The 57,671-nt window shown below is 29.0% G+C and carries 61 protein-coding genes, 1 tRNA gene, 1 other RNA gene and 1 pseudogene (1 of these 64 running past the window's edge); 33 read left to right on the forward strand and 31 right to left on the reverse strand.

Annotated features, from left to right (window positions below):
* Nucleotides 1-466: 466 nt before the first annotated feature.
* The 6 genes from N508_RS00005 to N508_RS00030 all read left to right on the forward strand — a co-directional run bounded on the left by N508_RS00005 (nt 467) and on the right by N508_RS00030 (nt 7,426).
* Nucleotides 467-628 (forward strand): twin-arginine translocation signal domain-containing protein, encoded by a 162-nt coding sequence (locus tag N508_RS00005; protein ID WP_083688370.1) that lies wholly within the window; start codon nt 467-469, stop codon nt 626-628.
* Between the two features lie 170 nt (nt 629-798).
* Nucleotides 799-3,972 (forward strand): molybdopterin-dependent oxidoreductase, encoded by a 3,174-nt coding sequence (locus N508_RS00010; protein ID WP_283805230.1) that lies wholly within the window; start codon nt 799-801, stop codon nt 3,970-3,972.
* A gap of 15 nt (nt 3,973-3,987) precedes the next feature.
* Nucleotides 3,988-4,614, forward strand: a complete 627-nt coding sequence (locus tag N508_RS00015) for a 4Fe-4S dicluster domain-containing protein (RefSeq protein ID WP_023276944.1) — start codon at nt 3,988-3,990, stop codon at nt 4,612-4,614.
* Nucleotides 4,615-4,678: 64 nt separating this feature from the next.
* Nucleotides 4,679-5,359 (forward strand): TorD/DmsD family molecular chaperone, encoded by a 681-nt coding sequence (locus N508_RS00020; RefSeq protein WP_023276943.1) that lies wholly within the window; start codon nt 4,679-4,681, stop codon nt 5,357-5,359.
* Nucleotides 5,360-5,389: 30 nt separating this feature from the next.
* The gene (locus tag N508_RS00025; RefSeq protein WP_076654162.1) at nt 5,390-6,925 is read left to right on the forward strand and encodes a hypothetical protein; all 1,536 of its coding nucleotides are present in this window, start codon (nt 5,390-5,392) and stop codon (nt 6,923-6,925) included.
* A gap of 9 nt (nt 6,926-6,934) precedes the next feature.
* Complete coding sequence (locus N508_RS00030; RefSeq protein WP_023275253.1) at nt 6,935-7,426, forward strand: hypothetical protein; 492 nt, start codon at nt 6,935-6,937, stop codon at nt 7,424-7,426.
* Nucleotides 7,427-7,522: 96 nt separating this feature from the next.
* On the opposite strand, the gene N508_RS00035 is transcribed toward N508_RS00030, so the two are convergent.
* The 4 genes from N508_RS00035 to N508_RS00050 all read right to left on the reverse strand — a co-directional run bounded on the left by N508_RS00035 (nt 7,523) and on the right by N508_RS00050 (nt 12,673).
* Nucleotides 7,523-8,269, reverse strand: coding sequence for an NlpC/P60 family protein (locus tag N508_RS00035; protein WP_023276796.1), 747 nt, complete (start codon nt 8,267-8,269; stop codon nt 7,523-7,525).
* 780 nt (nt 8,270-9,049) lie between these two features.
* Complete coding sequence (locus N508_RS00040) at nt 9,050-9,580, reverse strand: acyl-CoA carboxylase biotin carboxyl carrier protein subunit (protein ID WP_023276795.1); 531 nt, start codon at nt 9,578-9,580, stop codon at nt 9,050-9,052.
* Nucleotides 9,581-9,595: 15 nt separating this feature from the next.
* A complete protein-coding gene (locus tag N508_RS00045; protein ID WP_023276794.1) occupies nt 9,596-11,113 on the reverse strand; it encodes an acetyl-CoA carboxylase biotin carboxylase subunit in 1,518 nt (505 codons plus the stop codon).
* Between the two features lie 15 nt (nt 11,114-11,128).
* Nucleotides 11,129-12,673 carry an acyl-CoA carboxylase subunit beta gene (locus N508_RS00050; protein ID WP_023276793.1) on the reverse strand — a complete coding sequence of 515 codons (1,545 nt, stop codon included), beginning with the start codon at nt 12,671-12,673 and terminating at the stop codon, nt 11,129-11,131.
* Nucleotides 12,674-13,218: 545 nt separating this feature from the next.
* On the opposite strand from N508_RS00050, the gene rnpB reads away from it, so the two are divergent.
* Nucleotides 13,219-13,576, forward strand: an RNA gene (rnpB, locus tag N508_RS00055) — RNase P RNA component class A.
* A 5-nt stretch (nt 13,577-13,581) separates the two neighbouring features.
* Here the strand turns inward: rnpB and N508_RS00060 are convergent.
* Nucleotides 13,582-16,188 (reverse strand): DKNYY domain-containing protein, encoded by a 2,607-nt coding sequence (locus N508_RS00060; RefSeq protein WP_023276792.1) that lies wholly within the window; start codon nt 16,186-16,188, stop codon nt 13,582-13,584.
* 164 nt (nt 16,189-16,352) lie between these two features.
* Between N508_RS00060 and N508_RS00065 the strand changes: the two genes are divergently transcribed.
* Nucleotides 16,353-16,856, forward strand: coding sequence for a DUF2155 domain-containing protein (locus N508_RS00065; RefSeq protein ID WP_023276791.1), 504 nt, complete (start codon nt 16,353-16,355; stop codon nt 16,854-16,856).
* 317 nt (nt 16,857-17,173) lie between these two features.
* The gene (locus N508_RS00070; protein WP_023276790.1) at nt 17,174-17,791 is read left to right on the forward strand and encodes a response regulator; all 618 of its coding nucleotides are present in this window, start codon (nt 17,174-17,176) and stop codon (nt 17,789-17,791) included.
* A gap of 1 nt (nt 17,792) precedes the next feature.
* On the opposite strand, the gene N508_RS00075 is transcribed toward N508_RS00070, so the two are convergent.
* Nucleotides 17,793-18,533 carry a M48 family metallopeptidase gene (locus N508_RS00075; RefSeq protein WP_023276789.1) on the reverse strand — a complete coding sequence of 247 codons (741 nt, stop codon included), beginning with the start codon at nt 18,531-18,533 and terminating at the stop codon, nt 17,793-17,795.
* 28 nt (nt 18,534-18,561) lie between these two features.
* Nucleotides 18,562-18,963 (reverse strand): hypothetical protein, encoded by a 402-nt coding sequence (locus N508_RS00080; protein WP_023276788.1) that lies wholly within the window; start codon nt 18,961-18,963, stop codon nt 18,562-18,564.
* A 108-nt stretch (nt 18,964-19,071) separates the two neighbouring features.
* Here N508_RS00080 and N508_RS00085 point away from each other — a divergent pair, with 108 nt between their 5' ends.
* Nucleotides 19,072-20,775, forward strand: a complete 1,704-nt coding sequence (locus N508_RS00085) for a YgiQ family radical SAM protein (protein WP_023276787.1) — start codon at nt 19,072-19,074, stop codon at nt 20,773-20,775.
* A 60-nt stretch (nt 20,776-20,835) separates the two neighbouring features.
* Here N508_RS00085 and N508_RS00090 read toward each other — a convergent pair whose 3' ends face one another.
* From N508_RS00090 to N508_RS00110, 5 genes are all read right to left on the reverse strand, one after another.
* Nucleotides 20,836-21,360 carry a hypothetical protein gene (locus N508_RS00090; RefSeq protein ID WP_023276786.1) on the reverse strand — a complete coding sequence of 175 codons (525 nt, stop codon included), beginning with the start codon at nt 21,358-21,360 and terminating at the stop codon, nt 20,836-20,838.
* On the reverse strand, nt 21,361-21,930 hold the full coding sequence (locus tag N508_RS00095) for an STM3941 family protein (RefSeq protein ID WP_023276785.1): 570 nt from the start codon (nt 21,928-21,930) through the stop codon (nt 21,361-21,363).
* Between the two features lie 10 nt (nt 21,931-21,940).
* Complete coding sequence (locus N508_RS00100; protein WP_040637371.1) at nt 21,941-22,423, reverse strand: peptidylprolyl isomerase; 483 nt, start codon at nt 22,421-22,423, stop codon at nt 21,941-21,943.
* Nucleotides 22,424-22,551: 128 nt separating this feature from the next.
* Nucleotides 22,552-23,130, reverse strand: coding sequence for a peptidylprolyl isomerase (locus tag N508_RS00105; protein WP_023276783.1), 579 nt, complete (start codon nt 23,128-23,130; stop codon nt 22,552-22,554).
* Nucleotides 23,131-23,145: 15 nt separating this feature from the next.
* Nucleotides 23,146-23,601: a Fur family transcriptional regulator gene (locus N508_RS00110; protein WP_023276782.1), complete on the reverse strand. Its 456-nt coding sequence runs from the start codon at nt 23,599-23,601 to the stop codon at nt 23,146-23,148.
* Between the two features lie 197 nt (nt 23,602-23,798).
* Between N508_RS00110 and N508_RS00115 the strand changes: the two genes are divergently transcribed.
* Nucleotides 23,799-23,872: transfer RNA gene (locus N508_RS00115), tRNA-Arg, on the forward strand.
* A gap of 125 nt (nt 23,873-23,997) precedes the next feature.
* On the opposite strand, the gene N508_RS00120 is transcribed toward N508_RS00115, so the two are convergent.
* Nucleotides 23,998-24,657 carry an XRE family transcriptional regulator gene (locus N508_RS00120; RefSeq protein WP_023276781.1) on the reverse strand — a complete coding sequence of 220 codons (660 nt, stop codon included), beginning with the start codon at nt 24,655-24,657 and terminating at the stop codon, nt 23,998-24,000.
* Between the two features lie 250 nt (nt 24,658-24,907).
* On the opposite strand from N508_RS00120, the gene N508_RS00125 reads away from it, so the two are divergent.
* The 11 genes from N508_RS00125 to N508_RS00175 all read left to right on the forward strand — a co-directional run bounded on the left by N508_RS00125 (nt 24,908) and on the right by N508_RS00175 (nt 35,335).
* Complete coding sequence (locus tag N508_RS00125) at nt 24,908-25,213, forward strand: helix-turn-helix domain-containing protein (protein WP_023276780.1); 306 nt, start codon at nt 24,908-24,910, stop codon at nt 25,211-25,213.
* A gap of 267 nt (nt 25,214-25,480) precedes the next feature.
* The gene (locus tag N508_RS00130; RefSeq protein WP_155944399.1) at nt 25,481-25,645 is read left to right on the forward strand and encodes a hypothetical protein; all 165 of its coding nucleotides are present in this window, start codon (nt 25,481-25,483) and stop codon (nt 25,643-25,645) included.
* Between the two features lie 11 nt (nt 25,646-25,656).
* The gene (gene ssb / locus N508_RS00135; protein ID WP_023276778.1) at nt 25,657-26,061 is read left to right on the forward strand and encodes a single-stranded DNA-binding protein; all 405 of its coding nucleotides are present in this window, start codon (nt 25,657-25,659) and stop codon (nt 26,059-26,061) included.
* A 221-nt stretch (nt 26,062-26,282) separates the two neighbouring features.
* On the forward strand, nt 26,283-26,537 hold the full coding sequence (locus N508_RS00140; protein ID WP_023276776.1) for a hypothetical protein: 255 nt from the start codon (nt 26,283-26,285) through the stop codon (nt 26,535-26,537).
* Nucleotides 26,538-26,802: 265 nt separating this feature from the next.
* Complete coding sequence (locus N508_RS00145; protein WP_179077821.1) at nt 26,803-27,687, forward strand: IS30 family transposase; 885 nt, start codon at nt 26,803-26,805, stop codon at nt 27,685-27,687.
* A 195-nt stretch (nt 27,688-27,882) separates the two neighbouring features.
* Nucleotides 27,883-28,992, forward strand: coding sequence for an XRE family transcriptional regulator (locus N508_RS00150; RefSeq protein WP_023276775.1), 1,110 nt, complete (start codon nt 27,883-27,885; stop codon nt 28,990-28,992).
* Between the two features lie 4 nt (nt 28,993-28,996).
* Nucleotides 28,997-29,581: a hypothetical protein gene (locus N508_RS00155; RefSeq protein WP_023276774.1), complete on the forward strand. Its 585-nt coding sequence runs from the start codon at nt 28,997-28,999 to the stop codon at nt 29,579-29,581.
* A gap of 450 nt (nt 29,582-30,031) precedes the next feature.
* Complete coding sequence (locus N508_RS00160; protein WP_023276773.1) at nt 30,032-30,235, forward strand: hypothetical protein; 204 nt, start codon at nt 30,032-30,034, stop codon at nt 30,233-30,235.
* 106 nt (nt 30,236-30,341) lie between these two features.
* Entirely contained in the window at nt 30,342-31,043 is a 702-nt protein-coding gene (locus N508_RS00165; RefSeq protein ID WP_143815599.1) for a hypothetical protein, read from the forward strand.
* A gap of 86 nt (nt 31,044-31,129) precedes the next feature.
* Nucleotides 31,130-33,988, forward strand: coding sequence for a conjugal transfer protein TraG N-terminal domain-containing protein (locus tag N508_RS00170; RefSeq protein ID WP_023276771.1), 2,859 nt, complete (start codon nt 31,130-31,132; stop codon nt 33,986-33,988).
* 147 nt (nt 33,989-34,135) lie between these two features.
* A complete protein-coding gene (locus tag N508_RS00175) occupies nt 34,136-35,335 on the forward strand; it encodes a hypothetical protein (RefSeq protein WP_040637337.1) in 1,200 nt (399 codons plus the stop codon).
* A 4-nt stretch (nt 35,336-35,339) separates the two neighbouring features.
* On the opposite strand, the gene N508_RS00180 is transcribed toward N508_RS00175, so the two are convergent.
* From N508_RS00180 to N508_RS00195, 4 genes are all read right to left on the reverse strand, one after another.
* Nucleotides 35,340-35,735 carry a hypothetical protein gene (locus tag N508_RS00180; protein ID WP_023276769.1) on the reverse strand — a complete coding sequence of 132 codons (396 nt, stop codon included), beginning with the start codon at nt 35,733-35,735 and terminating at the stop codon, nt 35,340-35,342.
* A 196-nt stretch (nt 35,736-35,931) separates the two neighbouring features.
* On the reverse strand, nt 35,932-37,134 hold the full coding sequence (locus tag N508_RS00185) for an HNH endonuclease (RefSeq protein ID WP_023276768.1): 1,203 nt from the start codon (nt 37,132-37,134) through the stop codon (nt 35,932-35,934).
* Nucleotides 37,124-38,899 (reverse strand): DNA adenine methylase, encoded by a 1,776-nt coding sequence (locus N508_RS00190; RefSeq protein ID WP_023276767.1) that lies wholly within the window; start codon nt 38,897-38,899, stop codon nt 37,124-37,126. The genes N508_RS00185 and N508_RS00190 overlap by 11 nt, the downstream gene beginning before the upstream one ends.
* Nucleotides 38,853-39,101, reverse strand: coding sequence for a DNA adenine methylase (locus tag N508_RS00195; protein ID WP_023276766.1), 249 nt, complete (start codon nt 39,099-39,101; stop codon nt 38,853-38,855). Before N508_RS00195 ends, N508_RS00190 begins: the two co-directional genes overlap by 47 nt.
* A 498-nt stretch (nt 39,102-39,599) precedes the next feature.
* Here N508_RS00195 and N508_RS00200 point away from each other — a divergent pair, with 498 nt between their 5' ends.
* Complete coding sequence (locus N508_RS00200) at nt 39,600-39,992, forward strand: hypothetical protein (RefSeq protein ID WP_023276765.1); 393 nt, start codon at nt 39,600-39,602, stop codon at nt 39,990-39,992.
* Between the two features lie 11 nt (nt 39,993-40,003).
* Nucleotides 40,004-40,531 carry a hypothetical protein gene (locus N508_RS00205; RefSeq protein WP_023276764.1) on the forward strand — a complete coding sequence of 176 codons (528 nt, stop codon included), beginning with the start codon at nt 40,004-40,006 and terminating at the stop codon, nt 40,529-40,531.
* Between the two features lie 389 nt (nt 40,532-40,920).
* On the opposite strand, the gene N508_RS00210 is transcribed toward N508_RS00205, so the two are convergent.
* From N508_RS00210 to N508_RS00235, 6 genes are all read right to left on the reverse strand, one after another.
* Nucleotides 40,921-41,499 (reverse strand): Abi family protein, encoded by a 579-nt coding sequence (locus tag N508_RS00210; protein ID WP_023276763.1) that lies wholly within the window; start codon nt 41,497-41,499, stop codon nt 40,921-40,923.
* Between the two features lie 116 nt (nt 41,500-41,615).
* Nucleotides 41,616-41,804: a hypothetical protein gene (locus N508_RS00215; protein ID WP_023276762.1), complete on the reverse strand. Its 189-nt coding sequence runs from the start codon at nt 41,802-41,804 to the stop codon at nt 41,616-41,618.
* 36 nt (nt 41,805-41,840) lie between these two features.
* Nucleotides 41,841-42,053, reverse strand: coding sequence for a YjzC family protein (locus N508_RS00220; RefSeq protein WP_023276761.1), 213 nt, complete (start codon nt 42,051-42,053; stop codon nt 41,841-41,843).
* 326 nt (nt 42,054-42,379) lie between these two features.
* Nucleotides 42,380-42,769, reverse strand: coding sequence for a helix-turn-helix domain-containing protein (locus N508_RS00225; RefSeq protein WP_023276760.1), 390 nt, complete (start codon nt 42,767-42,769; stop codon nt 42,380-42,382).
* A 559-nt stretch (nt 42,770-43,328) separates the two neighbouring features.
* A complete protein-coding gene (locus N508_RS00230; RefSeq protein ID WP_251930640.1) occupies nt 43,329-43,511 on the reverse strand; it encodes a hypothetical protein in 183 nt (60 codons plus the stop codon).
* Nucleotides 43,512-43,515: 4 nt separating this feature from the next.
* A complete protein-coding gene (locus tag N508_RS00235; protein WP_023276758.1) occupies nt 43,516-43,989 on the reverse strand; it encodes a Panacea domain-containing protein in 474 nt (157 codons plus the stop codon).
* Nucleotides 43,990-44,503: 514 nt separating this feature from the next.
* On the opposite strand from N508_RS00235, the gene N508_RS00240 reads away from it, so the two are divergent.
* Complete coding sequence (locus N508_RS00240; protein ID WP_023276757.1) at nt 44,504-44,923, forward strand: hypothetical protein; 420 nt, start codon at nt 44,504-44,506, stop codon at nt 44,921-44,923.
* A gap of 213 nt (nt 44,924-45,136) precedes the next feature.
* On the opposite strand, the gene N508_RS00245 is transcribed toward N508_RS00240, so the two are convergent.
* From N508_RS00245 to N508_RS00260, 5 genes are all read right to left on the reverse strand, one after another.
* Nucleotides 45,137-46,300: a HEPN-associated N-terminal domain-containing protein gene (locus N508_RS00245; RefSeq protein WP_023276756.1), complete on the reverse strand. Its 1,164-nt coding sequence runs from the start codon at nt 46,298-46,300 to the stop codon at nt 45,137-45,139.
* 191 nt (nt 46,301-46,491) lie between these two features.
* Nucleotides 46,492-47,919, reverse strand: a complete 1,428-nt coding sequence (locus tag N508_RS00250; RefSeq protein ID WP_023276755.1) for a hypothetical protein — start codon at nt 47,917-47,919, stop codon at nt 46,492-46,494.
* 76 nt (nt 47,920-47,995) lie between these two features.
* A complete protein-coding gene (locus N508_RS10940) occupies nt 47,996-48,208 on the reverse strand; it encodes a type II toxin-antitoxin system RnlB family antitoxin (protein WP_491015978.1) in 213 nt (70 codons plus the stop codon).
* A 133-nt stretch (nt 48,209-48,341) separates the two neighbouring features.
* Nucleotides 48,342-49,772 (reverse strand): ribonuclease H1 domain-containing protein, encoded by a 1,431-nt coding sequence (locus N508_RS00255; protein ID WP_023276753.1) that lies wholly within the window; start codon nt 49,770-49,772, stop codon nt 48,342-48,344.
* Between the two features lie 193 nt (nt 49,773-49,965).
* Entirely contained in the window at nt 49,966-51,033 is a 1,068-nt protein-coding gene (locus N508_RS00260; protein WP_023276752.1) for a competence protein CoiA family protein, read from the reverse strand.
* A 283-nt stretch (nt 51,034-51,316) separates the two neighbouring features.
* Between N508_RS00260 and N508_RS00265 the strand changes: the two genes are divergently transcribed.
* From N508_RS00265 to N508_RS00290, 6 genes are all read left to right on the forward strand, one after another.
* Entirely contained in the window at nt 51,317-51,577 is a 261-nt protein-coding gene (locus tag N508_RS00265; protein ID WP_023276751.1) for a type II toxin-antitoxin system RelB/DinJ family antitoxin, read from the forward strand.
* Nucleotides 51,570-51,830 (forward strand): Txe/YoeB family addiction module toxin, encoded by a 261-nt coding sequence (locus N508_RS00270; RefSeq protein WP_023276750.1) that lies wholly within the window; start codon nt 51,570-51,572, stop codon nt 51,828-51,830. Before N508_RS00265 ends, N508_RS00270 begins: the two co-directional genes overlap by 8 nt.
* Before the next feature lie 126 nt (nt 51,831-51,956).
* On the forward strand, nt 51,957-52,130 hold the full coding sequence (locus tag N508_RS00275) for a hypothetical protein (RefSeq protein ID WP_023276749.1): 174 nt from the start codon (nt 51,957-51,959) through the stop codon (nt 52,128-52,130).
* Between the two features lie 15 nt (nt 52,131-52,145).
* Nucleotides 52,146-52,577 (forward strand): hypothetical protein, encoded by a 432-nt coding sequence (locus tag N508_RS00280; protein ID WP_023276748.1) that lies wholly within the window; start codon nt 52,146-52,148, stop codon nt 52,575-52,577.
* 48 nt (nt 52,578-52,625) lie between these two features.
* Entirely contained in the window at nt 52,626-53,111 is a 486-nt protein-coding gene (locus tag N508_RS00285; RefSeq protein WP_023276747.1) for a dual specificity protein phosphatase family protein, read from the forward strand.
* 9 nt (nt 53,112-53,120) lie between these two features.
* Entirely contained in the window at nt 53,121-54,509 is a 1,389-nt protein-coding gene (locus tag N508_RS00290) for a KAP family P-loop NTPase fold protein (protein ID WP_023276746.1), read from the forward strand.
* Nucleotides 54,510-54,639: 130 nt separating this feature from the next.
* On the opposite strand, the pseudogene N508_RS00295 reads toward N508_RS00290, so the two are convergent.
* The 3 genes and pseudogenes from N508_RS00295 to N508_RS00305 form a co-directional block, all read right to left on the reverse strand.
* Nucleotides 54,640-55,146 (reverse strand): annotated as a pseudogene (locus N508_RS00295) (BsuBI/PstI family type II restriction endonuclease); the annotation flags it as partial.
* A gap of 123 nt (nt 55,147-55,269) precedes the next feature.
* Nucleotides 55,270-56,133: a hypothetical protein gene (locus tag N508_RS00300; protein WP_023276744.1), complete on the reverse strand. Its 864-nt coding sequence runs from the start codon at nt 56,131-56,133 to the stop codon at nt 55,270-55,272.
* A 57-nt stretch (nt 56,134-56,190) separates the two neighbouring features.
* Nucleotides 56,191-56,526 carry a hypothetical protein gene (locus N508_RS00305; RefSeq protein WP_023276743.1) on the reverse strand — a complete coding sequence of 112 codons (336 nt, stop codon included), beginning with the start codon at nt 56,524-56,526 and terminating at the stop codon, nt 56,191-56,193.
* Nucleotides 56,527-56,648: 122 nt separating this feature from the next.
* On the opposite strand from N508_RS00305, the gene N508_RS00310 reads away from it, so the two are divergent.
* Nucleotides 56,649-57,410, forward strand: coding sequence for an endonuclease (locus tag N508_RS00310; RefSeq protein WP_023276742.1), 762 nt, complete (start codon nt 56,649-56,651; stop codon nt 57,408-57,410).
* A gap of 70 nt (nt 57,411-57,480) precedes the next feature.
* On the forward strand, nt 57,481-57,671 hold the 5' portion of the coding sequence (locus tag N508_RS00315; RefSeq protein ID WP_023276741.1) for a putative barnase/colicin E5 family endoribonuclease. Its footprint extends 115 nt past the window's final position; the window shows 191 of its 306 coding nt (coding positions 1-191); it begins with the start codon at nt 57,481-57,483; its stop codon lies beyond the right edge, outside the window.

Here is a 57,671-nt window from a genome sequence, read left to right on the forward strand (position 1 = left end):
AGCAATAATGCGAAATATATAAGATAGTAATATTATATTTTTTAAATATAAAGAATTAATATATTAGATTCTTCGCCAGTGGCTCAGAATAGACAATCGGTAGCTAGTATCTATTGAAAAATTATTTTATAACTATTTTATATTTTTCATATATATTGTAAATTACAAAATAAAATATAATAAAACTTACATAGTTAAGCATAACTTTATGTTATTTTTTTTAAAAAAATAATCAGTAATTATTTAATGCAGCTAGATATTCAAATCCTATATCTGCATATAATGTTCATTTGATAAAAAGATTAAAATTGTCTTAATTATTGATAATATTAAATAAAAAAACTGTATTTATATTAACAAATATATTAAAAATGTTAAATTTGTATAAATTATGTATTTTTAGATATTGACTAAGTGAAATATTTTTTATAGTTTTAGCTTATAAACTAATTTGGAGGCAAAGAATATGGGAAAAGAAACTAATGTTTTAAAATCATTAGAAGAAAGCTCAGTATCAAGGCGTTCCTTTTTAAAAGGCATATCAGCACTTGGTGCAATGGCTGCCATATATGGCTGCTCTAAAGATGGCGGCTCAGATATTATATACGGGGGGGGGCTGGCACAGTAGGCGGCATCGCATCAGATGACCTATATTATACAGAAAATCCTACATTCCGTTACGGAACATCTACTCACAACTGTGGTGGTCGCTGTATTATCAGAGCACAAGTTACACCAGACGGTCGTATCGTTCGTTTTCTTACTGATGAAACTAAATATGCTTATGATGGCACATCTATTGATAACAATCATCCAAATACAACTCAGGCTAGAGCATGTGCTAGATGCCGTGCTTATAAAGGCAGATTATACCATCCAGGTCGTTTAAAATATCCACTTAAACAAACAAAAGAACGGGGCGATATATCAGGCTTTCAAAGAATTACTTGGGAGCAGGCTTTATCAGAAATAGCTGCAAGATTAAAAGCTGTTCAAGGCAAATATGGTGCAGAGGCTTTTCACCCAATTTATGCCTGCGGTAATATTGCTTCATCATTCCAAGGTGGTTCATATACTGGTTTATTTGAAGTTAATGACTTTGGAACAATTTCTCCAGCACTCCGTTTATTAGGTGGTGCATCTGGTTATACTTCCGATTATTCTTTCCACCAAGGCTCTTATATGGGTGGTTATGGAACAGCATATTCTGGTATGATAAATATGAGCCCATCTCCAGAATTTCTTGATAGAAAAATGCATTTTGTAATGTGGGGCTCTAATATTCCTACTACTCACAACCCTAAAGCTTTTTCATGGACAAAAGGTATTGAAAATATGAAAAACCATGGTGGCACTGTTAAATTTATTGGTCCAGAACTTTCAGAAATAGGTATTGCACAGGCAAATGAATGGATACGAATTAAACCATATACAGATGTAGCTTTAATTTTAGGTATGCTATATCATATGTTAGATTTAACATTTGATGAAAATGGTAATATAAATCAAGATGGTCTTGATGTAAATTATCTTGATAAAATGGTTTATGGTTTCTTTGAAACTCCAGAATATTGGAGAAACAAGACAACTGGTGAAATTTCATTTGATAATAAATCTGCTGATACAAATTATATATATGTTGCTGCTATTCCTGCTGGTCAGTCATTTTCTGCTTATATTATGGGTGATGATGCTAGACTTACAAAAGCTAAATATTCTGCAAGTCAAAACTATATGGCTCAGCAGTTTGCCTCAAAAGTAGATAAAAGAAATACATCTGTTGCAAAGTTTAGCTTTGCAAATATTCAGAATACTAAATATGACTATAAAAAACAGATGAATGTGAAAAAAACTCCAAAATGGGCAGAAAAAATTACTGGAGTTCCTGAAGCAAAAATCAAAGAGTTAGCAGAATTTTATTTGAAATGTGCAAAAGATAAGGTGCCAGTTTACAATGAATGGGCTGGTGGTCAGTTAAAACAAAATGATGGCACTATCACACTGTATGCTTTACAGGCTCTTTTGATTATATCTAAAAACTGGGGTATTACAGGAACAGGCATTGCTAATAATGCAATAGGTGTCTCTAAAACAACAGACCCTAACCAAATTACAGCTTCTTTACTTCGCCCAGCAGCATGGGATGATGGCACAATTGCTAAAATGGGGCCACACCCAAAAATTTCTGTAACTCAGTGGCATAATGCAATAAAAATGGCTTTCAGTAAAGAATTAGCTGCTAATGGTTATAAACCAAATATTCCAGACTGGGTAAAAGCAAGTGGCAAAGGCAAACCAAAATATATTGCTGGTAAAAAAGGGCAGGTTTATTTTGATGATGGTGGTGTTAAATCTCTTGTAAACCGTCAAGGTATTACAGGTGTAGGTAAAGATTCACCTGCAACATTTACTGTAAACAATATAGAAGTAACAATGCCTGATGGCACTAAAAGAAGCGTTACTCATGAATATTATGATTTTAAAGATAATAAGGTTTCAACTGGCGGAACATTAGTTGACCAAACTGATAATGTTACATTTTCAGGTTTCCGTTTTATATTAAACTCTGCTGGTAATATTCCTATTAACCAGCATGCAAATCCAATTGATTCTGCAAGGATGTATAAAGCACTTCCTACTTATGGTTACGGTCCATATCCAACAGGAAATATGGCAGATGCATTCTATCTTGTTACTTTTGATAACTTTATGTCACCAAGTGCAAGATATTCTGACTATGTATTACCTGCAAAAACTACTTGGGAGCAGGAAGATTTTGTTACAATAGAAAATAGTGGAACTCTTTATGTGGATTCTGTTATTCCGGGACCTGGTGAATCAAAATCAAGCTGGGATTTTGTTAGAGAGTTAATTTATCATTACGGTGGTAAAGACAGTGCTGTTAACTTTACAGGTTTACAGTCTAACAGTTCATTTAGAGATGTAGTTCAAAAACAATATAATGAAAATATTAAAACTAATGCTCAAAGTCCATATTATGGTAAAACTTGGGATGAATTTATTAAAAAACCAATAAGTCATGCAAAACCTAAAACAGAAAGAGTTGATATGGTAACACATTCTACAAGAACTGCTTATGAAAGCAAAGGTGCAATGGACGCATTTTATCCTAATGTTACAACTGCTGACTGGTCAAATGACAGCGGTGTATTTGGATTTGGTAATGATTTATATGATACAAAAATACACAGTTTTGCAGAGACAGAAAGCTGTCCAAAACAAACAGGTATGTTTCAGGTTTATTCTGGCACACTTGTATGGCGTTATGAAAACTTATTCAGTAAATGGCATGGTTATCTGCCAAAAGCAAAACAAGGTCAAATTAATAAAGATGAAGAAGGGGACCCTGTTGCTTATCCAATTCCTGTATATTTTAACTATCAAGACCATTTCAGAGTAGCTTATGGTTTGAACTCTAATGATGACTTAAAGGGCAGATATTTACTTACTACTACACATGACCGTTTCCGTGCTCACTCATCGCAGGCAGAAAACCCTTATTTGAGAGAACTTACTCACAGAACAATTGGTGGAGCATTATACTCAGGTAATGATAGTGGAACTTATGCAGTTTCTAACGGTGATGATGTATCATTCCCAGCTCTTAACTCACTTATTGGGGAAGATGGTAAACCTGTTGCAGGGGCAGAACAAAGAGCAAGCTATGCTGATATATGGGTAAACGATGAAGATTTTGCTGATTATAATGATGGCGATTTAGTTAAGGTTTCCAACGAAATAGGTGCAGTATATTGCACAATCAGAAAAACAGCTCGCTGTGTTCCTGGATATGTTGGCTTACATCAAGGCTGCTGGTATGACCCAAGAGAAATTAATGGGGAGACAGTAGATGTTGGCGGCAACTGTAATACATTAATGCCATCTACACCATCCCGCTTAGACCATGGTAATGGTGTTCAGTCTGCTATGGTAAAAATTGAAAGAGTATAATGGGAGGACTTAATCATGCAATTAGGATTTTATTTTGACCAAACAAGATGCATAGGCTGCAATGCCTGCACAGTATCATGCAAAGACTGGAACCAAGTAAACCCTGGTCCTGTCCGTTGGAGAAAGCAGGAAAATCATGAAAAAAATAATGGTTTATCAGTTTTTGAAAACTTAACTATGAGCTGTAACCATTGTGAAGAACCAGCATGTATGGCTGCATGTGGAGCTAATGCCATTACAAAAACAGATAAAGGTATTGTTATTGTAGATAGAAATAAATGCCAGCAATTACTGTCATGTATTATAGCATGTCCATTTGCAGCACCTCATATTGCTGATAATTTACAGGAACCTAAAAAAGGCGAAAACTGGATTGTTGACCACCCTATGCAAAAATGTAAATTCTGCTGGGAAAGAATTGAAGACGGCAATGCTCCAGTATGTGTATCAGCATGTCCTGTTAGAGCATTAGATTATGGTGATATTGATGACCTGCAAAGAAAATATCCTGATGCAGTTCGTATGAATAAAACAGATTTTCCTTATGCTTACTCGCTAAACTCAATAACTGTTACTGATACTAAACCATCATTTTTTATTAAAAAGCGTGCTAAGCTGCCTTTTAGTGATGTAATAAAGTAACAGGGATAACAAATACAAATAATATAAAAGGGGTGTATGCCCCTTTTTATGAAATGGGGATATAATGAACTTAAAAATAGAAAATATAGATATGCATAAAGGCAGGGAAGTTATATATGCTGTGCTTTCTAACATTTTTTTAAATATGCCATCAGATGAGCTTTTTGCAAATGTTGAGGCAGTTTTTTCATTATTTGAATTAGATGATAATGCTGATAAAATGATGGCAGATAGTTTAAAAGCAGTGCAGGATTTTATTAAAAGCAGAAATACATTAAAAGTTGAAGAAAAAAAACAGTTTGATGATAAAGTTCTTCATGATTATACAAGGATTTTCTGTTTAAGCGACTCTGTGCCTGTTGCTGAATCTATATATTTATCTCCTTCACACTTAACTATGCAGGAAGAAACAGGCAAAGTATATTATATATACAAATCCTGTAATTTTGATATGAAGCACACTTCAAATGAACCACATGACCATATATCCTATGAGCTTATGTTTATGTCATATCTTTCAAAAGGCATTGCACAAAATATAGAAAAAGGTGATAAAAAACAGGTAAACAGCCTGCTGCATTTACAAAAAATGTTTTTAGAAGAACACCTTTTAAAATGGGTTGAAATGTTTAGTAAATCAGTTATCGGTTTTGTTGAAAGTGTCAGTTTCTATGCACCTGCATGCTATTTTATGATGGGCTTTCTTAAATATGATTTTGAAATAGTAAATGAAAGTTTATCATAGGTTAATATCAAACAAAAGGAGCCAATGCCTATGAAACGGCTGATGTTAAATACATTATGTATGTTAGCTTTTGTGTTCCCAGCATATTCCTATGTTGGCGATTCTTATGTAACCCCAGACAGCTGGAGCAGACATGTGAATGCCAACGGTATCAAAGCAAGCCTTAACGGTCTCAGCTTTGGAGATACAGGCATATTAAAAATAGGGTTAACAACAAGAGCTGCATTTAAATTTGGAGAAGATGAAGACTGGTCAATTTATCAGTATGCCCGTCTGAGATTAAGTGAAACGAAACTAGGTCAAGGCACAGTGAATGTAAACTTAAATATTCGTGGAGCTTATGACAGTCTTCCAGATATTGGTGGCAGCACAATGGACGGCCAGTCATCAATCTATTCAGGAAGTTCATATAACCAGTTTTATGACGGCTTATATACTTCCCGCAAATATGATGAATATACCCGCTTAAATGGTAAATATGATGGTAATTTTAGAATATATCAGGCTAATGTAGAGTTTAAAGGAGTAGTGCCGTATACAGATATAACAGCAGGCAGAATATATTTAAACAATCTAGATATGTATAAAATAGACGGCGGCAGTTTCCATTTTGATACCTGTGACTATTTTAAGCTTGATATATACGGCGGTCTGCCTGTCAGCTATTACAGCAATTTAAAAACATCTTTAATAGGAGCAGCGATAGAAGTTCCAGTAACGATAAGCGGCACAAAAATCAGAGCCGAGTATAACTACTTTATACATGAAGATGGCGGAGACTTTAACACCCATACTGCCAGAGGCAGAATAGACCAGAGCTTATCCTTTCCCGATATAATATCATCCAATATCTATCTGGAAGGAGCCATAATAGGTAAAGCTATGCTTTATGAAGCAGGTCTGGATGCGAATATAGATATAAGCCGCACAGGCATATCAGCCTACATAGCAGGTCAGTATGATAAGAATAAAGGCGATATAAACCCGTATATATCCATGTATGAAAATATGTTAGGCGGCAGCAGTGAATATGTAATGGGCGGAGTAATGGTTACACAGGGAATAACTGACTATTTAATATTAGGAATAGGCTGGGAAACACGATTTAATTTCAGTGAAAGCTATGGCGACAGAGACTACCAGAGAGTATTCGGTAATATAGACCTTGTGGGTTTACTCCATAAAAACAATTATTTAAGTTTAATAGTAGACTGGTATGATGTAGCAGCATATAAAAGACAGGACAGCAATTCTAAAGTAATGGGAGGTTTTCGTATAACTCAGGTATTTACAGATAGACTAGAAGCATGGGCAGGAGTAAATGTTCAGAACTATCAGTATAGAAACAGCCCGATAAAATCCTACCCGCAGTATGGAGAAGATATGGTTAGTTTACAAGACAGAAATGAAAATACCACAATGGCATATATTGGAGCGATGTATCGCCCAATAGACTGGTGTGTGTTACAGGTTGATTATAGTTATGAATATGCAGACCTTTTTAAAAGTGCTGACTTACAGCCAGATATTCATACATTAAGTATCTGGGCAAACTTTATCTGGTAGGTGCAGGATATGAAAAAGAACTTATTACTAATCATCTTATTATTTCTTTTTACAGCAGGTGTAACATCAGCAGTAGATTCCACTAAGCCGTCTACCCATAACAGCAGCTGGGAGCAGAAGCATGGTCAGGCAGCCAAAACTAATATGAGCGAATGCATAATGTGCCATGAAGAACGAGTAGAATGTATATCCTGTCATGAAGATACTGCTCCAAGAAATCATACAGTAACCTTTGTGAATAAAACACACGGGTTAGAATCCAGATGGAACAGAACAACATGTCAGACATGTCATAAAGAAGATTTCTGTGACAGCTGTCATGAGACATCCTATCCAATGAGCCATGCCCGAGCAGGATTTGTATCAGGAGCAGGCTCCCACTGTGGCACAAGCTGTGTAGTTCCCGTAGGCAGCTGGAATAACACTCCATCTAAAAACTGTCTGGTATGTCACAAAACAAGACCTGTAACAAAATCAGGTGCTCTGCATACTGTGAAGTAATAATAGTATCTATTCCAAATAGATAACTAAATATAATAAACAAACCGCCTTAATATTTAAGGCGGTGTATTCAAAGTATTTTTTACTGAATATTAATTATATATAGCTTCTTCCACCCATATATACTTTGCTCCAGTATTTATTATTTAATTTATCTGTTCTAACAGTGGTGCCTTTTCTTGGAGCATGTATAAATTTGCCATCGCCTACATATATACCTACATGACTTACTCTTTTGCCACCACTTGTTGCAAAAAATACTAAATCACCTTTTTGTAAATCTTTTTTATATACAAATCTTCCTGCTTTAAACTGTTCCCGTGAAACTCTTGGAATAGAAAGTCCATTAAGTCTATATACTGCCCTTGTAAGCCCGCTGCAGTCAACACCTGAAGCAGTATTGCCTCCCCATACATAAGGTGTGCCTATATATTTATATGCAGTTTTAACAATCTCATTTCTTAAATAATTAGAGCCTTGTTTTTTTGTTGGTGCTGAGCGTGATTTATGCAGTGCATAACTTTCAGGAATAACAACAAAAAATTCATCAATTCTTCCCTGAGCCTGTAACTGTTTACCACGGTTTCTAGCTTCTTCTATTGTTCTGTAACTGCCAAATCTTACTTTATAAATATCTCCATCTCTAAACATAAATGCATCAAGACCGCGTTCTATTAAAGAGTCTACAAAACGGCCAGCATTATTAGGATTTGTAAATGCTCCAACCTGTATAGAATAGCCTTCCCTGTATATACCAAAATCTGCTGAATTACTGTTTGATGCTGATGCACAACCAGTTATTAATATTAAAATTAAAGCAAAAATTGTCTTAAAATGCTTCATTATGAAACCCTCTTATATATGAATATATACTGTATATATAATTATAACAATACAATATATAAAAAATACCTGATAATATTTTTATAACTTTATTCATCTTTTACCTGATATATTATTTATAATCAAATTATTTTTGTCAATGACTATCTTTAAAAAGCACTACTGCCATCAAATGATATGCTGTTTATTCCGCATTAAAGTCCACCAGAATAAAAGCCATATTTCATAACTGCATAAATAGATTTATAATGATTTTGTCAATATGAAAAATAGTTTATAGCATATATTATATTATTGTTATATTGGACTTACACAAAAATTTTGTGCATAAGTCATTTTGAGCCTGATTTTACATGCGAAAAATCTAAATTATTTATTATTGCAGCAGTATATAAAAAATTTAAATTATTTTTTTTTAGATACTTAGCCTTTTATGTTCAGTAAGACAGGTAAATGAGCAGGATGCTTCATCTTTAATAAGCGATAGCCTAACTTGTTTCGGCAGAGCGTGATTTAAAAATACAAGTGAAGCATCTTTTACTAGGCTGCACTCCGAGTATAGAAAACGATTAATATTGGGAAGACACCATTGTTTTTGCGAAGCAAGGACTTTCTGAGCGAGTAGCAATGGAATTAAAAGTCCGCATCTGGACAGTATTTTTTAATAAAGGATAAATTAAGATACTTCGCTTTATCACTATCAGTATAGCTTAATTATATCTAAAAACAGCCTGACAGTATACACTATCAGGCTGAATTATCTTAAAATAGTTTTACAATTTACTCTATAACAGCTAACTTATCGCCTATGGCAACTGTCTGGTTAGCTTCAACATATACATTCTGCACTATACCTGCTTTTGGTGCTTTTATTTGGTTTTCCATTTTCATAGCAACAAGTATAAGTAAAGGTTGACCTTCTTCTACTTCCTGACCTTCTTTTACCATAACTTGAGTTACAATACCCGGCATTTGTGATGCAATAACCTGTCTGCCTTGCAGACCTTTTGATACTCTGTCCCTTAAAACTTTTTTAAGTTCATCTAATATATCAATTTTAAAGTAGTCGCCATTAACAAGGACATCATAAGATTCTCTGTCATTATGAATATCAATTTCATAAGATTTATTATTAATGATAATAGAGTATAAATTATGTCCTGTTCTTTGGAAATCAACTTCAATATCTTTATCATCTACACTTAAAACAAAAGCATTAACACCTACACATTTTATCTGCACAACAGATTCTTTGTCAAATCCTTCTGGTATAGCATAATATTTTGTTGCCGCTATATTACTGCATTTCATATAAAATCCCCCTTATTAGAATCTGTTGGCAATTTTCTGCATTTTGCCATAGTGTTTCCATAAAGATTCGCCTACTTCTGGCACAGTAGTAGCCTTTGCAGCTGCTTCCTGCTCTGAAATATACTGCATAAGTGCTGCTGCCACGATTGCAACAGTAGGGTCTAACTCTTTACGGCGTTTTAAATCTTCTTTATCAAATTTAGTGTCTATAAATGTTGTATCATAAATGCCACTTAAAAATGTAGAGTTTTTCATAACACGCTGATGAAATGGTATTGTTGTTTTAATACCTAATATTTTATATTCCAACAGTGAGCGTTCCATATTTTGTATTGCTCTTTCACGATTTCTACCCCATGTAGTAAGTTTTGCAATCATTGGGTCATAGAAAAGTGGAACATTATATCCTTCATGAGCTGCATGGTCTACACGAACATTTCTTCCAGTAGGTGGTTCATGGACAGTAATAACACCAGGTGATGGAATAAAGCCATTTTCTGGGTCTTCTGCATATATACGACATTCAATAGCATGCCCTTGTTTAATAATTTCATCCTGTTTGTATGGCAGCTCATCGCCATTTGCAACAGAAATCATATCACGAACCAAGTCAACACCAGTAATCATTTCTGTAACTGGGTGTTCTACCTGCAATCTTGTATTCATTTCAAGGAAATAGAAGTTTTGGTCTTTGTCAACCATATATTCAAGTGTTCCTGCACTGTAATAGCCTATTTTTTTGCAGGCATTAACACTGACTTCAAGCATTTTCTGCCTTGTTTCAGGGCTGATATATGGTGATGGTGCTTCTTCTATTACTTTTTGGTGTCTTCTTTGGATAGAACATTCCCTGTCATAGAAATGGATAACATTACCATGTTTATCACCAATTATCTGAACTTCTACATGGTGTGGCTGCTCTACATATTTTTCAATATATACATCACCATTGCCAAAAGCTCTTTCTGCTTCTGAAACTGCCATATTAAACATATCTTCTAATTCTTCTCTTTTATGGACAAGTCTCATGCCTTTTCCACCACCGCCAGCAACTGCTTTAAGCATTACAGGCAAGCCAACATTATCTGCTGTTTTATAAAGGTCATCAATATTTTTAATAGGGTCTTTTGTGCCGGGCACAATAGGAACTCCAGCATCAGACATAATTTTTCTAGCTCCAGTTTTTGAGCCCATATCTACAATATGCTGTGCAGATGGTCCAATAAATACAACACCAGCTTTTTCACATTCTTTTACAAAGTCAGCATTTTCTGATAAAAAGCCATATCCTGGGTGGATTGCCGCACCAGTTTTTTTAGCAATTTCTAATATTTTTTCTGGTTTTAAATAAGATGTATCTTCATCATTATCTGATATGCAGAAAGCTTCATCAGCATATCTAACATGCGGAGCACCTCTATCAACATGTGTATAAACAGCAACAGTTTCAAGGCGAAGCATTTTTGCAGCACGGAATATCCTGATTGCTATTTCTCCACGGTTAGCAGCTAATACTTTTGTTATTTTTGCCATATTTCTCTCCTTAACCTAGAGTGGTATATTACCATGTTTACGAGGCAGGTTGCCTATACGCTTATTAGCAAGCATTTCAAATGCACGAATAAGTTTTGGTCTTGTAACAGATGGCTCTATAATTTCATCTATATATCCAAGCTCGGCTGCTCTGTATGGGTTTGCAAAAGTATCTCTGTATTCTTGAACAAGTTCTTTTTCTTTTGCTGCCTTATCACTTGCTTCTGCAATATCTTTGCGAGAAAGAATTTTAACAGCACCTTCTGGTCCCATAACTGCAACTTCAGCAGTAGGGTAGGCATAATTAATATCGCCTCTTAAATGTTTAGAACTCATAACACAGTAAGCTCCGCCATATGCTTTTCTAGTAATTAGTGTAACTTTTGGAACAGTAGCTTCAGCATAAGCATAAAGCAGTTTTGCTCCATGTCGTATGATACCGCCTTTTTCTTCACTTACACCTGGCATAAATCCCGGAACATCCACAAATGTTAATAGTGGAATATTGAAAGCATCACAAAAACGAACAAATCTGCCTGCTTTAACTGATGCATCAACATTTAAAGCACCAGCTAAAACTTGAGGCTGGTTAGCTACTATACCTATGGTTTTTCCGTTTAAGCGGGCATATCCTACAACTATATTTTTTGCAAAATCTTCATGAACTTCAAAGAAATGACCATCATCAACTATTTTCTTAATAACATCTTTCATATCATAAGGCATATTAGGATTATCTGGCACTATTGTTTCAAGATTAGGCTCTATTCTATTTGCATCATCAATAGTTGCTTTAAATGGTGCTTCTTCCATATTATTCTGCGGTAAATAAGACATTAATTCCCGTATTTTTATAATACAATCAGTATCATTTTCTGTTGCAAAATGAGCAACACCGCTAGTGCTGTTATGAACAGAACATCCTCCCAAATCTTCTTTTGTAACATCTTCATTAGTAACTGTTTTGATAACATCTGGTCCAGTTAAAAACATATAACTTGTATCTTTTACCATAAAAATAAAGTCAGTAAGAGCAGGGGAATAAACAGCGCCACCAGCACATGGTCCCATAATTGCACTTATTTGAGGAATAACACCTGATGATAGAGTATTTCTTAGGAAAATATCAGTGTATCCAGCCAGTGATTGAATACCTTCTTGAATTCTGGCACCGCCTGAATCATTCAAGCCGATAACAGGAGCTCCCATATTAACAGCCATATCCATTACTTTGCATATTTTTTCTGCTAAAGTCTTTGATAAAGAGCCACCAAAAACTGTAAAATCTTGAGCAAATACAAAAACAGTTCTACCATTAATAAGACCTGTTCCTGTAACAACACCATCACCTAAATATTTTTGTTTTTCCATACCAAAATTTGTGCAACGGTGAGTAACAAATTTGTCAAACTCCATAAAAGTGCCCTTATCAAGAAGAAGGTCAATTCTTTCTCTGGCAGTAAGTTTACCAGCCTGATGTTGTTTTTCAATTCTTTGGATACCGCCGCCAAGTTCTGCTTGAGAAGACAGCTCCCTAAGTTTTTCAATTTTTTCCTTCATAGGCCATTACTCCTTAATGAATTTAGTATACATATATTCAACACCATAAAAAATAATATGTCAACCATAAAATAAGATAAAAAAAGTATTTTATAAGATTTGTTTTACTTGAAAATTTAAGGCGGATATATTATATAACATAATTCTAAATAAGTAAATAAAATATTTTGGATATATGTTCAGATGTATTTTAAGAATATGATTTAAAAAAATTTTTTTGTTATATTATAAACAGTTATAAGGTTTTTATTTATAATTCATATAAATAAACTGGGATGAAAAATATTTTTTATAAAAATATGACTAATTTTTTTGTATGATGTTATGTGATAAATATTTATAAATTTTTTATATAAAATATATGAAGTTTATTTTATTCATATTTTTTATATTAGTCTGCTGTCTACTTGTTAGTTATTGATAAGCAGGTTTTAAAGTATTGTTTTATGCATTTTTAGTAGTTTGTTTTAAATTTGATGTATTTAATTTTACACTGTTTGCAAAAGTTAATATTGATTTTTACATAAATATATTATATTTATAATTGGGATTTACGGGCAGTCGCTGGTAATTTATTTTATTACGAGAGGAAAGTCCGGACACTATATGAGCATAATGACTGATAACATCAGTTCGCAGTAATGCGGGGAAAGCGTTACAGAAAATAACCGCTGCATAAGCAGTAAGGGTGAAAAGGTGAGGGTAAGATCCCACCGCTGCTTTTGGTAACAAAAGTGTGCGAACAAGCCCCATTAAGTGCAAGGCAAATAGGCTGGAACGGGTCGCTCAGCCCATTTTTTCAGCGGGTAAGCTGCTTGAATTATTAAGCAATTAATAATCTAGAGAAATGACTGCCATCTGTTTTTACAGATACAGAATCCGGCTTATAGTAAATCCTGTTTTTATTTTTACATAAATCCCTGTCCTAGTATATCAGTAATATATTGATGTTCATAAGGGTTGCTTAATGTGCTGCCATAAAGCCAGAAATTTGTTCCGTCTGTTGCATATCCGCTGCCTAATACATGAAGCATATTTTTTGTGTTTAACTGTTTTGCTTGATAATAAGTATTTTTACCGTCAGAAGCATAGCCGTCACCTAAAAGCATAAAGTATGCAGTATCAGCATTTTCAAGTTTAATATTTCCGCAGTATATATTATCTTTATCCTGCAGATAATTATCACCTATCATATTTATTGAGTTTAAGTCAATATCAGATATTTCCTGCCCTTTAAAATAGATTTTATACCTGTCAAAAGAAAAAGCACTATTTTCAGACAGTATATCAAAGCTGTTAATATGGGGCATAAAAGAGTTGGCTGTTAAATATCCTTCCCAGTCTTCTTCTAGATAGCAAAGTGCATTGTCATCTTTAATATAGTTGTTAGAAAGAATGACAACTTTTGAAGGGTTAATGTTTTCAATAGGCAGTATTTTATAATATACTCGTTTATTATCAGTATAAATATCGCCTTCTATCCTGTGAAAATTATATAAATCTATATTTTTAATAACTTTACCTTTATAAATAATATTTGTTTCAGCCTGCCATGCTCTATGGATAGTAAAGGGATAAACTGTTGCAGGGTTAATATCTGGTATAATACTGCCTTTATAATAAGCATATTTACTGTCAACTGCAGTTTTTGGTGTATAATCTACTATTGTATCATAATCTGGGTGCAGTAGTATCGCAAAAGACGATATATCAGCCTGTTGTATAAGTCTTTCTTTATAATATACATTATTTTTATCTTTTGCATAAAATGTTGCAATGTCTCCTTTTGGAGTATTTACATATATTATTTTAAATGTGTCTGCATCAGCATTTTCTAATAGAATAGAGCTGTAATATATTTTATTTTTAATCCTTTTATATGAATTACCAAGCTCTATTACATCATCATCTGAAAAAGTATTTGAAGTATCAGTAATAGAGCTGTCAAAAAGGGAAATTACTGACTGAAAATTGCCCTGTTTCACAATTTTTCCTTTAAAAAATAAACTTTTGCCATCAGAGCCGTAGCCAAAGTCCAGTGCTTTAAATGTAACAGGGTCTGCATCTACTTTATTAGTATAATAGTAAACAAGGCTGCCATCATTTAAATAACCACTGAAGTTATCACTGTGGATATCTACTTTTGCTCCATCTAATCCTTCTATTATACTGCCTTTAAAAAATACATGTGTATTATCTACTGCAAGACGAGAGCGGACTTGAAGCCCTATAGTATTAACATTTTCTAATAAAACTACACCTTTACTATCACAAAAATATGCTTTTGTTTTATCTGCAATATAGTATTCATTTAAAACTCTTGCTTCATCAGGATTAATCATATCCAGTGGAGTAGTCAGATAATAAACATTGTTTTTATCTTTAAAAAAATTTTTACCAATAGAAATGACTGTTTCATTATCAATATATTCAATACTTTCTCCATTTATATATGTGTATATATTATCTGCTGCTAAATATTCTGCTTCAGGAAAATTATTATCGCCTGTAAGACGAAAAGCCATTGGATTACTGTTTTCAAGAAATATGCCTTTATAATATACATTTATATTATCAGTCGCATAGCCATCACCTTGTTTAAATACTCTAAAGTTACAGCTTAGTTTGCAAATTGGTTCACCATTATAATAAGCATAAGATTTATCTTTTGCATATCCGTAATTTAGAACAAAAAATGTTGCACTATCAGCATTTTCTATTTCCATGCTTCCATAAAAAACTTTACCATTATCAGCACCATAGCCAACACCAAGAGATGTAAATGTGGCAGGGCTGGCGTTTGGAACAATTTCTCCTTTATCTGTTATTACATGTCTGCCGTCAGTTTTATATTTTGCATCAGGCGTAATCACTGCAGGATGCTCTGGAGATGAAAATAAAATAATATCTTCTAAATCTGTTTTAAGCCTTTTTGTAATGAAATTGTAAAATAAATTATATAAATCTTTCTGCATATAGTTTTGCAGAGTATTTTCTTTATGAAGCATATCATATATAAGGCTGTATTTATGTGGAATAACTGCATTTTGGCTGTTTATTTTAATAATTTTAATGCCATTTTTAGTTATTTCTATAGCATAACAAATATTTGCAAACTCTTTACTGCTTATTAAGCAGAAATCAGCTTTATCATTATTTTTAAATGATGTGATACTTAAAAGAAGTGCTGTATTATAAACAGCAGTATTAAAGCCATTGTATCTGTTTATTTCAAAAGCAAAATTCAATGTGCTGCTTATATTATTGTAGTATAAAAGCAAAGATTCTCTATCAAAAGAAAGTATCATTTCAGAAAGCTCATTTGCAAAAAACTTGGCAATAGAGCCGTATGTAGCTTTTATTGAGCCGCCTAATAATATATTGACAAAGGGGTCATCACTGTCACAGTTAAAAAGCTCTGCATGTGTAGTAAATTTTGCAGATGAAGCAAGCCATAATTTAAAGTCTGCTTCAGAAATATGAATTTTTGCAGTTATTATCCAGTTATTTTCCATAGCACACCATTTTTATCCTATTATACTTATATAAAATAATTATAATTATTTCAACTAATTTATGTATGCAATGTGTTTTTTTTTATTTTTAATTTAAAAAAATCTTGAAAGTATTAAAATAATAATATACACTCTAACCAATTTAAAAATAAATGAGGTTAACTATGAAAGGCTTAATTGCTTTATTATCAATAACTATACTCATTACTGCATGTTCTCAAAACACAAACAGGCAGGAATTTGCTAAGGCTGAAAATGCTTCTCCAGCACCTGCTGTAACTCCTAAACAATCAGCTGCTGGTATGAAACTTACAAAACCAACAGAATTACTTCCAGAGATTACTGAAAAATATTCAGGTATTAAAATTGAAGCAGTTAATAAAAACGATGGCAGTAAAATAGAAATAACTGCTCCTTTTGGTCAAAAAATACCTATTGGCAGCACTGGACTTGAAATCACAACATCTTCTTATTTTACAAGTTTTACAATGGTTGATGGTGGTGTTAAAAATGTAAGTATGGAAGAAAGTAACCCTGCTGCAAAAGTGATTATAACAGATAACGGCTCACAGTTATTTGATGGATGGCTTTTTCAAGAGTATCCTGATATGCATCCATTTGAACACCCTGTATGGAAAGTTGTATTAGCTGGTGCTGTAAAAAAATAACATTTTACTAATTATATTATTGTATATATAACCCCGCATATTTATTTAAGGCGGGGTTTTTTGTTTAATTAATATTTTTTTAAAATATATATTTTAATACAATAATATACTAAAAAGTTTGCAACTTTAATTGATAGTTTTCAAAAACAATATTTCCTGAGCGGAGAGAAATAAAAAATATTGGTTGTGATAGCATTAGATAAAACATATTAACAAATACTGCGAACTTATTAAGACATTATCTTTAACACTTGACTAAATATGATTTAGGTTTTATCCTATACTATATAGTGGTTATAATTTTTGGGAGTTTTGTGATGGTGCTGGAATTGTGTGAAGATAATGCCGGGCTTTTAAGTTCTGTTACAGTCTTATACCTTAATACTGATAAAGATGAACATAAAGAAGAAGAGCTTATATCTATTTTATCTAAATATATCAAAAATATCATTGTTACTAATAATCTTGAAAAAGCAAAAGAGAAAGCAGAGGGCAGAGATATTGATATTCTAATTACTGATTTTAATCTAGCAGATGAAGAAAGTATGAATTTTCCTATGTATATTCGCAGATACAACCCATCATGTTCTATAATTATTTATACAAATAAAAATGACCCAGAACATTTACTTGAAGCACTTAATATGAAAGTTGATAACTATATTATCAAACTTTCCTGCTTTAAAGAACTAATAAAAGCTATTATTAATTTAGCAGAGCATGCTTTTACTTTAAAGGCTCTTTATTCTATAGTGCCTGAAAAATCTACTCATTTAGATACAGAAGCTTATGATACAATAAGCCAGACAATAGATGAGCTGCGAACTATAATTGCAAAAATGGCAGCTCGGCACTGTATAGAGTCTATGCCTATTATCCATTCATTAAAAGGTATTATTGAAAGAATGAAAATACTGCTTAAAAACAGCTATTAATTTATTCTGCTGTTTTTGGTGGATATTCCTGTGGCATAAATAAAGTAAGCCATAGATAGTCTTTATAATATGCAGGGTATATTTTTTCTAATGTGGTATAAAAATCTTTTGAATGGTTTGGCACTAAAATATGAGCAAGTTCATGGTAAATAATACTGTCAATTGTAGTTAATGGTGATAAAATAAGCCGCTCATTTAGTTTAATAATACCTGCACCACAGCTGCCCCAGCAGCTTTTGAACACACCTGTTTTTACAGCTTTTACCTCCAGCTTTATTTTCTCAGCACACATATAAGCTCTTGCAGGCAAAATGTATGAAGCCTGCTGATGATAAAATTTAATCAGATTATCTTTATTTAAAAAATTTCTACCTGCATAAATAATTAAATTGGTTTCATCTATTTTATATGTATTATGTATCTCTGGTTTTAGTTTAAAATCATATAATCTGCCTAGATAAAGTATTTTATTATGCAGCATTTCTGCTTTTTTAGGATAAAAGCAGTGGTAGGCAAGTTTATAAATAATATCTTGATTTTTTAAAAGATAAGCATCTACAGTATTTTCATTAAATGATAGTGATGCATACAAAACTACTGTTTTATATATTCTTTTTTGAATAATATATTTTTCTTTTTTTAATTTAAAATTTTTATAACTGCCATATTTTACTGTAACAATATTTTTTAAAAAATTAATGATTTCTTTTTCTTCTTCTGTAAAAGAATAAATTTTAGCCATTATTGCACATATATATCAGTATAAACTTTTATTTTATATAAATAGATAGTTCCTTCTGTAGTTTATTTGTATCAAAATTTAATACTGGAAGTGTTTTATAAGTATCATTTTTTAATTTAAGTGTGATAGATATATTATCTATATTATAAGAAGAAATATCTTGCCACTTTATTGTGCATGGATTTGTTCCACGATACTGCAGCTCATCAATTGTAAATCTGTATATAATCTTATTACGCATACCTATTATGAATATAGGCAGCACACATACAAAAAATACAAAAGGTAATACTAAAATAATATATTCTGGTTCAATAACTGTAAAAAACAATATTACAGTAATCAAACTTATTAAAAATATAATGCCTAAACTAATGATTAATTTTTTATTTAAAACTGTAAAAATGATATTATTATTTTCTATTTTCATATATTTCTCCATTTAACATTATTAATATAATATTTTTTATTAATAAAAGCTACATTAATAATGAATTTTTTCATAATTTATGCTATATGTTCTAAAATTGAGGTGATTATGTTTTTACCTGTAAGCATGGAAGAAGTAAAAAAGCTGGGCTGGGATTATATAGATGTTATTATTGTAACAGGTGATGCCTATATTGACAGCCCTTTTTCTGGAACAGCTGTTATTGGAAAATATCTTTTAAAACATGGGTTTCGTGTTGCAGTTATCAGCCAGCCTGATACTGAAAGTGATAAAGATATAACAATTTTTGGTGAGCCTAGACTTTTCTGGGGGATAAATGCAGGGTGTGTTGATTCTTTAATTGCAAATTATACTGCCACAGGAAAACCTAGGAAAATGTGCGATTTTACACCAAATGGTATAAATAATAAAAGACCAGACAGAGCATTGATTGTGTATACTGGTCTTATTAGAAGATTTTATAAAAATACAAAACCTATTTTGCTTGGTGGAATAGAGGCAAGTTTAAGGCGTATTGCTCATTATGATTTTAAAACTGATAAGGTTAGAAGAAGTATATTATTTGATTCAAAGGCAGACTATATTATATATGGTATGGGGGAGCTGCCTGTATTAGAATTTGCTAATGCACTTAAAAATAATGAAAATGTTAAAAATATAAAAGGGCTTTGCTACATATCAAAAGAATTATGTGATAATACAGTTATTCTGCCGCATTATGAAGAAGTGTTACAGGATAAAAAATTATTCCATAAAATGTTTAAATTATTTTCAGATAACAGTCAGGCACATTCTGCAAAAACATTAGTGCAGAAAACTGGAGACAGGTATCTTATACAAAATCCACCTGTATATTATAATGATGATATATTAGATGAAATAAGTGATATAGAATTTGAAAGGGCAGTGCACCCTAAAATAGAAGGTAAAGTGAAGGCTTTAGAAACAATAAAAACATCTGTTATAAGCCATAGAGGCTGTTTTGGCGGCTGTTCATTTTGTGCAATAGCTGTGCATCAGGGCAGGCAGGTTATTTCAAGAAGCATATCATCTATTGAAAAAGAAGTAAACAGCATAGTTAATATGAAAGGCTTTAATGGAATTATAAGCGATATAGGCGGTCCTACTGGCAATATGTATATGATGAAGTGTAAAAAAATGGAAAAATCTGGTGCATGTAACCATAAAAGATGCCTCTATCCAGAAGTTTGCAATGGTATGAATACAGACCATAAACCGCTGCTTAATCTGCTTGAAAAAATCAGAAGTATTAAGGGTATAAAAAAAGTATTTGTAACATCAGGCATCAGGGCAGATTTAGCAGTCCATGATAAAATAAATGGTAAAAAATATATTGAAGCAATAGCAAAAAATCATGTTTCAGGGCAGCTTAAAATGGCTCCAGAAAGTGCAGATGAAAAAGTATTAAAAGCTATGAAAAAACCTGATAATAAAAGTTTTTTAGAGTTTTGCAGAATTTATAAGGAATATAGCAGAAAATTTCATAAAAACCAGTTTATTTCATGCTATTTTATAGCAGCTCATCCTGAAGAAAGCGAACAAAAAGCCTTCAATACTCATAATTTTATAGAAAAGTATCTTGATTTTTCACCAGAACAGGTGCAGATATTTACCCCAGCCCCGTCTACATGGTCAACATGTGCATATTATACTGGTCTTGATGAAGAAGGGAAAGATATTTATATAGAAAAACATCTTAATAGAAAAGAAAAATATAAAGAAATAATTATGGGAAAAGGTAAAATACATAAAAATTATAAAAGAAAATAATTATAAAATATGAAAAGTTGTATCTTAAAATATAATAAATGCAAATATATTTATAATTTATTACTGTATATTTAGATAATTTTGCAGTTTTTTTGATAGAACAGCATTATTTGCATTTAAGTTTTCTGTAGATATTATTATATTATTTTCCCTTAGTTTTGAAGTATTTTGTGGACACATTTGAATATGGGAAGGCAGGCGGATATTTTTTAAATATGTTTTATAATCTTTTTCAATTGGTTTTAGTGTAATAATCAGGCGTTTATTTGGTGTATTACGCAAAGATACTGCCATAATCATATCTTTTGGTATAAACAGCTTAGCATGAGTATAATTAGAGTATAAAAATCCAAATTTATCAAATAATATTATGGGGCGGTTTCTTAAAGCCAGATTAATTATTCCATATACAGCTGTAACAGTGCCTAAAATAAATGGAATAATTATATAAATAACTTGTTTATTTGTAGAAATAAAAGAAATACTAGTGATAAGCAAAATTAATCCAAAAATTATATAGGAAAAAGCCCGCAAAACAGAAGGATATACAGCAATAATATCACTACTTTGCTTATTCAATTCCACTTAAAGCACTCCTTTTTCTAAATATTCTTCCTGAAATTTATTAAATAGGTCTAATATTTCACGCCTGTGGGCACTAAGAGTATCTGTTTGAATAATATAAGGGGTGCCGTAAAGTTTAATATTATGCTGCATAAATTTATATATCAGTTTATTAGTTTGTGTTTCTAGAACATTTTCTGGATTGTTTACCATAACAGCTATATAATGGTTTCTTTTTTCTCTGATTTCATTAAATCCTGTAATATCATCCCATAAAATCTGCTCTGAAGCACCTACTAATGGTGCTATTACTATAAATTTATCATTAATAGTAATAACTGTTTTTTTAAACAATACCATTTTTAAAGCTATTAATGCAGCACCCGCAAAGCCTGTAAGCAATATATAGCCAACAACTCTATATCCGCTTTTTAGAAAATATATACTCATAAGTGCAAAAAGAAAAGCAGCTAATACATAATAAAACGACTTCATCTCATTTTTATATATTTCATAAGAGCCATCAGGCAAAGGTTTTATATGAGATTTAATTTTATTTTCATTATCATTTTTATTATTGCTGCTTATCATATTTATGCCTTTATATTATTTCTATATTTTCTATTTGTATTAAATATTTAGGAACATCCTGCATATATCCAAAAGAACCAGTTGGGACTGTTGCTATTTTATCAACAACATCCATTCCATCAGTAACTTTACCAAAAACAGTATAACCATAACCTGTAACATCAGGTGAGCGAAAGTTTAAAAAATTGTTATCTACAAGGTTAATAAAAAACTGGCTTGTAGCAGAGTTAGGGTCATTTGTTCTTGCCATAGCAATAGTGCCTCGTGTATTTTTTAAACCATTATCACTTTCTATTTTAATAGGTGCTTGCGTTTCTTTTTGATGCATATTTTCATCAAAGCCACCACCCTGTATCATAAAACCATCTATAACTCTGTGAAAAATTAGACCATTAAAAAAATTACTTTTTACATACAATATAAAGTTTTCAACAGTAACAGGTGCTTTATCTGGATATAATTCAAGTTTTATTTCACCTATATTTGTTTTCATAAGCAGATTAATATTTGTATTATCTTGCTTTTTAGGTGCTGATTTAGCAGTAGTTTTTTTAGCAACGACAGTTTTTTTCACTGTTGTTTTTTTAGCAGTGTTTTTTTTGTTTGTTTTATTTTCTTTCATTATTTAATAACCTTTATACTTTTTATTATTACAGGAGTAAGTGGAACATCTTGATGAAACCCTTTAGAACCAGTTGGGACTGTTGCTATTTTATCAACTACATCCATTCCTTTTGTAACTTTTCCAAATACTGCATACCCATAACCTGCAGTAGTTTTTGCTTTAAAATCAAGAAATGGATTATTAACTAAATTAATAAAAAACTGGCTTGTAGCAGAATTAGGTTCTTGAGTTCTTGCCATAGCAAGTGTGCCCCGTGTATTTTTCAAACCATTATCACTTTCTATTTTAATAGGATTTCTAGTTTCTTTTTCTTTCATATCAGATGTCATTCCACCGCCTTGTATCATAAAGTTTGGAATTACACGGTGAAATACTAAGCCATCATAAAATTTACTATTTACATATTCTACAAAGTTAGTAACTGTAATAGGTGCTTTATCAGCATATAGTTCAGCTTCTATCTGCCCCATAGATGTATCAATTAAAACTTTTGTAGTTTTTGTTTGAGCCTGTGCTGTATAAACACCAGCTGTCATTATAATAGTAAATAGAATAAGAGTAATAAATTTTTTCATATATGTTTCTCCATATTAACCTTTACCAATAGAACGGCATTTTTCGCATACACCAAATAAATTCATATAATGGTTTGTCAGCTTAAATTTATATTTTGCTGCAATCTGCTCTTGCAGTTCTTCTAAGTCTGGGTCATTAAATTCAATATTTTTACCACAAACAACACATATTAAATGGTCATGGTGGGTTTTCCCCATAATAGCCTCATAGTAGCTTTTACCATCACCAAAATGCACTTCACGAACAATACCTGCCTCTATAAGCAGCTTAATAGTGCGATAAATTGTAGCAAGTCCTATATTATTGTCTATTTCTTTTGTAATAGCATACAGTTTATCAATATCAATATGAGAATCATATTTCATAAATTCATCAAATATAATCTGTCTTTGATTTGTAAGCCTAAGTTTTTGTGTAGCAAGAAATGTTTTAAAGTATTCTCTATTTTTATCCAGTTTTTTATTCTGCATATATTACTCCAACTTGATTATATAAAATAAACTAAATTATAAATATTTGCAAAAGTTTTTTTATATTTCTACAAAAATAGGTGCTGATATGATAAAATATTTATATATGACAGTATATTATGGAAAAGTTTTGAATAATTAAAAAAAATGCTTGCAAAAAATAAAATTATTATATATAAATACATTCTCATATATAAGCGCCCATAGCTCAACTGGATAGAGCGTTTGACTACGGATCAAAAGGTTGTGGGTTCGATTCCTGCTGGGCGCGTTACTAAAAGCCTTGATTATTCAAGGCTTTTTTTATTTTTAGAATTCTTGTAATTTCTTCTTACATAATTTTTGGTCTTATTTTGGTATAGTTTTTATTTCTGAAATTTTTCCTAGAATATTTTATCATATCTCTCTGCCAAAGTTTTTGATTACAGATACTACTTTCCCTATAATAGCAACATTATCAGATGTAAAATTATCTATAGTTAATTCTATCGGTTTATATTGAGGATTTTCTGATACTAGAATGACTCCATTAGGTATTTTTTGAAGTTTTTTGACAAGCAGAGTATCATCTATGTGGATAACATATATACCTTCAGTTAAAAACTGTTTCTGGCTTAAATCTATAATTATAAAATCATTATTATCAATTAATGGATACATTGAATCACCAACAGCATTAATAATTGATACATCATTTGAATGTGTTATTTTTATCAGAGTAGAAGGTATTGACATATACTCTACTGTATTTTCATCATATACAAGTGCTCCAGAACCTGCAGCAGCAGATACTTCTTTGAAGTAAGGAAGCTTAATACATTCTGGTATTATTGTTTTTGATGAACCTAGAAACATACTGCCAGTGCCATTTATAAGCCAGTCAGGATTAACATTATATTTATTACGAAGTTTTAATAAGGTAGAGTCTGATACTGGATTTTTACCATATTCATAATTTTGGACCATAATATAACTTATGTCTATATCTTCTGCCATTTTTTTTTGTGATAGATTAAGAGTATATCTTAATTCTTTAAATCTGTTTTTTACACTCATTTTTATACTCCATAAAAAATAATAAAAGTTAATAAAATAATATAAAACTAAATAAAGAATAATGCAACATAAAAATACATAAAAAAACAAACTTGTATTATTTAGTATTATTTTGTATTTTTATGTTGACATACTAAATGGTTTTCTTATAATATGCTTTATAAAATAAAAGTAATAAAAATTAATCAAGTTTTATAAAAAATGTAACATACAAAGAATATTAAAAAAAAATAATAATGGAGGAATAATAATGAGTTTTGAGGAAGTTATTGCTGCAAGTGTTAGTAATGCAGTGGAAAAGGCATTATCAGAAAGTGTAAAGCATATTACAAATCTTGCTGGTGAGAGTGCAAGAAAAAGTAAATATTCACTTGATGATTTACTGACAGAGAAACAAACAGCTGAATATTTGAATGTAGAAGTATCTACCTTACAACAGTGGAGGTTTTATAAAAAATATTTACCATACTGTGTTTTAGGCAATAAAACTATAAGATATAAGTTTAGTGATATTTTAGAGTTTGCTACATCAAATAAAGTGCTGGTAACAAAATAAGGGAGAAATAACATGAATGCATTAAATGAAAAAAACTTGTATTTAATAGAACAGGAAAAAGCTAAATAAGATATTCTTAAAGAAAAAGCTCTGAAAAAATGCAATTTAGATAATATTATTGAATTAATCCAAAACAATGATGCTTTTATAGATATAGTGGAAATACCAGAGCTGAGTTCAAATACAATAAGTGATTATATTGTTATTAAATTTAAAGATTGTAATTACTCATTATATATAACTATGTGTGGTGATATTAAGCTTTGTATGGATATAAATGCAGTAAAGCATGCAAAATATATAGAAGATTATACTCTAATAGATGTTGAAGAAGGCAATGAAAAATTAGTATTGGAACTTTATGACTATATTTTAACTGTACATACTAATAGTAAGCTTGAAGAATTCATAAGTGATAAATATTGTGAATAATGGAGGAAATTATGGCAGATTTTAATAAAGTGATTTTGGCAGGACATCTTACAAAAATTCCAGATGTAAGAACTTTGCAAAATAATATAACAGTTGCATCAAGCGGAATAGCAGTTAATCGTAAATATAAAGATAAAGAAGAAGTTATGTTTATAGATATCGTTGTATATGGAAAACTGGCAGAAACATTTGGTCAATATACTGCTAAAGGTTCAGCAGTGCTTATTGAAGGCAGATTATCTTTTAGACAATGGGAGCAGGATGGGCAAAAACGCAGCAAGCATGAAGTTATTGTTGAATCGTTACGGCTACTTGGTAATAAACTTGCTGATAATAATACTACTGCTGATAAAAAACAAACAAATACAGCAGAAAAAGAGGAAAGAGTTATTACAGATGAGGATGTTCCATTTTAAATCAGGGTTTAAATAGACCCTGATATGTATCAAGATTAGGAAAAGAACTGCAAGGTAAATATATGATTATTGAAATAAAAGATAAAAATAAATCAAGGTCAGAAAGAAATAGTCAAAATGATTTAAAAATATTGAAAAAATATAAAACTAGTAAACAAGAAAAAATACATATCAAAGATAATATTCATGTAATAATCTTTAAATAAACATAAGGTGCAGTTATGACAAAATTATTGGGTTTTAACAGTAGAATAACTGAGTTTATAGGTCTTATAAATAACAAACGATATAAAGATAAATTGATTGTTGCAACTTATCTTTATCTTTATGAAGATTTAGAACCAGATTTGAAAGGGACCTATCTTGTATTATGGGATATGATAAAAAACATCATTTTTCAAGACCAGAAAAATAATGAACTTAAAGAAATAAAAGAAGATAGTAGTTTAATTGATGGAGAAAATGGTAAAATCTAAAAACGATTGCGAAAAAGTGAATAAATAAAAAAGTGGTTGTTAAAACTCTTTAAATAAAATAATATTTTTTAGCCAAAAAATAGAGTAAGAGAGGTAACAACCACAAATGGATACTACACCAAAAAATCGTAAAAATAAACACTTAAATGCATTTGAGTGTTATAAATTAGAAGGTCTGTTGAAATCCAAAGTTAGTGTGTTGGAAATAGCGTAGATATTATGCAGGTCTAAAAGCACGATATACCGAGAAATAAAGCGAGGGACAGTGGAATTTCTCAACAGTGACTTGAGTGTAAGGAAAGAATATAGTGCATACTATTCTCTAAATATAAGGCAAGGTTTAATGAGTAAAACAGGTAGGAAATTACAATATAACATTGAATATGGCTTATTAGACTATATACAGAGTAAGTTAGATGAGAAGTATTCCCCAGATGTTATATCTGGAGAGTTAAGGCATCAGTGTATATCAACAATAAGTACCCAAACAATATATAACTATATATCATTAGGACTATTAGAAAGTATAGAATATAGAAAATATACTAAACAATGTAAAAGTAATCCACGAACAGCCTATAATAATACACGCGGCAGAAGTATAGACGAACGACCATTTGAACTGAAAGAGCGACTATATGGCAATTGGGAGATGGATACAGTGGTGGGCAAACAAGGCAGTAAATCAGCCTTACTGGTGCTTACAGAACGAGTATCACGGTTTGAAATAATAATCAAATTAAGAAATAAAACACAGAAAAGTATAATAGCAGCATTAGATAAGTTAGAAAGAAAGTATAAAGATAAATTCAGCTTAATATTTAAGAGCATAACAGTAGATAATGGTGTAGAATTTTTAGATATGGCAGGTTTAGAAAAATCAGTGTATGATAAAGTATCTAAACGAACAACTATTTATTATGCTCACCCTTATTGCTCTTGGGAGAGGGGAAGTAATGAGAATAATAATAAACTTATAAGGAAATTTATTAAAAAGAAAACTGATATTAAAAACTTTTCAGCTGCTTATATTAAAAAAATACAAGACTGGATGAATAATTATCCTAGAAAATTATTTAATTATAAATCGGCTAATGATATATTTTATGAGAACTTAAACAACTGCTTAAAATGTTGCAATCGTTTTTAGATTTTACAAATTTATTGCATATAGGTATTGATTATTGAATAAAAAATATGTATAAAATAAAATCAGCTTATATTTTACTGATGCTGGAATAATACAAATATCAGATATTTATTTATATATTCAATTATATTTTATAGTGGAATATATAGATAAAATAAACATTGTATTATAAACGATATTTGTTTAGAGGGAATAATGAATACTGAACAAGCATCTTTGGGATTGTTTTTAACTAAATTTAGGAAACAGTGTTTTTTGTCAACTACTGATGTTGCTAATATCTTAGGAGTTAATGAGAAATTAATAAGACAATGGGAACATAATAAAAGTAAGCCTTCAGAGTATCAGAAAGATTTCTTATCGTATCTTTATAAAATGCCTACAGAATTTTTTACATGTGATTATAGTGATGTAACAAAATTTAATGTTAGTGCTAGAATGGCAGTTGCTGATACTGAATGTTTTAGTAATTTGTCAGATGTTGATAAATTTTATTATATGAATAAAGCTTTAAGTTGTTATTCATTGTTACAGGAAGTATCTTCTAACCAAAGTGAAAAAAAAATAGAAAATGCAGAGAATAATCAAGGAATACCTATTTTCAATCAAGAATATGCCGATATGTTAAATCATGAGTTTTTACCAACTATGGCTAGTCATATTAGAGAAACTTTTTTTGGTAAAAAAACTGGTGTTTTAAGTGATGATTTATTAGAATTTATCATGGATAAACTAGGTTTTGTTTCTTTTGCAGACTTACCTGAAAATGTAAATGGATTAGCATTTTATTCTATTAATGATGAAAAAATATTTATATATATTAATCAAAAAGATAGTTATATCAAACAAACATTTACACTATTACATGAATTGGGTCATATTATATTCCATTCTAATAAAAGTGCAACTTTACCAGAAGAAGAAGATCTAGTTAATTATTTTGCTAATTTAATTTTACTTCCACAAGATGATATGCGTGAATATTTTGGTAAAATAGAGAAGAATAACTTTTGTGTAGAAGATTGGATAGAAACTATCAAACAAGTATCTCAGAAATATAATGCATCATATAAAACTATTTTATACTCATTAAACCATTTGGGTTTAATTAATGGTAATAAAATCAATGATTATGCAAATGATATTATTAACAAGCTTTTTTTAGGACACGCTTTTTCTACAAAAGCTGGGTTAGAGGTAAATCAATTATTAAATAGTGCAATAGTTGATATGATAAATGATGGTGATATAGCAAAAGATAAAGCTTTAATGCTTATGAATAATAATATAATTTTTGAGCAATAAATACATGAGATATGTATTTTATTCAGAAACTTTATTGTTTTGTATAGATTTGAGAATACAAAAGTTACTATATTCTCTTTGTAGTCCTTATATTATAAGAGAAACTTTTTTACGCTTAACAAATAGTGATATACTAAGAATAAATGCTGTTCATTGTAAAATAGGTAAGTTTGATAAATTTGTACTAAACTATTTTGGAGTTAATTCTAGAAATATTTTGTCTGATAGTGATAAATTGAGTGAAAGATATTATAATGATATAAAGAATGCTATGAATTCAAACTATAAACAAGTATCAAACTCAAAAGAGTTAGCAACATTACATGTTATTGTGCCTCAATATGAGAACTTAGTGAAAGTAGTTGTTCCGCATAAAAGAGATTTAGGAGCAATTAGTAATTATAGAGTTACAATATTTGCATTACTTAAACAATTATATCAAGATGGTAAGATAGACATATCTACTCTCACTAGTATTATGAAATGTTTTGTATTTAGTCAGAAGAAAATTAACAGTTACTTTGGTGATTTTAATTATGATACAGATTGTAAAGAATTATTAAGCATTACAAAGGTTAGAATTCTCTAATATATATGTTTGTATTTTATACTACATTCTGAATCACTTTTAGAAATTTAATTACTTCACTTAACATTCCATAGTCATTAATAAATAAAATGATTATGGAGGATTAATTATAAGGTAGATTAAAATAAATAAAAATAGATAAAAGTTTATAAAAAAATATTTGCAAATAAAATGCTTTTGTGATATTGATATTCAATTATCCTTAATTATATGGGGCAGTTGTTATGTTAAGACAATCAGATATTGACCCAACTATGTTTGATGAAGCTTTAGAATATTTAAAGTCAGTTGCATCAAATAATGAATAAAGCAACCATCTTTTAGTTTCAGGCTCTAGTAAAGGTAGTGTTGCTGATTTATACATGTCAACAGATGAAAAGATTGTAAAAATTAATCATGATATTAATAATCATATAGCAGGTATAAAATAATTCATATAAGGGGAAATTTATGGAATCTGATGAAAAAAAGAAATTGTTGTTAGAAGCAAGAAAGGCTTTATATGAGATTGCAGATAACGAAGATAATACTTGTCTATATGTGTTTAATAGAGGGAAAGGGAGTATTGCTCTTCCTAAAACAAGCATTGATACAAGAATGCTTGAACTTGATAAGGGTATTCGTGAGGATATAAAACGAAATCATGCCGTATGATAACAATGTAATAGTGTTGACATATTTACTACAAACATACCACAAATTTATATTTTATGATTCTATTGTTAGTATCATTAATACTCGTGATTTCCGTAGTATAAAGATGTTGTATTTAAAAATTTCTGATGCTCTATTATATATACTGAATAATGGTAAATTCTGCGATAGTGTTATTGAAAAATATAAAAATGGTGCAAATGAGATAATTAATGCTTATCTTGAAAATAAGGAAAATTGTTGTGATGATGAATTAAAAAATAGTATCCAACATGTTTTCAAAAATAAAGCATTAACAGAAGATAGTATACAATCATTGCTTAAGGAAGATGCATTTTTAGATAATTTTCAAAAGTTTGTTATTGCATATTGTCAATTACATCGGTATGCAAATGGGATATTAAGTGATTTACTAACAGAGTTTCATAATGCAATGTCACATATTATCACTGCACTTTTACACAAACACAATTCTAATAATGAAGTATATGTAAGAAACATTGCAAAAGCTGTTAGTCATTTAAAAAGAGGAAAAAAAGATGCTTATAAAATTATTATAAGATGTCTTTATCCTGTTATAGAAAAGTATCCTAATATTAAAAAAGAATTTAGAAAAGAATTTATTATAATTCGCTGTAATGAAATAGATTATTTATCTAACATAGAAAAACATGAAGAAATTGAGAATAGTATCCAAAATATTGCAGAAAAATATTTAGACAAATTAGCAATGGATAGTAATTCGGAAAATAATAAAAATTTTAAAACAATTCTTAAAGATTTTTTTCTATATAAAGAAAGAATATAAGTCTATTTTTATTCTATAATACACCATTATATAATAATATGTAACACTCCATAATTATTAATAAATAAAATGATTATGGAGGTTTTATGAAGCGAATATTCATTTCAACACTATTGATAGTATTATCAATACCAGCCTTTTCGTATGCCCAGTATACAGTATATACATGGGGCTACCAAGATATTATGGTAAGTATGCTTGAAGCAGTGAAGTATTTTATGGGAACAAAGAGCTTTGGTGATATGTTCAAAATAGCCATGCTGCTTAGTATGATTACTGTATTTTTATCCCTTATAAGTGATAAAGGTTTTTCACCAGTGTTAATATTTCAGAAAGTAATACTGGTAATAGCATTACAGACATTTTTAATCTCACCATTTTCTCAAATGAATTTAGATGTAGTAGATGTGTCAGGTAATGGAGCATTAACACCAAATGGAGTAGCAGAGCGTGTGGAAAAAGTGCCGGGAGTAGTTGGTTATCCATTATATGTGCTTTCAAATTTAGAATATGGAGTGAGGGAAGCATTTCGTGCCAGCTTGAATTTCGGCGGTTTACGGGCAGGGGCTCAGTATTTAGATGGTATGTCTATTATTACTGCATTAAATTTATACCAGTCAACAACTAATGTCAGGATAAATAATCCAGATTTTACAAGGTCATACCAGTCTTTTGTAGAGAACTGTGTTCTTCCAGATATGGTTTCAGGGTATTTAGATGTTCGTGCAGTAGCAACAAGCACGAATTTATGGCAGTTATTTGGTCAGGACCTGCATAAAGCCAGAATAGGCAGTTTTTATATGGATTATTCTCAAGAATGGGGTCCAGATGGCAAGATATTGACCTGTGATAAGTTGTATCATGCGATAGATAATCAGTTTGCAACAGTATCAGCAGCGGCAGCAAATCAGTTAAAGGCAGGTTTAGGTTTATCTGCAGGTATCCAGTTAGACAGGATGATAGGTGCAGTTAATACTGCAATAGTTGGTTTTCAGCAAAATCAGTCAAATGTATTGACTAATTCTATGGCCATAAATACATTTAATGATTCGTATGAGAATATAGCAAATGGCATGGGGTTAGATACTACTGGTTTAGCCTATTCAATGGCAAAAGCACAGGAGACAGCCAGAATGAATGCCAGTATGCAGGGTATAATGGCAAAGAAATATATGCCGATAGCAAAAGGATATTTGACAGTTATTTTTGTTGCAGTAATTCCATTGATAATAATTATAGCATTAGTAACAAGTAATTTCCAAAAGCCATTTGCGATGATATTTGGTTTATTGATAGCACTTGCCTTATGGAATGTAGGAGACCAGTTATTAGATTTTATAATAATAGTAAGGACTAAGGCGTTGTTTGCATTAAGTGGTATGAATGGCTATAATATGGAAAGTCAGCCATTTATAAATTCTGTAATAACTGATACCTTATCGCTGTCTCTTGGTATGTATTGGATGATACCAACTTTAGCATTCAGTATAGCAACCTTAAGCGGTTATGGAGCAGCAAGTATGATGGGCAGCATAGCAGGCACAGCAACAGCAGGTGTGTCAAGTGCAACAGCAGAGGCAGCCAGTGGCAGTATGAGTGTTGGTAATATCCGTATGAATAATGTTAATATGAACAAGTATGATGCAGCTCAGACAATGAATGCAGGCACATCTAGCAAGTTAAGTATGGACCATCAGCAGACGGCAAGCAACCAAAGCAGTGTGAGAACTGGTACAGAGATTTCAAATAAAGATATAGATGAGAATGTTCATAAGGGTTCAACCTGGATAACAGACAGCCAGACAGGTAAAACTTATGAAGTTAATGGCACCTTTGACCAGACATCAGGTGGGTGGACAGGAAGCGGCACAATAAATGAATATGATAAGAATGGTAATTTTGTAGGCAGTTATAAAGGTGAAATCTCTGGCACAGGTAATATGTCAGATTATCAAAAAGATGTAGTGCAGGGCGGACAGGGTGGTCGTGAAAATGCCTTTCAAGCATCATCAGTTGTATCAACTAACTTAGATGCCAGCAATGTTAAAACTGAAAACACTAAATACGAAAATATGGATACAGTGAATGTTGGCAATTCTGGTTCAATGTCTGGTGATAATATTATGGTCAATGGAGAAAGTGTCAGTGGTAAAGTAAGCTGGAATGGAGATACAGCAACTATTGAAGGCACAAAAGATGGTATGAAATATACAGCGACAGTAGAGAATGCATCAATAGGCTTTGGTAAGAATGGTATGTCAGTAACAGGTGATATAGTTAAGAGCAATTCAGAAGGTGGAAACAGCACAAATATTAATAATGCTACAACTATTTCTGGAGGCACAAAACTTGCTCTTGGCGATGAAGTAAATGGCTATACAGGTGGTCTTGAAATAGTTAATCAAGGTTTGTCTAAATTTGGTGCCAATGAAGGATTGATGAAAGAAGCATTTGTGGATAATATGACCAAATATCAAGACAGTATATTACAAAGAGGTGGTAAAGACCAAATTTCAGAACAACAAGCACTCGATGCTATGGGTAAATTTGAAGCATCAGCTGGTTTTAAAGCACTTGGTAATGGAGCTAGTATAGGGTTTAATGCTGCACTAAAAGCATCTGTTGACCACAGCTCTGGTCAGGTTGATACTGCAAACCTTAACAGACTTATGAATGAAAATATTATGAACCAGCTTGATGCTGATGCGAAAGCTAATAACTGGACAGCAGAACAGTATGATAAAGCAGCACAAGAACGATTTAGAGCATATAATGACTTCTTAAAAAATGAGCTAGGTGGTCAAGTATATGGTCCAGGCAATGCTATGAACGAAGCATTAGACGGAGCTAAAAATATGTTTGGCTCTGCAGCTAATGCAGCTGGAAAAGCAGCTGACAAAATAGATGAAATGGGGGAAAAGCATATGAATAAAGTTTTGAAATAAAATTGCATAACCTTATAAATAAATAGCCGACTGTAAAAAACTCGGCTATTTTTCTATTGATTTATTACTATTTTTTATTTATATATCTATTATTCTATAAATAGAGTGTTTATATGGAAACTAATATTAAAAATGAAACTGGATAGTATGAATAAAAAAAATCAATATAAATTTTTATATGATGTGCTTGGTAATAGTATTATTGTTGAGAATTTAATAAATGAAGATTGTTCTGAAAATAATCAAAAAGGTAATATTTTAATTAATCCAAAAAAAGAGCAATATTTAAAGTTTACTTTTTTTAATAATTTTAGAGATAATAGCAAAGACAATATTGTTACTCTTTATTTTAAATCAAGAATAATAAAAGATGATCCAGAAGGTGATTCAAAAAAAGAAAAAACAAAAATATATATAGATACTGATACACAACATCTTTTAAGGATGTTTAATAAAGATATACAAAATGAAAAAAATAAAAACGATAAAAGTAAAAATAATGGCAGCGAAACAAAAGATAATTCAGAAGAAAATAATAATAGTGTTAATAATATTATTGATGAGGAAGATAGAAAATATATTCTATATAATCTATTCTATGGAAATAAAGATGTATATCTTAAATATCAAAAATCATCATATAATGAAAATGAAGATGATAATGTTAACATTGAAAATATAGATATTGAGCAAATTTCTAATGATTTAAGAGGGTATTCTACACTTAAAGCTAGTAATACAAACAGTTATATAGGAAAGAGTTTTTTCTTTATAATATGTGAAAGAGGATTTGCTGTATATGATATATGGACTGATGTAAGACGATATCATAACATTGCAATATTATTTTTATTAGCTATTGCTTATAATTTAAAAATGGATGATTTTTTAAAAAATGGAGCAGAACTTTACAATAAGCATAGATATGATATTGAAAAAATCATTGAATTACAAGAATCTATTCATGCTTTTAATTTGCAATTCTTTTTTGGAACCCCAGTTAAAATGGATAGACATAGACTTTGTAGTCTTTGGAATATAATAGCAGAAAATTATAATATTAAAACAAAACATGATGAGGTAAATACTCAGGTATTAGAGCTAACTAAGTTATTAGAAAATAGAAAAAGTCAAACATTTAATACCAATATAGCTCTTATTGGTATAATATTGGCTGTTGCACCATTTGTGATAGAAATAACCAAATTCTTTATAAAAGAATCTGATATTGCTGGCAAGTTAATAGTATATTTATCAACTATTATTATTGCAATTATTACACTTATGCGTTCATTTATATGGAGAAAAATAAAAAATATACTAAATATAGTACAAGAGAAGAAATGATATTTTATTTATCATCGCTATGATATATGCTACAAGAATTAATTGTCATAAAAGTTTTTTCTTCATCAAATTTTTTAAATAATTCTTCTTTTGTCATCATTTCAATAGGGGTTCCACGATACTCCACAGCTCTATACCCATACCTTTTTCTAGCGAATACAAGAAAACCAACGAATGCTGCCCCAGTAATAATTAATGGCATATAAGAGTTTATAGCCACACATACGAAAGTAGAAAGCAGTGTAATAAGTAAAAGTCTTGAAGCAATTGTGTTGTATCTATCTTTAGTCATAGCACCACCTTTTTTTACTGCTCTATTTTTCATAACTTTATTAAATATATATATCATAGCAGGTATTACAACTATACAACCAAAAATCCATAAAATAAATGATAACATAATATCATCTCCCATAATTTATTTGATGAACCATCTTCATCATAAAAATAATGTATCACAATATTATAAAAAAGTCAAGCAAAATTTTAAAATAAAGCCATAAAATATCTTTTATTATTAATAAGTTATAAACTTATTAATAATAACTTTTTTCATTTTCCACTATTTTATATAATGGTTATATAGTTTAAATATTTTATACAGCCTTATTTCTTTGCCATAAATACTCTACAAATTGTTCGCTCATAATAAATTCAGGCAAACAACCAATCGTTGTAATTTTAGCTATAAATTCACGATGTTCTATAGGTATTTTTTCTTGATAATAAATAGTTCCATTTTCTTTTATCATAAGAATATTTTCATCAAATAATTTATGATGATTTTCACATAGCCATAAGCCATTATGCCCGTTAATTGCATGATTAAGTTTTTCTTCATAAATCATATTTGCTTCTTTTTTAATGCTAGATACAGACCAAATATGAGCACCTTGTATTAGTTCTGGAATACCACACTCGCATAAAACACATTGTTTAGGACCAATTCTATCAAGAAGATTATATATGTATCTTGGAGACCGTAAACTATCATTATATTTAAAAATTTGTTTTTCAAGTGTTATATCTGTAGGGATAATCTTTATTACTCCCATTTCTTCTATTACTTTTCTACTTATTTCTGGTAATCTTTTTAAATCTTTTTCTATAATTTCATATAAGGTAATTTTCTGATGTTCATGACACAATAAAGATAGTGCATAACATAGCATACTAGATTCGTATTTATTTGCTCCATAAACTTTACCATATATATCAATAGAATTTGCTCCGCTTTTAGTGATATATGTAGAATTATTACCTTTATTTCTTTCGGAATTATTTTTTCTATTAAATATAATATCTTCTATAGATGAAAAAGCTTTAATTTTATGAGTAAGAACATTATCAGCATTTAAAAAATTAAAGCCGATAGTAGCCATCAATCTATACATAAAAATTAAATAATCTGTTTCAAAATTACCAAGTTGAGTATCTAAAAAATAATAATGTAATTTTTTATTTGGATAAGAATTACAAAAAAATATATTAAAAGCTGTAGGAACACTTTGCACACTTGAATTTCTTCCATTTGCTCTATTTTCTGAAAAAGATATATAATGAATTGTGGACTCGTATTGTAATATTGCGAGTCTGCCTTTATTATATGTGTCAGATAAAAATTCGTCTTTATAATCGTTTTCAACAAAATTTAGAGTATAATCATGTTTTCCTGTAATTTTATAACAGACATCAGATAAAACATCATCATTGAGTATATCACTAAAATAAATTCCTGTATTTTTTGATTTCTGTAAATTCTTTTTTATAGTGAAATGTGGTATGTTTCTATATGTCATAATTAACTACCAACACTTCTTTTCGTCTACTGCCAGATATTCCGATAATATCTCCTAATTCAATAAGGTTATAATTATTTTCTTTTATCCATTTTAAAAATTTTTCATTTATATGCCCTTTATGTTGAATGACATATGAAAGCATGAAATAAATATTTCTTTTATTAAGCCTATTGGCAAATTGAAATAATTCATCTTCCAAAACTTCATTCCAGCCCTTAAAACCTCTTTTCCCATCATTATATGAGCTTGTTGTTAAATTGTATGGTGGATCCATATACACAAATGATTGCTTATCAATATGATTTTCTAATTTAATATAATCCTCACTAAAAAATGTAAACTTACCCTCTTTAATCACCCTAGAAAATGAAATCATTTTTTCTAATACTTTATCATTAAACCATCTCATACCTACTGGATTATTAAATTGATGACTTCCATTAAATCTAATTTGTTGTTGGTAACCATAAAGAATAATTGTAAATAATAGTCTAGAGTCGCGTTTATGTTCTGGTAACGAATTATAATAATTCCGTGCTGCAATATATGCTTTGCCGTTCGCTTTTTCTAATCCAAATTTATCTGTAATTTTTTTTATATATAAGAGATATTGATAAGTATCGTAAGTGTAAAACGATTTTATTAAATCTGTAACAAAAAAATTTATATCATTATATATAACATGATTAAATTCACTATTTATCCCCATATTAAAACCGCCACCAAACACATCTATGAATGATGAATTAGCTTTAGATGGTAGGATGCGTTTAATATCTTTCACTATTTTAGCCTTACTTCCTATATAATTTAGTGGAGATTCGTATATAACCTGAGAATAATCCTTTTTTTCTATAAAATATAAATATTCAAAGTGAGAATCTTTATTTTGAGATTTCCAATTTTTATATTGTTTATAAGGTATTTTCTTACAAGTATATGTATCTAGTTTTCCATAACGTTTTAATACAGCTTCAATATAAGTTTTTGACATTAGACCATCATCATTATAGCTAAATATAACATATTTAGCTTTTGTTTTAGCGATAATATGTTCAAATAATATATGAGCTTTATAATTTTTAGACCAATCAGAACGCATTGGGGCAGTGCTTCGAGAGCCTGTAATTTTGCTAATTTCAGGATTATCATTTAAAACAAGTGTCTCTAATAAGTGGTATTGAGTGCCGTATTGATTTTGAGTATAAGGAGGATCTAAATATATTATATCACACTCAACATATTCAATAATATTCTCAATTTTATCGTTGTATTGGAAAATTGTTTTAACTTTTTCATTAATAAATGGAACATTTATAAATTCTATTGCCTTTAAAGCTCGTTTATCCCATGATTTTAAGTAAGCCCCATAAACCCCAGCTGTATTTGATACTTTAGAAACAGACTCTATGAGACTTGCCATTAAATAACAATACTCATCATAAGTTAATAAATTTTGTGTTTTCCATTGTTCTATTTGAAATCTAAAAAAATCTATTCTTCCTGCATTTTCAGGAGTAAAATACATTCTTTGAGTTCTAGTTGGTGCATAGTTATTATAAAAATATCCCTCAATCATTCTATTATGTGAATTTAAATAATCAAAAGGATTAAATCCAAGTATATTAAAATTACATTTAGAAGCACAAATACGACCTCTAGAATATATGACAGACCAATTTAAATTATCATTAATTATTATATTGTAATACTTTTTAAAATAATCTGAAACAGAGTATATTAAAATTACATTTAGAAGCACAAATACGACCTCTAGAATATATGACAGACCAATTTAAATTATCATTAATTATTATATTGTAATACTTTTTAAAATAATCTGAAACAGAACCAGAACCAGCAAAGGCATCAAAAAAAGTTAATTGTTTATAAAGTAATCCTTTATTTTGTAAAAGAGCCTCAATATCATTTAAAATAGACTCTTTATTTCCTAAAAAACGCATAATTTAATTTACCTAAACTAATTTTTATAGATAATAAAATACGAATATATATTCTATTAGATTTTTTCAAAAAAGTAAAGCAATATTATCTAACGAATAAAAAAAGACCACCACTATACATAGCTCACTAGTAAAGCTCAGTAAGGATGGTCAAAATCTATATCTTGAGTTATACCTCATAAGACAAGTTCCAGTATATTGACTAGCTCACCCGATACCTTCTTATACAAGTGCAACTACTCCAGTATTTTATAGTTAGAATGACATTCTATAATATAATAATTGTCAAGAAAAATAATTTACTTGCAATTAAATATAAACAGTATATATTAAAAATATATTCTTTCACTTCTATATGAAGTACCCTGCCAATGCAGGCTCAAGGAACTCTATGGAGTTACCACTATTTATTACCTATACATTTAAGTTTCAAATATACAGTCTAAATGTGTTTATACCCACAATATTAAAAAATATAAAACATTAGGAGGTTGAGTTATGTATTCACAGGCTCAGTTAGAATCTTTTTTTGGCAGTAATTATGATGCTAGCACATTACCTATAGCATTTACACATAATGGGATAATGGCAATTATTCCTTTTTTAGTTATTATAGGATTAATGTTTATAATAATTCATTATCAAAATAATAAACAAGCTAGGAAAGAATTATTAACAGTTGTTTCAACTGCAAGCAATATAATTAATACAGACAGCACACCTAATCAGATAGTCAGTAATGCTGTTAATATATCTGAAATTTTAGATATAGAAGAATATGCAGAGCAGTCATTTTATTCTGCAGAAAATGTTACTGCGATAGATATTAACACAATGAATGATACAGCCATTCAATCATTAATATATGCATTAGAAAATAATGTAAAATAAGGAGAAAGAAAATGCAAGGTCAAATATTAAAAGAAAACTTTAAAATTACAAGAGATAAAATAGAAAAAAGCATATCAGAAAAGAAACAGCTGATAGGTTTATCAGTCAGCAGCTTAAAGGATATAGCAGCTCTTGTAAAGCATAATATGCAGGCATACAGCACAGTATATCCTGCATTACAGAATATGAAGATAGAGAGATTAGGTCTCTATTATTCCAAAGAAGATGGCTTAATATGCTATGTATTTTCAATTAAGAATATACTTGATAATACAGAAGATTATTTATTTTTCCATTATGACTGGGAAGAAAAATTTGATTATAAGTCATACTATCTTACATCAAATACAGATAATGTTAAAAATTTATATCTTACTTATGCAGTATTAAACAGCATAAGTGAAAGAGAAATTGACGCAATGGGTAAAAATTTAGTAGCTGAGGCAGCGAAAGTAAATCCATTAGTCAGAAAACTTAAAGAGCTGCAGGGACAGCTTGGTGGAAAGACTAAAACCACCAGCTATCATAAAACAGCTTAATATTATTTCAGCTCCCACTAGGGAGCTTTATTTGTGTAATATTATTCATAATGACCTTTGCAACAAATGATATATAATTTTTATTTTCAACTTTATATATCGTAGTTTAAAAGTATTTCCTGCCAATTAATAGGAAAACCCATAAGACTAATATCTACTGTTGGATATTTATTTAATAATTTAATAAGTTTTGATATAAATTCTTTATTAGTATAACCAGTTTGTTTTAATAAATAAGCAATAATAACTATAGATACAAACAATTTATTAGGGATAATATCTATATTATTAAACTTATCTTTAGAAAGTCTAGGAACTGTAATAAATATTTTTGAAAATAATAAACCGTGATGAGCAATAATATTTCGTAAATATACTAAATGTCTTAATCAGCTTATCAAAACTTTTTCAGAGTTTTTTCTAAATCCAAAGTATTCCGTCATTAATTGTTTGGTATAACAATTTTTAATGTTTTCAAAAATTTTTGATCCATTTCCAAATGAAGAAGTTTTAAATATCATCCAGCTTGGAGGATTGCCTTGATATTTATTTTTAAAATGTTGCTTAAATTTTTCACTAGAACGATCCCAGTGGTGAAATAATTCATTTTTATCATTTTCATAATGAGTACTGTCATAATATAACTCACTGTTAATATACCATGTTTGTCCATATTTTAATGAAAAAACATTTATTAAAACAGTTTTTAAAGCAATTTTAATTTTGCCAATTTCTTGAAATAATAACCCTTTTAATTCGGTATCAAAGTTATAATCATTCCAAATGGTTTCCCAAGTAATATTGTTCTTAATAGTTTTATTATTTTTATAAGAATGAAAATAGGGATAAATATAACCCCTTAATCTGTAGTAACTTATACTATTTAAAATATTGGAAAGCTCTTGTTTTGAAATGCCTTGTAAACCATTTGCTATTAATTTATCAGCAACTTCTAAAGTTATTGGCATGTTATTATCTCCTAATATACATGATAATATATATTTTTTAAGGCTCTGGGATTTCTATGATTTTGAATGATATAATTTTAGATATAAAAAAGCAGGGACTAGCCCTGCTTGTATTTTTATAGCTTGTATATACCATACTCATCTTCTAATAATTCATAAAACTCATCATGTGTTATATAATCCTTACATGTTTCTAAAACATGACGAATAGTTGCATGGTCATCTTCATCATACAAACTTAAAATATATCTAATCTCATGTGGTTCATTTTTATTGATGAATTTATCATCTCTTTTTTTATTCATAAATTTCTCCTTGCAGGGTATTAGCCCTGCATAATATTACTTGTTAATTTTACCAGACTTATTTTTAGTTCCATCAACAAAAATATAAGACTGACCTGATTTCTGTGTTGGTGGTAATGTTTTACCCTTCACAGCTGTAATTTCTTTTGATTTGCTACACACTTTACCACTATTACTACAAGGCGAATACTGCCCTGATGCAGGAGCTTTAGTTCCTGGTTTGTAAGTTGTTGTTTTTTTATTTGCCATAATTATTTCTCCTTACAATAATATTGTTTATAGCTTTATTATTTAAAACTACAATTGTACATCAACTATCTAAATTAGATAATTATTCCAAGTTAAATTAAACCAGAAACTGTTAGATAGATAGTCCGGCAGCAATTCTATAAACTTTCATAATAGATTGCCTCCTATTTACATAAACGGCGTAATTGTCGTAATTATCGTCGGACTCCTTATTGACAAATATAATGAAATTATGATATTATATTTAAGATGATATGCATAATTGTGTTACATTTGTGTTGCATCAGAGTCTATGCAACTACTAGCCATTAAAATACTGCAATATTTTAATGGCTATTTTTATTGTTCACATTGTTATTTTGTATTTCTCTTACAAAAGCAATACAAGCTTTAATAAAGATACCATCATCAACTTTAGATGATATCTTTAAAAGTCTAATAACATTATTTTTTCTACGACCAAGCATTTCCATATTATCAGACTCTATTATATTATTTATCCTTGCTTTAAGTGCAAGCTGTTTATAATCAACATCCAATGATTCAGAAAGTTTCACAAGAAACTTCTCATCATGCGGTGCTTTTTTCTTACCAGTTTCTATCTTTGATAAGTAGCTTGAGCTTATTTCTATCTTTGCAGCTAAATCCTTAACTGCAATCTCACGCTTGACACGTATAAGCCTTATATACTTACCAAAGTTATATTCATTATCCATATTTACCCTTTATTTCTTTTTATTTTTATAACTGAACTAAAAATAGATGTCAATAGAAAAATACCATAAAAGGAAATTTTTTGACTAAATTAGGAAATCTTTTTATTTATAAATATATTATAGATATTAACTTGTTATTATTATAATTTTTTCATATATTTTTGGCTTTTAAAAATGATTCATTATTATGATGAGGATAAACTTCTTCAGCTACTACTGGAATAGATAAAAGTAAGAATAAAATTGTAAATAGATTTTTTAAATATCACATCTTCATATATTATAATAAGAGGTGATATATAAAAAGAAAAAGCAGAATTTTTGAACCCTGCTTACCTATCAATTTTACTAGATATCCAATTTGAAATAACAGCCCCTAAAAGAAAAGATGTACATGCTGTAATAAGTTCATAAAAAACTTTTAAATAATTCATTAATAGACGACCAAAATCAAAAGGTAATTCTATTTTTGATAAAGGATAAACTATGACAGTAACAAAAATTAAACCAATTAATACACAAGGTTTAGTTAATTTTATTAATGAAGAATATATATTTTTTATAATTTCATGTCTAGCATACATATCTTCTTTTTGAGAAAGTGTTCTACTTGATTCAACTCTATTTTACTATCAAGAATATTCAAATCATTACTACCAGATGAGTATCCAATATATGAACCAGTTAAGAAGTCAGTACCATTTTTATTAAATTTAAAGCGATCACTATCTTTACTTACCATAGTATTATACCTCATTATCTGGAGTTAGTGTTACTATCTTAGCAAATTCCCCTTTTATTAAGTCTTCATCTATATCCACACCCCAAAAGTCAGACATTTTATCAACTTTTGACCATGCACTACCATCTCTATGGGACCAATTAGATAACTGCTGAGCAGAATATTTACCAAAAGTATCAAGCACTTTATCTATCATTATATTTAAGTCATTATCATTAACAACTTCTGCACCAATCTCTCTCTGTCCTTGGAGCACAAACTCATGCTTTTTATAAGCTATCTGCAAGCTCTTAAATATTGGACCATATTGAAAGTATGCAGGAAGTTCATCAAATAGTTTATTATCATTAACATAAAAATATGCTCCATAAACTATATATAATAACTTATGTAATTTTGTAATACTTATATCATTAATTTCTTTTTTATAACATTTTTCAATAATTGCATTTGCTATTTTTAGGGCGTTATAACTCATACTACACCTCCATCAGTATATTATACATATAACACTGCCAATATATTACAACTATAAAACAAAAACTTTTAGATAAACTTTTTACTAAATTTGTTTGTTATTTTTTCATAATATAATATTTATTAAAAAATGAAAAACATACAATTATAATTATAACCATATTTATAAGGGGGTGAGATAAAAAATAACGGAATAGTGAGATAAGCATGTTGCAGGACTATGTAACTACTATACAATGACTATGCAATTTTTAAAAACTTAAAATGATTTTAACTTTTTTTCACGATTTTTATTTTTGCTTATCTCATCATTCCACTAAAAATTATCTCGCCACGATATATCAGAGATGAAGTTCCCGCATTATGCAGGCTCAAAGAAACCTACTGGTTTACTATCAATTAGACCTATTATATACAAATAGGCTTCAATAATTAGGCAGTATTAGTTTGTCTAAAAATATTTAATAAAAAGTAAAAAATATAAAAGCAAGATATGTCTTGCAAAGGAGATTGGAATGAGATTTACTCAAGAACAATTACAAAGTTTTTTTGGTGAGAATGTTGATGTTTCTACATTACCTGCTGTAATAACAGGCAGTAATACAACAGAAACATCAATAATAACTATTTTTTTAATAATGCTTGCAATAATTTTTATGATAAATATTACAAAATTGGCTGTTAAAAAAATAGTAGAATCTAAAGATAGAGAAAATTTTTCATCTTCAAGAGAGCTTATGATTTATAGTTCAAATCAAAATGAAGATAAGAAAACTAATCATAAGCAAAACATATACAATAAATATTATTTTAATGTGTATGTAAAACAGCCGTATGATAAAAATGGCAAAACCAATACTAAATCAGGATATAAAAATCAAAAAACTTATAAACAAAGTGATGATGATTTTATAGATGCAGAAGTAGTAACCTAAATTATTTCAGCTCACCATAATAGGTGAGCTTTTTTATGATTATTATTAAAATAAATGTTAATATGGTTGTATGAAAATTTATTTACTATCAGTAAGTTATAATTATTGATAGTTAAAACATAATTTATATAGACTGTTTTTGTTTAAAATAAAGCTATATTCTAAATATGATTAAAACTAATTACAACCTTCATATGTATTGTTTTCTTTAATTTACTTGTAGTTAATCATTTTTAGATATAATTTATCTTTAAAGTTCTTTTTTATATTCCAATCATTATCTACACATTGGTCATTTTGAATAAACAAAACCACTGATTTACCACTTCCAACAGAACTTTTATATATGATGCCATCTATTGGTTTATTATTTATTGTATAGTTATAACGCAAATATTCTGTAATAATTTGTGTTGGTATATATTCTAAGTGTTCTTCTTTTCCATCTCTGTCAATTGGTCTAGCAAACCAATCAATAAAAGATTGCATAAATATATAGTAAGGTCTTTTATCACCTTTAACTTCATCATATATTGAAGGAATTTCTAACTTTGATGGCAAGGAAATAAGATTTAGTGGTCTTGAAGCTATAAAAGTAGCTGTATGTATATAAATATTGCAATTATTTTTATTACTATTAAGCACTTCATCAACGGCAGTTTGTTCATCAAATGCACCATAGAACATAGCTATCCCAACAGGACTCATTCTATTAGCTTGTAATGCATATTCTATGGGTACTGTTCCCATTTCAGATGCTGAATTTAAATTTTGCTTGTTATTTGTAATTCTAATTCTATATATTTTATCATTACATATTTGTTCAAATTTTAAATCACTAATAATTTTTGCAACTTGTTCAATTGGATAATATTTATTATTGTTATTTTCACTAAAAATAGTAAAACGCAACTTATGTTTAACTCTATATATAAACTTATCCCATTCTTCTAATAAATGTTGTTCTTTGAAAGGCTCTGCAAAAGGTCTAGCCCACAAGTTAGTATTTATTGTTGAATATATATCTTCAAAAAGAGTTTGAGACACAGCATTTATAGGCTCTTGTTCACTTAATAAATCCCATATATCAAATTGATAATTATTTAAATATCCTCCTTCTGCACTTTCATATGGAGAGTTTTCAACCGGATCTTGCCATTCATTGCTTATAGAAGATATAATATGTTTTATTACTATTTCTAAATCTAAAACATCAGTCTTTTTACCACAATAGGAACATAAACCTTGTTTACCATTTTTCTTTATGAAGTTGCTTAATCCTTTTTCGTCAAAGCAATGATGACAAACATATTTATTTGGTACTTTGCCATATCCTCTAGCTTCATATTCCATCAAAAGTTTTTTTGCCAAACCCATTATAATATCCTCTATTAATATTTATACATTAATTAAATAAAATATTGCTCTTGACTTACAGGCACCTCTGTTGCTCATAGTGCAGTATAAAGATAGTTTAAAGTTATAAAGTATATATGGAAAACTGCTTTTACAAACTTTTATTATTTTCACAGGCTTTTGATTGTTTACCAATAAAGATACATTATCTTTTAAGATTCTATATTATCTTCTATTGTTTCCTTATTTTTAGATTTAATTTTATTAAGCCGTTTTTGCAATTGCTCTATAATTAAAGCAATACCTGGAATATTTGATAGATTATCTAATGATTTTTCTGATTTCATTATATTATTTAAAACTTCAATTAAAGGATGATCTGATTGGTCAAATCCTTTAATTAATTGTCCTGGATTATCTGATGTCATATTTATTATATTGTATAATAATTTAAGATTAAGTTCGCGTACATTATCACTATCTATTTGTTCTACTTGTTTAGATAGTCCTTCAAATGTTTTGCTTATAACTTCTTTGTGAGTATATTCTTCTATAAGTCGCTTAGAAAGCTTTGCTTGTTTATTAAAATTTATGGCAGCCCATAGTAAAGGAATATATAATGGAATTATCAAACTTACTAATTTTGGCATATAACCTATTATTTCATACATAATTTTTCCATCTTTGAATATAATATATCCAATAATTATTGGTATAAAAGAACATAAAGAAAGGAAACATATAGTTATAGAAAAAGATTTATTTGATTTTGCTAAAATTTTTTCTTCTGATTCTCTTTTTTCTGAGTAAGCACTTGCTAACCCTGCTGTTAATGCAGAAGGAAGCAGATTTTGTATATCAGCATATAATGATTTATATTTATCACTTTGTCCATCTAAATAATTTTTAATACTATTATTAGTATCATTAATTATATCATCAATTTTAGTTGATAATAGTTTTGCTTGATTTTCTAATTTATCGTATGTTATTTCCAATTTTTTTTGTAATCCTTCTTCTTTTTGTAATTGTCCTTGTTTATCTTTATATTCATAACCATATATTTCATCATATAAATCAGATATTTCATTTTTTAGTGTAACAGATTCTTGATGTAATGGTTTGATTTTTGTGGATAATGTATTTGCTTCATTTAATAATTCTGTTGATATTTCTAGTTGTGAAGTAATATTATCTTTTTGTTTCTGACTTTCATCAATAGCATTATTAAGCTCATCGATAGTATTATTGAAATCATCAATATATTTTTTTATATCTTGTTGCTTTGTATTTATATTGTTTATAAATTCACTTTGTAGCTTATCTATTTGCTGTTTCTTTTCTTCTATATTTTGATAGTGTCCATTAACTAATTTATCTTTATTGTTGATTTCATCTATAATGTTCTGTGATTGTTTTAATAATTTATTGGTGTTTTGTATATTTTCATTTAATGTTATATTTTCATCTTTTATTTTTTGAATTTGTTCTTGTACATCATTATATATACTTTCCAGTTCAGATGTGTAATTTAGAATTTTATTTTTATATGTTTCATCAGTCAAAGTGTTTAACTTTTCATATTCATTTGTAAGTTTATCAACCTGCAGTTGTAATTGTTCTAATTCTTTTTCATCCATAAACATACCTTATAATGAAATATTTTAATATATGAAAATTTTAAAGTGTAAGATTGTTTGTGTTTAATCATACAATTCATAGTTGGCTTTTAAAGGCAAGTTTAAATTTGTTACTAAAAGCACCATTATCAAGTAATAAAATATTTTTTTTAAAAAAAGATTTTGTTGTATTATAAATATCATCAGAAACATTGTGAACAATATTGAATTTATTTATATCAATTTCTTCATTATTTACATAATTATATTCTATAAACCTTCTGCTATTATTTCCTTGTTTTAGAAACATATCAAATAAAATTTTAGCATTTTTGTTTATTTTTTTATTACAGGCACAGCTTCAACTACTGTTGTATCGCTCTCGATTGCAATAAAAAGATAATCATACTCACTATTTTTTAGTTTAATTTTTTTAAAAGTATTCATTGTTTTAATCCATTTGAATTATGCAAGTCAAATGCCTCATCTAATAATTCCAAAACTTCCCTAATAATTCTTTTAACATCTTCATAGTTTTCTATAATTTTTATATCAAGCAAAGTAGCTGTAGTATGACATAATGGATGTCTATTATCTTTATAATACTTATACATCTTTTCTATATGTTCTGCAAGTTTATTATTTTTATTTTGAATTTTGACTCTATATTTGTCGCGTAATTCATACCCATCAAAGCACTTGAGACCTTTATTATCAATTTCTATGCCATATGATGTTAATAAATATTTAATTGAGCCTTCTAATGTTCTTAATGCTGGAAATGCATACATTGAATAATCTTGTAATGTATATGTAGGTTGTTCTAATAACGATGGTTGCAATATAGAAAATAACATGTCAGGAAAAATATTGTAAGATTTGGGTAAATAAAATTTTAAGTTTATATCTTTTGATTGAAAGTTATAAAACTCTTCATTCATTTTCTTTATTGTATTGGAAAAATTTTCTGTGCTTGATAAAAATATAATTATATCATTATATATTCTATAAGGTTTTCCTTGAAAAAGTATTTTTAAATTCTTGTATTTAGTTATAAAAAATTGCTCGTCATTGTTTTTGATGATATACTGTATTCCATTTTGTACTTCTTTTGTTTCAATTTTACATGTATCCTGCAAAAATGTAATTAAATTATCAAGATTATTGTTGCTATCTATTATAGTAAATTCCTTATTATCTGATAGATTATTACTGGTATTGCATGTATGATTTATTTGAGTTTTTTCTAATATTGCATTTTTTGCTAATGTATCTGCTAATTCATTATATTTATTTCCTGAGTGAGCTTTTACTTTAATAAATATTACATCTATTTTATTTCTAATTTCTTCAATAAATTTTTTATACAATATCGTATTCTCTTTTTTGGTTTTCCACTCACCAGTTATCCATTTTTCTATACCTTCATAATCATAAAAAATTATAACTTCTGTTATATCATTATCTTTTGCCCAATTTAAAGCAGATATTACACCTGCTAATTCGCCAGCTACATTTCTCATTTCTATTACATTTGGATTGTCTACTATACCGTAATGGCGGTAAATCTCATTATTATCTTTAAGAATTATATAACCGAAACTTGCAAGATTACAAGATTCAGAATAACTACCGTCTACATATATTTGAACAGTATGATTGTTTTCTATTGCTTCTGATGTTATATTATTATTATTTGATTCAGTAGATATAGTTGATATTGTATTATTTACATAATTTTGGGCTTCTTCCTGTGTTAAAAAACTTTTAAACTCTGCACCAGAATAACCCTTTATTTGTTTTTCACATTCTGACCAATCTGTAAAAATTCCTATTTCTCTGCCTTTTCTTACTGCATAATATTTTTTCGCCATTAAATAAACTCCATATTAGAACTCATAAAAAAACCTCGCTGGGTGTGCATGTATTACACATATGTGTATCACTAAATAGTGACTACAGAGGCATGCGAGGTCTAGTTATCTACTTCATATCATAGTTTTTATGATAGTGCAACTGCTTTTACCGGGGATTATGTGATAAAATATTGAGTGTAGATATATCAAGTTATTTTAATAATAATTTATGTTCTATCCAAATATCTGTCCAATTATCTTCTTTGTATTGTTTAAATTCAGATACTGCTTTATTAATTTCATTTGTATTTTCTTTAAACATGGAACATTTTGCAGATTCATTATCCATACAATATTTTGGATTGCCACATTTTTTATATAGCTTACATATCGCTGGTTCATCTGTCATATCATTGACAGCTTGCCATCTACAAAGAGTACAGCTTTTTTTCAAATACCCTGCACTATAAGCCATAGATTGACCAACCATATAGAAAAAACCACAATCTATGAATAACGGAATACAATCATCATATGGAATACTAATTTCATATATTCCTTTTCTGATTTTATCATAGTTTTTACATGTATATAAATTTTTATCAACATAACTTTTTAATGAATGATATAATATATATTTTTGAATGTATTGTTTAGTATCATATGTCATATCTTCTGGTCTTTTAAAGTTGTATAGTTTAATATTTGGATTTTCAATTAAGTCTGATGAATTTATAATATTCATTATATCTTCTTCTGATTTTATTTGAAGTTCTATAATACGGATTCCAGAATTTTTCTTTTCAAAAGAGCATTCATGAGTTACATATATCTCTATAAAAATTGGTGCAGTTTTATGTTCACAATATATATCTGCAATAAAATTATTATATTTATGTTCAATTATACATTTATGATAGAATTTTTTTAAATCAAATGATTTTGTTATTGGAATACTGCAGTAATCTTCATTATATATCTTACATTTTTTATATTGACTGCATTTATTTTTAACATTTAAGGTTAATTTAATAGACTTGCTTTTATTAAACCAGTCAGCAATCATTCTTGTTGCAATAGAATGTAAATATTTATCATATGAACATTTATCTGTTTTATGGGCAAAATGCCACTGGCGTATTTGTCCTCGTTTTAATATCATTTCTGTATTACAAGAAGGGCAGAAATATTTATTATTATCAACTGTATTTTTTATATCAACAATATTATTATTTTGGTCAAGTGCAAAATGCTGATATTTATGAGAATGTTTTACCATAATCAACTTCTATTCTGCTAAATCATTTGATTTATATATCATAATAAAAAGTATAAAAATCTTACTATCTCTGAAACTATTATAAACATATTTATATAAAACTTAATTATTTTATTATGTATAGAACAATATAAAAGTCAATATTTATCTTTAAGATTTTTATTTTTCTATTGTAGTACAATGTGTTTTTATATCAAATTCATATTAAAAATAAAGTAAATTTATATAATAATTATTGATATTTTATATATTTTCTATTATTTTATTAATAGAGAGGTGTAATATGGCACAAACAGTTAGTGTTAATTTTAAGTTAGATGCAGAAGTAAAGAAAGCTATGGAAAAAGTATGTAAAGAGATGGGACTTTCTATGAGTGCAGCATTTACAATTTTTGCAAAAAAAGTTGGCAGGGAACATCGTATTCCTTTTGAAATATCTGCAGACCCATTTTATTCTGAACAGAATATTGCAAGATTAAAAAAATCAATAGAGCAAATGGAAACAACAGGAGGCACTGTTCATGAGGTAGATTACAATGATTAAAGCTTGGACAGATGAAGCATGGGAAGATTTTGAATACTGGACTAAGCAGGATAGAAAAACATTAAAAAGAATTTTAACACTTATAAAAGATATAGAACGAAACGGTTATGGTGGAATAGGTAAACCAGAGCAGCTAAAGGGTGATTTATCAAAATACTGGAGTCGTCGTATAGATGATTATAACCGTATTGTCTATTGCATAGAAGATGATATAATAAAAATTGTTCAATGTGGTTCTCATTACAGAGATTAATAATAAATCATTCAAGTCTGCTATTATGCATGCTTTTTGATGTTGAAAATATTTTAAAGTGTATTAATTATCTTGCATATTTTATTCTTTTTAATTATAATTTAATGAAAAGAAGGAGTTAAAAATATGTCTAGTAATCAGCAAAATTTTAGTGATAAGGGAATAGCTATGGATGGTGCTCCATTAAAACCATTAAATGAAAGTGCACCACAACCAGCTTTAAGGACCCCAAAAACACCACAAAATAATAAAAGTAATTCTACAAAATTTCAAACAGAACATCCAAAGCCTAAAAAATAATGGTTGATAATTATTATGAGTAATGACGAGTTATCAGATTTTGATAAAAAATCTATACAAGATGCATGGATTGCAGCAGAAACGAGACATAGAGAGAATGAATATACTTTTATAAAGTATGTGTTTACATTTTCTTCTGCATTTTTGGGTTTTTCCATTGCATTGGTAACTTCTATATCAGGAAAAACTGATGTTAATATAAATAAAGCATTTCTTATATCATGTTGGATAACAATTGTATTGACTATGATGATTGGTTTGTTATCTTTATTAATAAGTAAAAAAGCAAATGTCAGATATATGGAGAATTTACAAAGAAGATTAAATAGAGAATCTGAATATCCTAACGGTTATGATAAAGCATGTGTTATATTAGAGTGGATTTTATTTGTCTTATTGTGCATTAGTATAGTATTTAATCTGCTGTTTATACATAGCTATATTTGATGAATATTTTTTTGTATAATTACAATAATATATAGGTGAAGTAATCTTATGTATGAAATTTTTGAAGGTCTTTTTATTGGAAATGATATTGATTGTAATATTTATAGCAAAAATAATGATTTTGCAATAATACATGCATGTAAAACTTGTCACCAAAGAGTTTTGAGATATAACAAATCATTATCTCAATTAGATCCTAATTATCTCATCTATGAGATGGATAATCATCTATTTTTAAATTTGGTTGACATGCCTCAGGAATTATTGCCAAAATATACAAATCCAATAATGATGAAAGCAATGTCTTTTATTGATGATTATATTTCCAATAAAAATATATTAATACATTGTAATCAAGGTCAATCTCGCTCTCCATCTTTAGCTTTGATATATTTGGCAAGACAAAATGTTATATCTAATGTTTCTTACCAATCTGCACTAAAAGATTTTATTAAATTATATCCTATATATAATGCTGGTACTGGAATTGCTTTGTATCTAAATCATAATTGGATAGATTTAATTAATTTGTAGAGAATAAATATGGATAATATTGTAGCTTTTCAAAATGATTATTTAAATAGGTTTGAACTTGTTAAAGAATGGACAGACGCGTTATTACCATTAAAGTTAAACCATAATTTAGTTATATCCATATCAGGTGATTGGGGAACCGGTAAAACATATCTTTCACAAAATTGGTGTAAGTATTTATTAGAGAATAATTATTTTTCCTGTTATATTGATGCTCATAAACAAGATTATGCAGAAGATCCGCTGCTTGTCATAATGAATGAAATAGAAAATAATTTAAAGCTGTATAAGAAAGATAAAAACTCCAAAACTAAGAGCTCTTTAACAAGAAAAATGAATATGGTCAAGAAAAAATTGCATATTATAAATAAATGTACACTAAAAACAGCAACATCCATAGCATTACCTGAAATTTTATCCTATGTAGTAAAAGAGCTATTTGAACAAGTAGATAAGCAAAATATAAAGTCATTCATTTATCAATTTTTAGAAGAATACGAAAATCAAAAGGATAAATATATTAAAAATCAATACAGCATTATGAGTAGTTATTCATCATATATTAAGGCTTTTAAAGATGCAGTTGAAAACTTTACTTTGGATTTTAATAAACCTGTTGTGATATTTATAGATGAGCTGGATAGAAGCAATCCAACATTTGTAATAAAGTTAATAGAGCAGTTGAAGCATATATTTGATATAAATAATCTTGTTTTTATTTTAACGGTAAATAAACATGAGCTATCAAATACTATTAAAAGTTTGTATGGCAGTGAAATGGATGGATATGCTTATTATAAAAAGTTCATTACTCATGATTTCACACTTTATCCTATAGAGTATATAGATAAAAACAATATTGTTTTGTTTATTAATGAATATGTTAGATTAAAGGAAAGTTTTGATTTAAGTAACGAATTTATTGTAATAATGGCAGATATTATTGAAATACTGAATTTATCTTTAAGAGACATTGAACAAATATTAGACCATATTTATTATATTAGAGACAAAGTTCAAGAAGACTATCACAAGGAATATCTTATAATATGTTTGTTTTACAGAGCAATATATATGAAAGATTACAAAGCATTTATAGAAGAAAGAGAGAATATGGAAATGTTAGATTGTAATATTATATATGAAGTACATAATAATATACAAATAAACAAATTATTTAAATTAATTGCTAATAATTTTAATACTTCAAATCATATATTTAATATTTTATCTATTATTGTAAGTATTCCAAAAAAGGAAGATTTATTGATTTTAGAAAGAAACTTTAAGCCACCATACATATATCCTCCATTTAGGGGTACTGACAGTTTTCATATAGATATTAAGTATATATATTACCCTATATTTACATACATAAATTTATTCAACTATCAATAATAGGGGCTACAATAGACAAATAATTATGAGAATGTAAGAGTTTTATTTAACCCTTACATATCTATTTATTATAATACTGTAAAATATCCTGCCAATAAAAAAGTATGCTAAAATACATTACTCTTATAAATCATTGTGGACCTAAAAATCTGTCTCCATTAAAATGAAGCATATGCTCAGGCATATTTGCTATCCAAATTTCTGTTTCCCATGCAATAATATCAGCAAAGTTTTTAAATGTTTTAAAATCTAGAAATGCTGTAATATAGATTTTTCCTGCAGTTACATTTTTAGTCATTGATTCTATTTCTTTTATTCTTTTAGGTTCTATTGGACCTACAGAAGTAACCGATTCAATAAAGTAAATCCGATTTTTTTCTTCAGAATATAAAATAATATCTGGTATCTTATCATGTAAAGAAATAGAAAACCTTAATAAATTAAGTTTTTCTGTATTTTTTATTAAATCTTTTTTTATTGTATCTCCTGCATAAATACATTCTGAGTTAGGTGCAAATCTTGGAGCAAATTATTCAATAATAGCTTTCTGTAATCGGTTATGTTCTCCTGATGAAAAACTAAAGTTAAATCCATTTATTTTTATTTGTATCTTTCTTATAATAATTTTGGAGGAGTATTATGGGTTTCATATGTCATTTATTATTGGGATAATAGGATAATATATACAATAATGTGAGGGTGCATTATGAGATATAAACATAGTGTAATAGATGCTGCATGTTGCAGATATTTTTTCCATTTATAATACAAGATATTGTTTACAAGCATTTCTAAACATCTCAATATAGCGAATATCATTATCGGTTTTAGCAGTTTTTCTATTAAGAATACTACTAAACTGAGATAAATCAATTTTGATTTCTTGTTCAAATATATTATGTTCATTAATATCAATATAGTAGTTTATATATTCTGATTTAATATTTTGTTTTTGTTGTGTTCTGTGCAGCAGAAAGTAAAATTCAGGTTTGATAAACTCATTATTTGTTACCAGTCTATTATTTTCAATTTTCACACAAGGATGACTTGTTAAAGCATTATATATCGGGTGGGTGTTATCAATAATCATTCCATAAAATCTTACTCTCCACTGCATATATCCAAATATCCATGCACTATTCATTACATACGCATTATGATAAGCATATCCTTTGACAGAAAGAAAGTGCTGTATCATCTGTTCAATTAACTTATCATTGAATACTATTCCTGTTATCTGTCTTAATAACCTAATAACACTATCAAAATTTTCCTGCATAAATTCTATAACTTCTTTTGCAACGCCATCTATTTTTGATTTAACATTTTTAGTTGTATCTTTCCATACATGGCTTGCATAGGGGCAGGCTTCATATCTATATCTATCATATACTGCCAGTTTTTCAACTGTTTTAGGATAGTGTTTACCATATGGTCTGATTTTTGTATTAGGGTTATATAATCCTATGATACTGATAGGGTTATCACAGGCAGGACATACAGCATACTGACTGTCTCTATCAACTTGATAATAAGGTTCAAGTTTGCCAGTATCTTTTTCAAAATTTTCTTTTGAGATAGTATTTATTTTTGTCCATTTTGGTCTTAATTTATATGTATCCATATTCTACCAGTTTTATTTTTTAATAATATATCAGTAAAAAATAAAATAATCTATATTTTAATTATTACATTTAGAAATTTTATTATCTGAAATAAGTTTATATCTTCCGTTCACTAGACGCCAAAATTTTTCATCTATTTCAGGCACCCAGTATTTCTTTTCTGCAATTTGCAGGCATTGAAGGATAGTAGAGATTGATACATTAAAATCTCTTCCTTTGCTGTCTCTTAAATGGAAAAATCCGTCATCTTGACAGACTTCCCAGTTAGTATTTTTTACAACACTTTTTAATTCTGCACCATCAAAAAATTCATATACTGGGTCTGAATAAATTAAACCTTTTCTTTTTGGTTTTCTAAAAAAATCTTTAACTAATGATATTAATTTTATCATAATTATAACTCCTTTTATTTCTTTATATTAATTATTTAATCAATGTTACATATTTCATAAGTTACTAGATACAATGACATAAATGTAACTATTGTTACCTATTATGTAGTAAGAGGTGATATATGAAAAAATTTTTAATAATAGCATTTTTGTTTATAGCAATTCATACTAATACTCTGTATGCACAGGACTTTCTAACTTCTCAACTAATGCAATATTTCATGTATGCATCAACACTGAATGAAGACAATCTGCCACATAATAACGAATCTTTTTCAAAGGCAAAAAAGCTAATGAAGAAGGTATATTATGATAACCAATATTCATTCTACTGTGGCTGCAAGTATGATTATAAACAAATTAAAGGTAAGGAGAAAACGGTGGTAGATGCCTCATCATGTGGATATAAACCAAGAAAGAATGAGCAGAGAGGACAGATTATAGAGTGGGAGCATGTAGTGCCTGCTCATGCATTTGGCAATACCCTACAGTGCTGGAGAGAACCGATATGCACAGATAAAAATGGTAAATCGTTTAAGGGCAGGAAATGCTGCGAAAATATAGACCCAGTATTTAGAGTTATGCAGGCAGATATGTATAATCTTCAGCCTGCTGTGGGTGAGTTAAATGCTGATAGAAGCAATTATCATTATGGAATAATCGCAGGTGAGCCACGAGAATATGGAGCATGCGATTTTGAGATAGAAGGTAAGCTGGCAGAACCAAAAGAGGACATTCGTGGAGATATTGCAAGAACATATTTTTATATGGAAGACACCTATGGAGTAAGGATATCAGATAAGCAGCGTAAATTGTTTCAGGTGTGGGATAATCAGGACCCAGTATCAGAATGGGAGCGAATAAGAGCTGACAGAATATGGTGAAGCCTTTTCCCAATTTAAAGGCAAACCAAAACAGGCAATAGAGCATTTATTAAAAGTTCGCAGGGGATATGTGCCGGGGGCATTCCATAGAGATGATATTGGCGATATAGATTTAGTTTGGGGAAATAAGCATTATGGACTTAAGCATATAGAAAAACAAAGAAATAAAAAAGGACAAGATTTTAATAAGTTAATGGAAGAAATAACTGATGTAATAGAACATGGAAAAATTATAGATGATGAATGGGATGAAAATATGAA

It is taken from the genome of Mucispirillum schaedleri ASF457, from assembly GCF_000487995.2.
GTDB classification, from domain to species: domain Bacteria; phylum Chrysiogenota; class Deferribacteres; order Deferribacterales; family Mucispirillaceae; genus Mucispirillum; species Mucispirillum schaedleri.

Bases quoted from the DNA above. Each gene is read 5' to 3' on its own strand.
- N508_RS00065 (WP_023276791.1), top strand. From the start codon at position 16,353: ATGAAAGGCTTAATTGCTTTATTATCAATAACTATACTCATTACTGCA.
- N508_RS00215 (WP_023276762.1), bottom strand. From the start codon at position 41,804: ATGAATAAAAAAAGAGATGATAAATTCATCAATAAAAATGAACCACAT.
- N508_RS00100 (WP_040637371.1), bottom strand. From the start codon at position 22,423: ATGAAAACAAATATAGGTGAAATAAAACTTGAATTATATCCAGATAAA.
- N508_RS00070 (WP_023276790.1), top strand. From the start codon at position 17,174: ATGGTGCTGGAATTGTGTGAAGATAATGCCGGGCTTTTAAGTTCTGTT.
- N508_RS00200 (WP_023276765.1), top strand. From the start codon at position 39,600: ATGTATTCACAGGCTCAGTTAGAATCTTTTTTTGGCAGTAATTATGAT.
- N508_RS00110 (WP_023276782.1), bottom strand. From the start codon at position 23,601: ATGCAGAATAAAAAACTGGATAAAAATAGAGAATACTTTAAAACATTT.
- N508_RS00180 (WP_023276769.1), bottom strand. From the start codon at position 35,735: ATGTTATCATTTATTTTATGGATTTTTGGTTGTATAGTTGTAATACCT.
- N508_RS00035 (WP_023276796.1), bottom strand. From the start codon at position 8,269: ATGAAGCATTTTAAGACAATTTTTGCTTTAATTTTAATATTAATAACT.
- N508_RS00015 (WP_023276944.1), top strand. From the start codon at position 3,988: ATGCAATTAGGATTTTATTTTGACCAAACAAGATGCATAGGCTGCAAT.
- N508_RS00150 (WP_023276775.1), top strand. From the start codon at position 27,883: ATGAATACTGAACAAGCATCTTTGGGATTGTTTTTAACTAAATTTAGG.
- N508_RS00165 (WP_143815599.1), top strand. From the start codon at position 30,342: ATGTTGTATTTAAAAATTTCTGATGCTCTATTATATATACTGAATAAT.
- N508_RS00170 (WP_023276771.1), top strand. From the start codon at position 31,130: ATGAAGCGAATATTCATTTCAACACTATTGATAGTATTATCAATACCA.
- N508_RS00225 (WP_023276760.1), bottom strand. From the start codon at position 42,769: ATGGATAATGAATATAACTTTGGTAAGTATATAAGGCTTATACGTGTC.
- N508_RS00300 (WP_023276744.1), bottom strand. From the start codon at position 56,133: ATGGATACATATAAATTAAGACCAAAATGGACAAAAATAAATACTATC.
- N508_RS00160 (WP_023276773.1), top strand. From the start codon at position 30,032: ATGGAATCTGATGAAAAAAAGAAATTGTTGTTAGAAGCAAGAAAGGCT.
- N508_RS00120 (WP_023276781.1), bottom strand. From the start codon at position 24,657: ATGAGTGTAAAAAACAGATTTAAAGAATTAAGATATACTCTTAATCTA.
- N508_RS00030 (WP_023275253.1), top strand. From the start codon at position 6,935: ATGAAAAAGAACTTATTACTAATCATCTTATTATTTCTTTTTACAGCA.
- N508_RS00075 (WP_023276789.1), bottom strand. From the start codon at position 18,533: ATGGCTAAAATTTATTCTTTTACAGAAGAAGAAAAAGAAATCATTAAT.
- N508_RS00045 (WP_023276794.1), bottom strand. From the start codon at position 11,113: ATGGCAAAAATAACAAAAGTATTAGCTGCTAACCGTGGAGAAATAGCA.
- N508_RS00025 (WP_076654162.1), top strand. From the start codon at position 5,390: ATGAAACGGCTGATGTTAAATACATTATGTATGTTAGCTTTTGTGTTC.
- N508_RS00060 (WP_023276792.1), bottom strand. From the start codon at position 16,188: ATGGAAAATAACTGGATAATAACTGCAAAAATTCATATTTCTGAAGCA.
- N508_RS00105 (WP_023276783.1), bottom strand. From the start codon at position 23,130: ATGAAAAAATTTATTACTCTTATTCTATTTACTATTATAATGACAGCT.
- N508_RS00245 (WP_023276756.1), bottom strand. From the start codon at position 46,300: ATGGGTTTGGCAAAAAAACTTTTGATGGAATATGAAGCTAGAGGATAT.
- N508_RS00270 (WP_023276750.1), top strand. From the start codon at position 51,570: ATGATTAAAGCTTGGACAGATGAAGCATGGGAAGATTTTGAATACTGG.
- N508_RS00080 (WP_023276788.1), bottom strand. From the start codon at position 18,963: ATGAAAATAGAAAATAATAATATCATTTTTACAGTTTTAAATAAAAAA.
- N508_RS00140 (WP_023276776.1), top strand. From the start codon at position 26,283: ATGACAAAATTATTGGGTTTTAACAGTAGAATAACTGAGTTTATAGGT.
- N508_RS00265 (WP_023276751.1), top strand. From the start codon at position 51,317: ATGGCACAAACAGTTAGTGTTAATTTTAAGTTAGATGCAGAAGTAAAG.
- N508_RS00250 (WP_023276755.1), bottom strand. From the start codon at position 47,919: ATGGATGAAAAAGAATTAGAACAATTACAACTGCAGGTTGATAAACTT.
- N508_RS00195 (WP_023276766.1), bottom strand. From the start codon at position 39,101: ATGCGTTTTTTAGGAAATAAAGAGTCTATTTTAAATGATATTGAGGCT.
- N508_RS00280 (WP_023276748.1), top strand. From the start codon at position 52,146: ATGAGTAATGACGAGTTATCAGATTTTGATAAAAAATCTATACAAGAT.
- N508_RS00050 (WP_023276793.1), bottom strand. From the start codon at position 12,673: ATGAAGGAAAAAATTGAAAAACTTAGGGAGCTGTCTTCTCAAGCAGAA.
- N508_RS00290 (WP_023276746.1), top strand. From the start codon at position 53,121: ATGGATAATATTGTAGCTTTTCAAAATGATTATTTAAATAGGTTTGAA.
- N508_RS00005 (WP_083688370.1), top strand. From the start codon at position 467: ATGGGAAAAGAAACTAATGTTTTAAAATCATTAGAAGAAAGCTCAGTA.
- N508_RS00230 (WP_251930640.1), bottom strand. From the start codon at position 43,511: ATGGTAAGTAAAGATAGTGATCGCTTTAAATTTAATAAAAATGGTACT.
- N508_RS00285 (WP_023276747.1), top strand. From the start codon at position 52,626: ATGTATGAAATTTTTGAAGGTCTTTTTATTGGAAATGATATTGATTGT.
- N508_RS00040 (WP_023276795.1), bottom strand. From the start codon at position 9,580: ATGAAATGCAGTAATATAGCGGCAACAAAATATTATGCTATACCAGAA.
- N508_RS00130 (WP_155944399.1), top strand. From the start codon at position 25,481: ATGGATATAAATGCAGTAAAGCATGCAAAATATATAGAAGATTATACT.
- N508_RS00205 (WP_023276764.1), top strand. From the start codon at position 40,004: ATGCAAGGTCAAATATTAAAAGAAAACTTTAAAATTACAAGAGATAAA.
- N508_RS00305 (WP_023276743.1), bottom strand. From the start codon at position 56,526: ATGATAAAATTAATATCATTAGTTAAAGATTTTTTTAGAAAACCAAAA.
- N508_RS00235 (WP_023276758.1), bottom strand. From the start codon at position 43,989: ATGAGTTATAACGCCCTAAAAATAGCAAATGCAATTATTGAAAAATGT.
- N508_RS00020 (WP_023276943.1), top strand. From the start codon at position 4,679: ATGAACTTAAAAATAGAAAATATAGATATGCATAAAGGCAGGGAAGTT.
- N508_RS00255 (WP_023276753.1), bottom strand. From the start codon at position 49,772: ATGGCGAAAAAATATTATGCAGTAAGAAAAGGCAGAGAAATAGGAATT.
- N508_RS00175 (WP_040637337.1), top strand. From the start codon at position 34,136: ATGAATAAAAAAAATCAATATAAATTTTTATATGATGTGCTTGGTAAT.
- N508_RS00185 (WP_023276768.1), bottom strand. From the start codon at position 37,134: ATGACATATAGAAACATACCACATTTCACTATAAAAAAGAATTTACAG.
- N508_RS00125 (WP_023276780.1), top strand. From the start codon at position 24,908: ATGAGTTTTGAGGAAGTTATTGCTGCAAGTGTTAGTAATGCAGTGGAA.
- N508_RS00240 (WP_023276757.1), top strand. From the start codon at position 44,504: ATGAGATTTACTCAAGAACAATTACAAAGTTTTTTTGGTGAGAATGTT.
- N508_RS00275 (WP_023276749.1), top strand. From the start codon at position 51,957: ATGTCTAGTAATCAGCAAAATTTTAGTGATAAGGGAATAGCTATGGAT.
- N508_RS00220 (WP_023276761.1), bottom strand. From the start codon at position 42,053: ATGGCAAATAAAAAAACAACAACTTACAAACCAGGAACTAAAGCTCCT.
- N508_RS00310 (WP_023276742.1), top strand. From the start codon at position 56,649: ATGAAAAAATTTTTAATAATAGCATTTTTGTTTATAGCAATTCATACT.
- N508_RS00085 (WP_023276787.1), top strand. From the start codon at position 19,072: ATGTTTTTACCTGTAAGCATGGAAGAAGTAAAAAAGCTGGGCTGGGAT.
- N508_RS10940 (WP_491015978.1), bottom strand. From the start codon at position 48,208: ATGTTTCTAAAACAAGGAAATAATAGCAGAAGGTTTATAGAATATAAT.
- N508_RS00155 (WP_023276774.1), top strand. From the start codon at position 28,997: ATGAGATATGTATTTTATTCAGAAACTTTATTGTTTTGTATAGATTTG.
- N508_RS00095 (WP_023276785.1), bottom strand. From the start codon at position 21,930: ATGATAAGCAGCAATAATAAAAATGATAATGAAAATAAAATTAAATCT.
- N508_RS00210 (WP_023276763.1), bottom strand. From the start codon at position 41,499: ATGCCAATAACTTTAGAAGTTGCTGATAAATTAATAGCAAATGGTTTA.
- ssb (WP_023276778.1), top strand. From the start codon at position 25,657: ATGGCAGATTTTAATAAAGTGATTTTGGCAGGACATCTTACAAAAATT.
- N508_RS00260 (WP_023276752.1), bottom strand. From the start codon at position 51,033: ATGGTAAAACATTCTCATAAATATCAGCATTTTGCACTTGACCAAAAT.